Genomic DNA, 57,671 nt, shown 5'->3' on the forward strand with positions numbered 1-57,671 from the left:
GCAACGGGCCATCCATGGCCCGGTGCAGCTCAATCGGCATCCATGCCGATTGCCCCCCGGATCAGCGCCAGAACTCAGCCTGCACCTTGCGTCGCGTTCGGTGGTGTGGCGGCTATCGTGGCAGAAAGGCGCTGTTTGTTTTTGAACGTGCCGGGGCTGGATCGTCTGATATCGGGCTGAATATTCAACGAACCTGCCAGCCCTTTCGTCAGTACGCTGACTCCCACAAGCGTGTTCCAGCAGACCTGGAATTCAAATTGAAACCGGGCTTTTGGTGGAAGCGATTTCAGCTTGAAATAAAGCACTCAAGTGGGCGCGAGCCGCGCGGCGGTCCGTTTGCTCGCGAAGGCCTGCTTTGCGTGCAGTGTATGACCGGTGCACTTGAAGCCTCGACGCTTATGAAAAACCCCGGCGTACCGGGGTTCTCGTTGCGCGAAGGTCGGGTCTACCAGTTGTAAGTCACTTTGCCGTAGTAGAACGCGCCGCTGTAGCCATACGGCGAGTAGGTGCTGTAGGTGCTGTAGGTGCTGTAGGCAAGGTTGCCGCCGCTGGAGGCGAAGTCGTTGAGCTTTTCTGGGTATTTGTCGGTGACGTTATCGCCGCCCAGGGTGAATACCCAGTTCTTGAGCTTGTAGTCCACAGCAAGGTCCAGCAGCCACGCGGCGCTGAATGTCTGGTCGTTGACCTTGTCGGCCTGGTAGCTGGTGAACTCGCCATAACGAACCAGATTGGAGTGCAGCGCCCAATTACCGAAGGTGAAGTCGTTGCCCAAAGTGAGTTTGTGTTGCGGCGTGGTGTCGCCCAGCAAGCCGATACGTTCGCGGCGGTCGACGCGGACCAGGTTCACACCCAACTGATCGAGAATGGCCGGGTTGGCTTTCACGTCGGTGACTTTGGTGTGGTTATAGTTGTAGCCGACGGTGCTGTTCCAGCGCACGCCGTTATCGAACTGGTATTTATAGTTGGCGACCAGGTCGACGCCATCAGTGCTGGTGTCCGTGGCGTTGGTGAAGTAACGCGCACTGGTGTAGTTGATGTCACCCACGCCGTTGGCGCGCAGATAGTTGATGGCGGTGTTGTTGAGCACCAGGTTGGAGGACAGCGAGATACGGTCCTGAATGTCGATGCGATACACATCGGCCGTGACCGTGAGGTTGTCCAGCGGCTGGAGCACTACCCCCAGGCTGTAGTTGCGTGACTTCTCGGCTTTCAGGTCTTCTGCGCCCAACAGTTGCGACACGTTGCTGCTGGCCGGGAAGGTACCCGCTTCCTGAATGGTGTTGCCGATCAGTTGTGACGAGGTGAAGGCAAAGTGTTGCTGAGCCAGCGACGGCGCGCGGAAACCGGTCGAGACGCTGCCACGCAAGGCCACTTGCGGGGTGAAGTCGTAACGTGCCGAAAGCGAGCCGCTGACGTTCGAGCCGAAGTCGCTGTAGTCCTCGTGACGGACAGCGGCCGAGACGCCGAGTTTTTCAGTGAGGTTGGTTTCAACGTCCAGATACTGCGCAAAATTGTGCCGTGAATAGCTGCCCGCATCGGCTGCACGAAATCCGCCCAGCCCGGAGCTTCCGGTCTGAAAGTAGGACTCCGCCTGCCCCGCCTCGACCTCATAGCCCTGACGCAAATACTCCGCACCAAACGCCACCGACACTGGGTAAGGCAGCCACCCTGCACTGAATTCCCGTGACAGGTCGAGGCTGAGTTGCTTCTGGTCATTCGTCAGGGTGCCGTTATCGAAAGAGCGCGGCGTGTTCAGCCCCAGCGAGGTGTTGATTGTACGGGTACGAATTTCGTAGGAGTTCTTGCCGTAATTGGCTGACAGGTCATAGCGCCAGTCATCGGCCAGCTCGCCACGCAAACCGGCCACCAGCGAAGTGTCTTCGAGGGTGCCGCGAATCAATGGCAGGTAGCCATTGGGAAAGATCGTGGCGTTGTTGTTCGAGGCATTGCTGGGGCGGTAAAACGCTGCCGTTTCGCCACGCCGCTTGCTGTAACCACCAAAAGAATAAAACTCGGCGGCATCGCTGAAGCTGTACTCACTGTTGAACTGCAGTTTGCCTTCATCAGTGGCCGGCTCGCCCTGACGAAACACCCGTTGCCCGTAGGTCGTGGAGCCGATACTGGAGGCCCTGAAGTCGTCACCGGCGCGGTTGGTGTAGTCGTTGTTGGCACCTTCAGCAGATAGATTGAGCGTGCCGTTGTCACCCAATGCAAAACCGGTGTTGCCCGCCACTTGACGCTGAATCCCGTCACCCTTTTTGTACTGTCCGTACTTTGTGGAAATCGAGCCGCCATGGTCGGCGCTTTTCAGGATGATGTTGATCACGCCTGCGATGGCATCCGAGCCGTAACGGGCTGAAGCGCCGTCGCGCAACACTTCGATATGATCGATTGCCGACAGCGGGATCGCGTTCAGGTCAGCAGGAGCCGAGCCACGCCCTACTGCGCCGCCCAGGTTGACAAACGCCGAGGTATGGCGGCGTTTGCCGTTGACCAGCACCAGAACCTGATCCGGTGAAAGACCGCGAAGCTGCGCAGGACGCGTCAACTCCGCGCCATCCACCAGGCTTGGCCGTGGGAAGTTGATAGAGGGAATCAGGCGGGCCAGCACCGTGCCCAGTTCACTGGAGCCGGAACTGCGCAGGCTGTCGCCGGAAATAACGTCGATGGGCGACAACGATGCACTGGCCGTGCGTTCCTGCGCCCGCGTACCCGTCACAATCACCGTGCCCAAGGTGGATGTCGACGCGCCGTTGCGTTCGTCGGCGGCTTCTTCAGCCAATACCGTTGTGCTGATACTTGCGGCGGTCAGCAAATTCGCTGAAAAAATCGCCGTAGCCAGCACATTTCGTTTAAAGCTCCCCATACCGCTACCCCTTGAAATCCATGGCCCGGAACATCGTGTTCCGGTTGAAACGAGCGATCCGTGCGGCAGACGGTGGCGATCATTAACGTTCTTTTTGAGTGTTCCGGTGGTCCGATTCTTTATATCTTAAAGCCAGCTTATGATTATTTTTAAATACCATTAAGACATAAGCAGCTGTCTTTCTGTACGTTGAAAAAAAGTTGGAAATCAGACAAAAAAAGGGCCGTACCTGCCTAAGGATACGGCCCGAAAACTTGAATTCGAGGGTAACGGCGTGGCTGCTATTTGGCGGTAATCACCGACAATTTGGTGATGCCAGCCCGTTCAATGGATGCCATCGCCCGGGCTACCTCGCCATAGTTGACGCCATTGTCCGCTTGCAACTGCACGCGCACATCAGGGGCCTTGTCCTTGGCAGCCTTGAGGTTGGTCTCCAGCAGGTCCGGCTGAATTTCATCCTTGTTGATGAACAGCTTGCCCTGCCCGTCGATGCTCACCACCAGCGGGTCTTTCTGCTCCACAGGCGCAACCGACTCGGTCTTGGGCAGGTTGATCGGGATCGAATTGGTCAGCAACGGCGCGGTGACAATGAACACCACCAGCAGCACCAGCATCACGTCCACCAGCGACGTGACGTTGATTTCACTCAGCACTTCATCGCTGTCTTGAGTAGAGAACGCCATATCAGGACGCCTCCTTCACTTTCTGGCCGGCCGTTGCAGCGCCGCCCTTCAGCACCGGGTGCAGCAGAACGCGGAACGCGCTCTTCTGCGCCAGGCTGTAGAAGTCATGCGCGAAGTCGTCGAGATCGGCAGCGGTCAGCTTCAGGCGACGCAGAAAATAGTTGTAAACCAGCACCGCAGGCACTGCGACAGCGATACCGACACCGGTGGCGACCAGCGCTGCGCCAATCGGACCTGCAACCGTTTCGAGGCTGGCGGAGCCGGCGGCACTGATACCCTTGAGTGCCGACATGATGCCCCAGACCGTGCCGAACAAGCCGATAAAGGGCGAGGTGCTTCCAATGCTGGCGAGAATTGCCAAACCGGTTTCCAGCGAACGACGCTCACGGACGATCTGCTGACGCAAGGCGCGCTCCAGACGATCCTGGTGGTTGATCGACTGGCTCAGATCGTTGGCCTGAGCGCCATCCGGCACTTGAATTGCGGCATAACCGGCCAGCGCGACACGGGCAGCAGCACCCGGCTGTTCCTGGGCGAGCTGCGCAGCCGAATCGAGACTCGACGCCGCCCAGAATTGTTTGTGAAACTTGCGATCCTGAGCCTTCAGACGGCCAAACTGTAAGCCCTTCAACAGAGCAAGCCCCCAGGTGGCGACGGAAAAAATGACCAGCAGCCAGATGACCGCGTGTTCGATGGATTCAAAAGGCGAAGCAAGTAGGTTCATGGCACGGCTCTCTCTGAACAAGGCATGGGGTGTCGCGATGCGCCTTTGATTCAGGTAGCTCGCAAGGTCAATCGAATGCGTGGGTTATTTGATCTTGAAGTCGATGGGTACGCTGACCCAGCCGTCCTGGGCGACATCACCCTGTTTGGCCGGGACGAAGCTCCAGCGCTTCACCGCTGCCAGTGCCGCGTCGTCGAGCTGATCGCGGCCACTGCTTTTCTGAATCTGGATCTCGCCGGGCTTGCCGCTGGCCAGAACATGCACCCGCAACAGCACAGTCCCTTCCCAGCCACGGCGCATCGCCAGTGACGGGTACTCCGGAGCCGGATTACGCAAATAACCGGCGCTGGCCGAAGCCGGTGTGACTGGCTTTGGTGCGGGAGGCGCGGGAGGCGCGGGAGGCGCCGGGGCAGCAACCGGTGGCGCAGGCACAGGCTGTACTGGTGGTTGCTCAACCGGTTTGGCCACGGGCTTGACGACCGGTTTCGGTGGCTGCGGCCTGGGCTTGGGCACCGGCTTGGGCGGCGGTGGTTTGACCGCCAGCTCATCCTCGACAGGCGGTGGAGGTTCGACGACAGGCTGCACGACGGGCTCGGGCGGCGGCGGCGGTGGTGTTTCCACCACCGGCGGCGCGGGTTGAGAAAATTCGATGGTCATCGGCGGAATTTCCGGTGGTACTACCGGCAACACGGGTGTCGGATTCTGGCTGAGCCAGTAGATCACCGCGCCATGCAGTACCAGCGCCAGCGCGCCAAGCAGAATGGCTTCGCGACGACCCAGTATCGGCTTGGGGGTGCTTTGCAGTCGTGATAACGCCAAGGGCCCACGGAAAGGACGCCCCAGATCGACCAGGTCGCCGCTCGGCGTCTGGTGCCAGAGCACGTCATGTGCGCTGGCAGCGGTCTGGACATTGCCCATTGATACACTCCTGTATTTTCATGATAAAAATCCAGGTTATGTTGGTATCAGTCACCTTCTCGCTTTGGAAGCGCGAAGCAATCATCGCCGAACGGCCTTGTTCCGGAAAAGAATATTTGGTTCGCTATTTATGCACTTAAAGAATATGCGAAATTGACGAGGTATCGTCGGGAGGTGATCAAGAAGCCCGACGTAGACGGCGCGAACCCACCAGGTTTGGCTGCCGACCGCTATCGCTCACGACGTGATCGGGACCAGTCACGGACCGGCAACGCAGCGGCGTAGGCCATGGCTTCCTGGCGGGTGGTGAACGAGGCGAGTCGATCCTTGGGTGTACAGACAAGCCAGGGCCCGCTGTTCACGCATATCAGCTGGTAACCGTTGATCTGGGTTTTGGAAAGCATGGGAGCACTCATGATTACCTCCAGGACAGAGACAATGAACAGGGTTGTGCCTCACCAAGCTTACACCCGCGAGAACAGGCTGTGAGGGCCGCTCGGCGACCAGCACAGCCTTGCCGATCAGTGACCGCTGTGTTCGCCGTGCCCGTGGTGCGCATCGCCACCGTTTTCATCGGCGGTGAGCGATCTGGCGACCGCCATGACGTTGATGGATTCCTTCACGCCCTTCCCGTTTTCAACGGTCAGGGTCAGCGGCACCTGATCACCCTCTTTGACCTGAGCCACCAGGCCGATGAACATCACATGGTAACCATTGGAATCAAAGACCACTGGCTTGCCGGCCGGCAGCTCGACAGACGTCACCTGCTGCATGCTCATGACATCATTTTTCATGCTCGACTGATGAATCTGCACCGTCTTGGCGACCGGCGAAGCGACGTCCACCAGCGTGCTGTCGGTGGTCGAAGTGACGCGCATGAACGCGCCGGTCGCGGGCTGACCCGGTACGGTGGCGCGCACCCAGGCATCGTCAACCTGGATCTGGGCTTGAACCTGAGCGCTCAACGCCAGCAACGAAACTGCCAGCATTACGGATTTCGCAGCGTTACGAGTAAAAGCATTCATCAACAGACTTCCATTAAGGTGAGCAGATCTTCGGTGCATTGTTGAGCGGTCAGCTTGTGCGACAGCCCGAGGCGCAACACGCCACGCGTGTCGTACACATAGCTGGTGGCCGTGTGCGAGATGGTGTAGGTGTCGCCCAGCGGCACTTTCTCGAAAAACACACCGAACTCTTTGGCGGTAGCGGCCGTTTCTTCAAGCGTGCCGGACAGAGCGACGAACGTGGGGTCGAACGCTTTCACGTAGGCATCGATCACTTCCGGCGTGTCGCGCTCAGGGTCGAGGGTGATGAACACCACCTGAAACGACTTGCCCTCCTCACCCATCAACTTGCGAATCTGTGCAGCGCGTGCCAGCGCCGTGGGGCAGACCGCCGGGCACTGGGTGAAGCCGAAGAAGATCATCGGCATCAAGCCGCGAAAGCTGGAAAGCGTCTTGATGTTGCCTTGAGGATCCTTGAGCTTGAAATTACGGCCCACGATCTCGTTACTCATGTCCTTGCCGTGCTTGAACGGCAAGGCATTGGAGTTCCCGCAGCCGGTGAGCAGGCCAAGACTCAGCAACGAAAGACCGGCGACCACTTCGCGCCGGGTCATAGTGTGTGTCATGTATTACGTCCTTTGAAGGATAAGGCGCTACCGCTTGCGTTGAACGCAGCAGCGGCCTTCGTAAACAGGCAAGGCAGGCAACGTATCGCTGAAACCCGGCCGTGATTGATGAGCACTCGCGCGGAGTTCAAGGTGCCTGGGCAATGCATCCGGGAGAAGCATGTCGTGTGGGGTTGCGCCACAGCACCAAGGGCGCACGCGCCGTGACGTCGCGACTGCTCGACAGCCAGCCAAGCGCTATGAAAAACACCAGCGCGACGGTCATTTTGCCGGCGAAGGCACAGTCGAACATGGCCAACTGCATGATACGGCCGTGATCGCCCTTACCCGCGTCACTCATCTGATGAGAGTTACCGGCAACGTCACCACAGACATCATCTATCGCCACGACAGGGCCTGAAACACCGGAAAATGCGTTGAGCACCTGGCCGTGGCCGAGACCGCATACCACGCCGTTGAACAGGACGAAGGCAAACAGCATCCAGGCGATAGATGAGCGGTGAGTGCGGGCGAAATTCATGGCCGTCAATCTACCACTCCGGACGAACCGGGAACACCGCGAATCCTGTTACAAAAACCCCGCCGACGCCGTAATGCGGGCTTTCAGGGGACACGCAGGGGTGCGACATAACGGCACAGGTATGAGGCCTGGCGGCGATTCAAGCATTCCAGACAGATCCAACCTATGCATTACATGCGTATTATTTATTATTATAATAAAATACATTCTTAATATTAATAATTAGCTTATAGCCAAACAGCCTTTCACAACGCTTTTTCATAACCCTATAGTCGCCTGCAGACCGACCCAGCCCACGGAGGTACCCGCTTCTTTTCGATATTCAGACAGGATCACAAAGCAATGGCTTGCCTCCCTCGCGTACCCTCCCAACCGCTGCGTAACGCTCTCGTGAAAAGCATGGCCCTGGCGAGTCTGGGGCTGATCAGCCCTGTGCAGGCGGCTGAAGAAGCGCCCGACAAAGACACCCGACTGGAAAAGGTCACGGTCATTTCCACCGGTGTCAGGGGCACGCAGCGTACGGTCACCGACAGCCCGGCACCCGTCGATATCGTTACCAGTGAGCAACTGCTCAAGACCGGCCGCGCCGACCTCACCGAAGCTATCGCCAAACTGCTGCCTTCGTTCAATTACGGCACTAACGTCGCGGGCTACAACTCGACTGTGAGGCCGCTGTCCAACCGCAGCCTGGCACCGGCTTACACGCTGGTATTGGTCAACGGCAAACGCCGCCACAACAGCGCCCTGCCCGCCAACGGTTCGACCGACAGCAGCGGCGCCAACTCGGTGGACATCGACATGATCCCCGTCAGTGCAGTGGAGCGTATCGAGGTGCTCAAGGACAGCGCCGCAGCCCAATACGGCTCGGATGCAATTGCCGGGGTGATTAACGTGATTCTGAAATCCAGCGCCGAGGGCGGTCATCTGGGCGTGACCTACGGCAAGCTATACAGCGGCGAAGGTGAGGTGACCAAATTCGAGGGCGACAGCGGTTTCGCGCTGGGTGACGGCGGCTTTCTGCACCTTTCAGGTGATGCGCGCAAGCGCGGCGACGCCAGCTGGAACGAGAAGGCAACCAATACCGCCTACTTTCCAGGTGACCCACGGGAGTCCACCTGGGATCGGGTCGGCGTCAAGAACGGCGACCCGCAAATCAAGGCTTTCAACCTGGCCTACAACGCCGAACTGCCGCTGGACGAGCAGACGAAATTGTATTCCTACGGGACCTATGGCCAGCGCGACGCAGTCATCAACAATTACTTTCGCTACCCGAACGGTATCGCCAACATTCCCGAGCTGTTTGCCGACGGTTATTACCCGCTCAACAATCTGGACGACACCGACTACCAGTATCTGGTTGGCGGCAAGGGCGAAGCGCTGGGCTGGAACTGGGACCTGAGCACTACCTACGGGCGCAACAACAATCATCAGTACAGCGACCTGACTATCAACCCTTCACTGGGGCCGACGTCACCGACCTCGTTCGATGACTTGGCAACCTATCGTTTCGAACAATGGGTCAACAACCTGGACATTACCCGGGCGTTCGACGGGCTGTTTGGCGTGCCGCTGCAGGTATCCGCCGGTCTTGAGCATCGCTGGGAGCGTTTTCGGACTTTTTCCGGTGATGCGCAGGCTTATCAGGTCGGTGGCTATCGCTTCCCGTCCACACTGCCCAACGGCCAGGCCAACCCGCTGGCGGGGAGACTGGCCTCGATTGCAGCACAGGCGGCGGCAGTGATATCGCCGCAGGATGCAACGAGCCTGAAACGCAACAACTATGCGGCCTACGTCGATTTTGGGATCACCCCGATAGAGCCGCTGTTCGTTGGTCTGGCATTACGCGCCGAGCACTTTGATGACGATTCAGGCAATACCGTCAGCGCCAAGCTCAACTCCCGTTACGAGTTCACCGACAACTTTGCGGTCCGTGGCACCGTAGGCAGCGGTTTCCGTGCGCCGTCGCTGACCCAGATCGGTTATAGCATCTCCGACAATCGGGTCGGCACAGCACCGGACGGCACGGTCGTGCCTGCCGTCACGCGAATTGCACCGGTCAATTCGGCGTTGGCCCAGGCATTGGGTGCCACAACGCTTGACCCCGAAAAGTCGCGCAACGTGGGGTTTGGTGTGACCTGGCAACCGGCCCCGCGCACCAGCCTGACGGCAGACGCCTACTGGATCGAAATCGCAGACCGCATCGCGCGCACCGAGAGCTTGTACGGCCCTGCACTGGCACCCATTCTCACCGCACAAGGCGTGGACACCAGCACCTGGACGTCTTACTACGCCAACGCTTTTGATACTAGAACGCGCGGCCTGGACATCGTGCTGGATCATGCCAGCCGATACAGCCAGCTCGGCGATGTGCGCTGGAGCGCTGGTTTCAACTACAACAAAACCATTATCACTGACGTCAAGGATGCCCCGGCGGCGCTGCAAGGTCTGGGCAACAACAGTGGTGGCAGCCTGACCTGGGTCGGGCGCGCACGTCAGGGCGACCTGACCGACGCGCAGCCGAAAACCAAATGGGTGCTGGGCGCCAAATGGACATTGGGCGATCTGGGCGTAAACCTGCAGACAACCCGCTACGGCAAGGTCAAGACGCTGCAGCAACTGGAAAGCGGCGACCGCAGTTTCGGTGCCAAGTGGATCACCGATCTGGACGTGTCCTACACGTTGCTCGACAACATCACATTGAGCCTGGGCGGGACCAATATTTTCGACGTCCGCCCGGACAAGAACGCCATCGCGTCCGCCAATGGTCTGAACCTTTATGGCGACGGGCCGTTTTATCCAGGCGGGGGTTTCTGGTACAGCAAGATTGCCTATGACTTTTGATTGCCCGCCTGATTGCCATGCAAGCCGAGACCTGCGGCACATGAAGATGCAACCGATCAGCGGGTCTGCGCACCCTGCAGAAAAAACTGGATCAACACCGCGCCCATTCCGGCGCGGGCCACCCTGCCGCGGCGTTCGGCATCGATCAGCCCGGACAGCAATGAGGCGAACATCTCCATCAGCATGGCAGCGGTAACGTCGATCCGGAACAATCCCTCACGTTGACCGCGCAGGAAAAACGCATCAAGGGCGTCGATATAGGGCCGCCAACGCAGCCCACCGCACGTTTCATCCAGCGTGTCCGGACGCCACTGAAAAACCAGAAACGCCATCATTTCACGGTGTTTCAAATGGTTGTCGACCAGGCGTTGCAAGGCTTCGGCTGGCGGCGCACGTTGCAGATCGGCGTCGACTATCATTTGGTTCATCAGGTCTGACGCATGGTTGAGGAGCATTTCGGTCAGATTGGCGCGGGTGCCGCAGAATCGATTGAGTGTGGCCTTGCTGACGCCAGCGGCCTGAGCAATGTCCTTGAGTGTACCGTCGGAGTGATCGACCACGGCTATGGCAAGGGCTTTGAGAAGCTTTTCATCAGCAGCGGGTAATTCCATTGGGCGTTTTTTACCTGATTGGGTGGGCAGGCGGGCATTGTGCAGAAAACGCCCACGTTCTCAAAGGGCGTTCACAATTGCTCACAATTGATTCACGTGAGTCAATATTGACTCATTTGGGTCTAGCGTAGATCATTCGCGACTTTAATGTCTAATGGGCCTTGCCCGGGTGAATGATGAGTACGTTGCGCAAATGGCGTGTCATGTGGGTCGTTACGCTACTGGCCACCGTCAGTCTGGCCGCGTGCGAGCAGAAGCCCCAGCAGGATCCGAGCGCTTCGGCCGCGCCCAAGGAAGTCGAAACAGTCACAGTCAAACCGGAATCCCTGACAGTCATCAACGAACTGCCCGGCCGTATCGAGCCGGTCCGTGTGGCGCAAGTTCGTGCGCGGGTCGCAGGCATCGTCCTGACGCGCAACTTCGAGGAAGGCGCGGACATAAAAGCGGGCACAGTGCTGTTCCAGATCGACCCGGCGCCTTTCAAGGCGGCCTTGTCCAAAGCCCAGGGTGACCTGGCAAGGATAGACGCCACGCTGTTCGAGAATCAGGCCACCGTCAAACGCTACGAGTCGCTGGTGGAAATCGAAGCCGTGAGCCGGCAAACCTTCGATACAGCACGTTCGGCGTTGAAAAACGCAATTGCCGCGAAACGCTCGGCCCAGGCCGACGTTGAAACCGCGCAGTTGAACCTGGGTTATGCGACGGTCAAAGCGCCGATCTCGGGGCGCATCGGCCGTGCCAATGTCACCGAAGGCGCACTGGTGGGCCAGGGCGAAACCACATTGATGGCAACCATTCAGCAGCTGGACCCGGTATACGCAGACTTCACCCAGCCAGTGGCCGACGCCCTGCACATGCGTGCCGCGATCCAGCAAGGTCGCTTGCCCAAGGGCGGTGAAGGTGCGTTGTCGTTAAGCATTGACGGCACAGACTATCAGAGCACCGGCACCCTGCTGTTTACCGACATCGCCGTGGACCGGACCACCGGCCAGGTGTCGTTACGCGGGCGCTTCGCCAACCCCGAAGGCGTCCTGCTGCCGGGCATGTATGTCCGTGTGCGAACCCCGCAAAGCATCAACGCGAACGCGATTCTTGTGCCACAGCGCGCCATCCAGCGAGCCAGCGATGGCGCAGCACGAGTGCTGGTCGTCGGCCAGGACGGCACAGTCGAGGCTCGCGCGGTGAAAACCGGCACGATGCAGGATTCACGCTGGCAGATCACCGAAGGCCTGAAGGCCGACGAACAGGTCATTGTCGGCAACATGACCGGTATCAATCCAGGCGACAAAGTCGTCCCCAAATCGCAAACCACCCAGCAGCAGGCCAAGGCCAACTGAGACTCACGTCCAGGCCGATTCCACACGCGATCGAGGATTACTGTCCATGTCCCTGTTTTTTATCAAGCGACCCAATTTCGCCTGGGTGCTTGCCCTGTTCATTTTGCTGGCGGGTCTGATGGCCCTGCCCTCGCTGCCGGTCGCTCAATACCCGGAAGTCGCACCGCCGCAGGTCACGATCACCGCCGCCTACCCCGGTGCATCCGCCCGAGTGCTGGTGGACTCGGTGACCAGTGTCATCGAAGACGAGCTCAACGGTGCCAAGGGGATGCTGTATTACGAATCGACCAGCAACTCTACCGGCAGCGCTGAAATCAATGTCACCTTTCAGCCAGGCACCAACCTGGATCTGGCACAGGTCGAGGTGCAGAACCGGATCAAAAAGGCCGAAGCGCGCTTGCCACAAACGGTGCTGAACCAGGGATTGCAGGTCGAACAGGCCAGCGCCGGATTTCTGCTGATCTTCGCCCTGAGCTATACCGACGATTCGGCCAACAAGGACACCGTTGCACTGGCCGACTACGCCGCGCGTAACGTCAACAACGAGATCAGCCGGGTCAACGGCGTCGGCAGGCTGCAGTTTTTCGCCGCCGAAGCAGCCATGCGGGTCTGGATCGATCCGCAGAAGCTGGTCGGTTTCGGTCTGTCCATCGACGACGTGAACGCTGCCATTCGTGCGCAAAACGTGCAGGTTCCGGCGGGCAGCTTCGGCAGCACTCCGGGTTCGTCGCTGCAAGAGCTGACCGCGACACTGGCGGTAAAGGGCACGCTGGACAACCCCGAGGAATTCGGACGCATCGTCCTGCGCGCCAATGAAGATGGCTCCAGCGTGCACCTGGACGATGTCGCCAGGGTTGCGGTCGGCAGTCAGGATTACAATTTCGAATCGCGCCTGAACGGCAAGCGTGCCGTGGCCGGCGCCATCCAGTTGTCGCCGGGCGCCAATGCGATTCAGACCGCCAAGGCTGTCAAGCAGCGGCTGACCGAGCTGTCGGTCAACTTTCCGGAAGGCGTGGAATTTTCGATCCCTTACGACACCTCACGTTTCGTGGACGTGGCCATCGACAAGGTGATCTACACCTTGATCGAAGCCATGGTGCTGGTGTTTCTGGTGATGTTTCTGTTCCTGCAGAACATCCGATACACCCTGATCCCGACCATCGTGGTGCCCGTGTGCCTGGCCGGTACCTTGGCCATCATGTATTTGCTGGGCTTCTCGGTGAACATGATGACCATGTTCGGTATGGTACTGGCCATCGGTATTCTGGTCGACGACGCGATCGTGGTGGTGGAGAACGTCGAGCGAATCATGGCCGAAGAAGGCCTGTCCCCCGCTGCAGCGACCGTCAAGGCCATGCAGCAGGTGTCGGGGGCGATTCTGGGCATCACATTGGTGCTGGCCGCTGTGTTCCTGCCACTGGCATTCATGGGCGGGTCGGTCGGGGTGATCTACAAACAGTTCTCGCTGTCGCTGGCTGTGTCGATCCTGTTTTCCGGCTTCCTGGCCCTGACCTTTACGCCTGCGCTGTGCGCCACTCTGCTTAAACCGATCCCCAAGGGCCATCAGGAAAAACGTGGCTTCTTCGGCGCGTTCAATCGGCGTTTCACCCAGCTCACCAACCGCTATGAGCGACTCAATTCGAGCCTGATCAAACGTGCCGGCCGCTACATGCTGGTTTACGTGGGCATCGTCGGGCTGCTTGGCTTTTTCTATCTGCGCCTGCCCGAATCGTTCGTACCGGTGGAAGACCAGGGCTACCTGATCATTGATGTGCAATTGCCGCCCGGCGCGACTCGGGCACGCACCGACGTGACTGCAGCCCTGGTCGAAAACTACATGCTGTCGCGCCAAGGGACCGACTCGGTGACCATGCTGCTGGGTTTCAGCTTTTCCGGCATGGGTGAAAACGCAGGTCTGGCGTTTCCGACCCTCAAAGACTGGTCGGAGCGCGGCAAGGGCCAGTCGGCGGCTGACGAAGCCGCCGCGTTCAATCAGCATTTCGCGGGTCTCAGCGACGGCACCGTTATGGCCGTGACACCACCGCCCATCGAAGGGCTGGGCACCTCGGGCGGCTTCTCGCTGCGCCTGCAGGACCGGGCCGGTCTGGGCCGCGAAGCCTTGCTGGCGGCACGTAACGAACTGCTCGGCAAAGCCAACGGCAACCCGAAAATCCTCTACGCGATGATGGAGGGCCTTGCCGAAGCACCACAGTTGCGTCTGAACATTGATCGCGAGAAAGCCCGCGCACTGGGAGTCAGTTTCGAGTCGATCAACAGCGCACTGTCCACTGCTTTCGGCTCATCGGTGATCAGCGACTTTGCCAACGCGGGCCGCCAGCAGCGGGTTGTCGTTCAGGCCGAGCAAAGCGCGAGGATGACCCCGGAAAGCGTGCTCAAACTGTACGTACCCAATGCCAGCGGCACAATGGTCCCGCTCGGCGCATTCGTCACCACGCACTGGGAAGAAGGCCCGGTGCAGATCGCACGGTACAACGGCTACGCCGCGTTCAGGATCGCAGGCGATGCGCCTCCGGGCGTCAGCACCGGCGAGGCCATGGCAGAGATCGAGCGAATTGTCTCCGAACTGCCGCCTGGAATCGGCTACGAATGGACTGGGCTGTCGTATCAGGAAAAACTCGCCAGCGGTCAGGCCGCTGGCCTGTTCGGCCTCGCACTGCTGGTCGTGTTCCTGTTACTGGTGGCCCTTTATGAGAGCTGGGCGATCCCGTTGGTGGTGATGTTGATCGTTCCGGTCGGGGCACTGGGCTCGGTGTTGGCGGTGACTGCCGTCGGCATGCCGAACGACGTTTACTTCAAGGTGGGCCTGATCACTATCATCGGCCTGGCGGCGAAAAATGCCATCCTGATCGTCGAGTTCGCCAAAGAGCTCTGGGATCAGGGCCATTCGCTGAAGGACTCGGCACTTCAGGCTGCGCGCCTGCGCTTTCGCCCGATCGTCATGACCTCGCTGGCCTTCATTCTGGGTGTGGTGCCGCTGACGCTGGCGACCGGCGCAGGCGCCGCGAGCCAACGAGCCATCGGCACTGGCGTGATCGGCGGCATGCTCAGCGCCACGTTGTTGGGGGTGGTGCTGATACCGATCTTCTTCGTCTGGGTATTGACGGTACTACGCCGCAAACCTCATGAGGCTCACTCGCTGACTAATGACCAGGCAAACGCCCCGAGCAAAGATCTGACCTGATCTGCGATGTCAGGTGACCTCAAGGCGCAATATGAGCCTGCCCCGGGACGGGGGCAGGCTCTCGTATTTCAGAAGCGCCACTTACTCGATTTCGGCCTTGTGACTTTGCGGCATACAGCGCGCGATCCGCCTGCTCTATCAGCGCCCGCTGGTCTACCTGACGGTCTGTCCCGGTGAAGGTCGCAACCCCCAGGCTGACCGTCACGATGGCGAAAGGGCTCGCCTGGTGTTCGATCTGATGATCCTGAATGGCTCGCAGGATCGTTTCAGCCACTCTGCGGGCACTGGACTCATCGGTGCTGGGCAGCACCACGGCAATCTCTTCGCCGCCGTAACGTGCAGCAATATCGCCCGGGCGACGGATGCACTGTTCGACCAGCCTGCTGAGCATGACAAGGCACTCATCGCCTGCCAGATGACCATAGCGGTCGTTGTATCGCTTGAAATAATCGACGTCGATAAATACCAGCGACAGCGGGCTTCGTTCACGCCGGGCGCGCTTGAATTCAACCTCGATGAACTGATCGAAACGCCTGCGATTGGCCAGCCCTGTGAGTTTGTCCTCGGACGCGATAAGCTCGAGATGCTGATTGAGCTCAATCAGCGCCGCCTGCGACAGCAGCAACTCATCCTCGGCACGGATGCGGCTGTGAATGTGCCCGATCAAACGAATCCCCAACGCGACCACAAGGCCGAGCAGCACCAGCACTACCAGCATCGATTGCTTGGCCTGGCTGGTCCAGGCGCTCATTGCCTCACGTTGCCCCAATGCGACAACGGTCACCAGCGGGTACACATCACTGCGAGCGAATGCATAAAACCGCGGCGTTCCATCGAGCTTTGACACAAACTCCGCAGTACCGGACGGCAAGTGCGCATAGGTGCTGAAAATCGGCGTAGAGGACAGGTCACGGCCAATATCCCCTTCTCGATAAGGGAACCTGAGCCGCATCTGTCCAGTGCTCGACGTGAGGCTGATGACACCGGTGTCCCCGACCTGAATGCCGGAGTAAAACCTCAACAAATGTTCGATGCCGATGGTGATTACCATCACGCCGGCGAAGCTCGCGTCAGGACTATTGATACGCCGACTGACCGAAATCACCCACATCCCGGTAGCACGGCTGATGATGGTCGGCCCCACATACGAGGCACGGCTGGCGTTCTCCACGTGGTGCTTGAAGTATTCGCGCTGGTTGCTGTCGATGCCTGTTGCGTTCTGATTGGTCGAAAAGATGCAGATGCCTTCGGCGTTATACAGCGATACGCTGCTGACCTGCGGCAAAGCACCCATTTCACGCGCTATCACTGAGCGCAAACGCTCAATCTCCGACGATCCGGTACCATCTTTTTCGATGCGCTCGGTCAGACCGATCAGCATCAATTCACTCTGCTTGACGATGCCGTCTGTGTAGGTGCTCAGTGCGCTGGCCAGATTGGCGCTGTTGGTCTGGATGTTGTCCAGCGTGTTCTGGCGGGCCGTCCAGGCCTGCCATGCCATCAGCAGGACAACGCAGCTGCACACAATGCAGATCAACCATGCGGCAAGTCGAAGATCACGTTTCAAAACCCGCCTCCATAGTTGAACTCAAACCACACGGTTAAACCAGGGTGAGCATGGGCCTGACAATTCAGGTGCATCGATATTCCTTTATCGGCATCAGTGGCCATGATCGTATGCTCGGCATGTGACGTCCATGGGTAAACCCACGCGATTGATGGTCAATCGAAGACCATCTCACCTGATGTGGCAACGCATCGCAGCGACTGAGCGAAGATCGTGAGCGCGTGTAGCTGAACCATCGGGGCACGGCATACGTTGCCGAATCCGTTCTGGATCACAGCGGACACAATTTTTTTTGAAGGGGCCGTGAGCACGAAGGCTCACGGCAAACAGGCAGGATTCAAACGTTGGTCAGGCAGTTGCGGCGGCTTGCGCGGGAGCCTTCACGGCAGCGGCTTCCAGCTCGCGAACAAGTGGCAATACGTGCTCACCAAAATAGGCAACCTCCTCCTGGAAGTGCAGAAAGGCGGATAACACCAGATCGACACCAACAGACTTGAGCTCGATGATGCGTTCCGCGATCTGAAGCGGCGTGCCGATCAGGTTGGTCTTGAACCCATCGTTATATTGCACCAGATCCTGAAACGTCGATTTGGCCCAGTTACCCTCACCTTCAGGGCTCGCCTTGCCGGCCTGTTTGGCTGCATCGCCAAATGCATTGACCGCCTCCGGGTCGGCCTTGTCGACAATCTCGGCCAACACAGCACGCGCTTCTTCTTCGGTATCACGGGCAATAATAAATGCGTTGACACCGATCTTCACCGAATGCCCGTTGGCTGCAGCCTTGGCGCGAATGTCTTCGACTTGCGCCCTGATACCCTCGATTGTGTTGCCATTGGTGAAGTACCAATCCGATACATGTGCCGCCATATCGCGTGCTGCGCGCGAGCTGCCGCCCTGAAAAACCTCCGGGTGCGGGCGCTGGATAGGCTTGGGCTTGAGGGTGTAATCATGAAAACGATAGAAATCGCCTTTAAAGGTGAAGTTGTCGGTGGTCCAGATGCCTTTGAGGGCTCGAATGAACTCTTCCGACCGTCGATAGCGCTCATCGTGCTCCAGCCAGTGCTCGCCAATGGCAGTGAATTCACCCTTGAACCAGCCACTGACGATGTTGACCGCCACCCGCCCGGCGGTCAGTTGGTCAATGGTCGCCAACTGCTTGGCAGCCACGGATGGCGTCCAGGGACCCGGCAGAATGGCGGCGATGACCTTGAGTTTTTCTGTTGCAGCCAACAGTGCGTGGCTGAAGGCAACCGACTCGTGCTGGTATTCGGCACCGTAACCAGCGGTGAAACGGATCTGTGTCAGCGCGTATTCGAAACCTGACTTCTCGGCGATCTGTGCCAGCTTGCGGTTGTAGTCAATCGTCCAGCTGGTACGTTGTTCGATCTTGCTGACGACCAGGCCGCCGCTGACATTCGGCACCCAATACGCAAATTTTACGGGTTGTTGGCTCATATCGGTACTCCTATGGCTTCAGGTTTCCCGAGCGCAAGAATCGAACGGGCATGATAGAAAGCGATAGAGCAGCAACCGTGCCATTGCGATAAGTTGATATTTATCAGTAGGTTAAACCGTCTGATCGTTGACGACGACTGTCGTACGGCGCGCAAGGTGTCGGACTGCTGTTGCCAGAGCAACAGTTTGCGCTCGGGTTGTCGTCGTGGCGCCTTGAACCGCCTGATCGGGTCGAAGACAATGCGGCCCACCCCTGCGCATCACCCTCAGGCAGATCCTTTTGACCTCACCCCAAGCGCACACAAGGCCACCGGATGTTTGAATTTTCCAGTTATTTCGGTCTGTTCATGACAGCGCTTGGCGCGGCGACGTTGCTGCCGCTGCAATCGGAAACCGTGCTGGCCGCCATGTTGGTCAGCGGTCATTACTCCACGATCACCCTGCTGCTGATCGCAACGTTTGGCAACGTGACGGGTGCGGTCCTCAACTGGCTGTTGGGGCGCTCCATCGAACGACTGCGCCACAAGCGCTGGTTCCCTGTCAGCGCCGAACAATTGGCCAAGGCCCAGCGGTTTTATCTGCGTTATGGCTATTGGTCGCTGCTGCTTAGCTGGGTACCGATAATCGGTGATCCGCTGACTGTCATGGCGGGTGTACTGCGCGAGCCCTTGTGGCGCTTTGTACTGATTGTCACCCTCGCCAAGGGCACTCGCTACCTGGTCGTTATGGCCTTGATAGCCGGTTGGTACTAAGCCGTCCGTCGGCTGCCTATGCCCGGCCACGCTGCGCCTTCCCCGTAAATGGCCAGTCTGCCACTACAGCCCCTCGAAACCCGACGAAAGGCCAGGGTGCATGGCTGTTCAAACGTAACGGCTCGGCGTAAATTTTGGATCCAATGAAGTCGTATTCATCCGCAGGAGCACCGATGAAATTCCAGGCCCTTCTTTTGGCGTCACTGATCCCCGTCCTTTCCGCTCACGCCGAAGGCAAGTCCATCAACGTCCCTCATGATTCCGCCGCTCAGCATGCGCTGGTGGAAAAAAGCGGAAGTTCGGATCAGCGCGTGGTCGTCACTCGTCGAGAAAGCCTGCTGGGCGTCATCTACTCCAAGCGTGTCTACAACTGCGAGAACCATACGGTCAATTTGGTGGGCACAGGCTCTACACTTGAAATCATGGAAAAGGCTCATGCCGTCAGCGGCATGGGGCCGGTAATTCGCGACTCGACGTCCGAATATATCCAGACCGAAGCCTGCAGCTAAGCAAGATCCGCTATCGGTCGCGACTTGGCTTACACCGTCGCGACTGGATGTAGAACTCCATCGTCGCCAATTCCTTCCCGTTGCAAGCCCCCGCTTTCGCCCACTATTTGGCCCAGGCAACGCCCTCCTTCTTCGGCCCCATCCAATTCAGACCTGCCTGCGTATCCTGAATGAAGCCCTGTTCATAGCACGCCGCAAATGGCGTGTTTTTATACGCGTCGAGACATAGCACGCGCGGGGCGAATGGCGCAAAAAAGACTTGCACCTTGAATATTACGGTATACCATCAGACAGAACAGTACATCTGTCGACGGTGCACTGCACGCGCAAGATGGGCACCCTGACAGCGCTGGCCTTATGAACGGCCCCTCGGCCACCTCCAATAATACGAAGGCTCCTCTCGTGCAGGCGCCCTGATTCCACCGAGGTAAAACGTCATGAAATTTTCGTTGTTCGTGCACATGGAACGCTGGGATGAAAACGTCAGCCACCGCCAGCTGTTCGAGGACCTGACCGAACTGACCCTGATGGCCGAGAAAGGCGGCTTCAGCACGGTATGGATCGGCGAGCATCACGCCATGGAATACACCATTTCACCCAGCCCCATGCCACTACTGGCTTACCTTGCAGCCAGGACCGACACCATTCACCTTGGCGCGGGCACCATCATTGCGCCGTTCTGGCACCCGCTGCGGGTTGCCGGCGAATGTGCGCTGCTGGACGTGATCAGCAATGGACGCATGGAAGTCGGTCTGGCCCGTGGCGCCTATCAGGTCGAGTTCGACCGCATGGCAGGCGGTATGCCGGCCTCGGAAGGTGGCAAGGCATTGCGCGAGATGGTGCCGGTGGTTCGTGCGCTGTGGCAGGGTGATTACGCCCACGACGGAGATATCTGGAAATTCCCGACCTCGACCTGCGTGCCAAAACCGATCAGCACGCCACCGATGTGGATCGCTGCGCGCGACCCGGACTCGCATAACTTCGCCGTGCAGAACGGCTGCAACGTGATGGTCACGCCGTTGATGAAAGGCGACGAAGAAGTCGTCGACCTGAAGAACAAGTTTGAAACCGCCCTGGCCAACAACCCTGATGTGCCGCGCCCGCAACTAATGGTTTTACGCCACACCCACGTCCATGCGGCACAAGACCCTGACGGCTGGAAAGTCGGCGCCACCGCTATCTCGAAATTTTACCGCACCTTCGATGCCTGGTTCGGCAACAAGCAGACACCGGTCAACGGCTTTCTGGCGCCGAGCCCGGAAGAGAAGTTCAAGGAACGCCCCGAGTTCGAGCTGGAAAACATCCGCAAGAACACCATGATCGGCACCCCTGAGGAGATCATTCCGCGCATTCGTCATTACCAGGAACTGGGTGTCGACGAGTTCAGCTTCTGGTGCGACAACAGCCTGCCGCACGCTGAAAAGAAGAAGTCGCTGGAACTGTTCATCAAGCACGTGGTGCCCGCGTTCCGCTAGGCAACCGAGGATCGTGCCCGCTCGGGCACGATCAGCCAAACGTTTCAATGGTTGTAGGCACGCTCGTTGTGCTCGGCCAGGTCCAGCCCCATCTCCTCGACGGTCTCATGGGCGCGCAAACCGATCAGCGCCTTGATTGCCTTGAGGATGACCCAGCTGACCACAAAGCAATACGCCGTGGTAAACAGCACACCTTTGATTTGCGCGATCACCTGCGCGCCCATGCTCACGTCCGGAACCAGGCCGCCCAGCGAAGGGACGCAGAACACGCCGGTCAGCACCGCGCCGATCATCCCGCCAATACCGTGCAGACCGAACACGTCCAGGCTGTCGTCATAACCAAGACGTTTTTTCAGCACCGTCACGCTCAGGTAGCAGAACACACCACACAGCACGCCAATGGCCAGCGCACCTCCCACACCGACGTAAGCACAGGCTGGCGTGATGCCCACAAGACCCGCCAGTGCACCACTGGCCAGACCCAGCGCGCTCGGCTTGCCGACTTTGAACCACTCGGTGAACATCCAGCCCAGGATCCCCGCGCACGCGCCGACCTGTGTGTTGAGCATGACAATGCCGGACAGCCCGTTCAGGCCGCCGCCAGAGCCGATATTGAAGCCGAACCAGCCCACCCAGAGCATCGCCGCTCCGGCCATGGTCAGGCTCAGGTTATGCGCAGGCATGGGCGTGTTCTGATACCCCTTGCGTTTGCCCAGCACCAGGCACGCGGCCAATGCTGCGACACCGGCATTGATGTGAACTGCGGTGCCACCGGCAAAATCAAGCACACCCCAGTTGTGCATCAATGCGCCCGCTCCGCCCCAGACCATATGCGCAACGGGTGCATACACCAGGGTGAACCACAACGCCATGAACAACAGCGCTGCCGAAAACTTCATGCGCTCGGCAAAGGCCCCAGCAATCAGCGCAGGTGTAATGATTGCGAAGGTCATCTGGAACGTGACAAACACGCCTTCCGGTATATCGCCGACCAGACTGTCCGGCGTCATGCCCGCCAGAAACGCACGACTCATGCCGCCAACAAAGCTGTTGAAGGTCACTTCACCCGCGACCATATTGCTGCTGTCGACCACCATGCTGTAGCCGTACACCACCCATAACACGCCCACCACCCCGGCAATGCCGAAGCACTGGGTGAACAACGACAACATGTTTTTGGCCCGGACCAGACCCCCGTAAAACAGCGCGAGCCCCGGCAGGCACATGAACAGCACCAGCACGGCGGCGGTGATCATCCAGGCGGTACTGCCTGTGTTCAACACCGGGGTTTCTGCGGCCTGGGCCAGCGGAACGATGGCGCCAAGCGCCAGTAAAGCGAGCACGGATCTGCTGTGTAGACGAGTGATCATGTTCAAAGCTCCCGCAAATGAATGATAAATGTCGGGCAGCCAGCAAGACGTATGCAGCAACGGGCTTTTTCAGCCTCTTTTCGATTTCGTGGTTGATGCAAGGGCGCAGGCCCCTTCGCGTGATGCAAAGGAGCCTGTGCGTGAAGCCGATGTTTCATCCGATTGATGTGGGCGATCAGTACCCGCTTCCTGACCCAGGGACCCAGGAAGTCCCCGCCAGCGGCACACGTGCCATTGCGGCAGACTCGACGGTCAGCGCGACCAGGTCTTCAGGATCCAGGTTATGCAGGTGCGACTTGCCGCAGGCACGGGCCATGGTCTGGGCTTCCAGAACCAACACGCGCAGGTAGTTGGCCAGACGACGCCCGCCTTCCACCGGATCGAGGCGTTTGGACAGTTCCGGGTCTTGAGTGGTGATACCCGCCGGATCCCGGCCGTTCTGCCAGTCGTCATAAAAACCAGCCGCCGAACCGATCTTCTTCAGCTCTTCGTCTAGGCGTGGATGGTTATCGCCCAGCGCGATCAGCGCAGCCGTGCCGATGGCCACCGCATCAGCGCCCAGTGCCATGGCCTTGGCCACGTCCGCGCCGTTGCGAATGCCGCCGGACACGATCAGTTGAACCTTGCGGTGCATGCCCATTTCCTGCAATGCCTGAACTGCCTGCGGAATGGCAGACAAAATCGGAATACCCACGTGCTCGATGAAGACCTCCTGAGTCGCTGCAGTGCCGCCCTGCATGCCATCGAGCACTATCACGTCAGCGCCCGCCTTCACCGCCAGCTTGACGTCGTAATACGGACGACTCGCACCAATCTTCACGTAAATCGGCTTTTCCCAATCGGTGATCTCGCGGATTTCAGCGATCTTGATTGCCAGGTCATCCGGACCGGTCCAGTCCGGGTGACGGCACGCCGAGCGCTGATCGACCCCCACCGGCAAGGTGCGCATGCCCGCCACACGCTCGGTCACTTTCATGCCCAGCAGCATACCGCCACCGCCGGGCTTGGCGCCCTGCCCCAGAACGATTTCGATGGCATCGGCCTTGCGCAGATCATCCGGATTCATGCCATAGCGCGAAGGCAGGTACTGATAGACCAGGTGCTGCGACTGACCGCGCTCTTCAGGGGTCATGCCGCCGTCACCAGTGGTGGTGCTGGTCCCGGCGATGGTCGCACCCCGGCCGAGCGCTTCCTTGGCATTGGCCGAGAGCGCGCCGAAACTCATGCCCGCGATGGTGACGGGAATCTTCAGGTACAACGGCTTCTTGGCGAAGCGATTGCCGAGCACGACGTCTGTGCCACATTTCTCGCGGTAGCCTTCCAGCGGGTAGCGGGACACGCTGGCACCCAGCAGTAACAGGTCGTCGAAATGTGGCAGCTTGCGCTTGGTCCCGCCGCCGCGAATGTCATAGATTCCGGTTTCAGCGGCCCGCTGGATTTCCTGAATGGTCAAACGATCGAACGTGGCCGACTCGCGCAGTACTGGAGGGGCTTTTGGGTGGATGGCGTCACTCATGGTTATTGCTCCTGGATCAGTACGCGGAGGCGTTGTCGACTTTGAAGTTGTAAAGCTGACGGGCCGACCCGTAGCGCTTGAATTCAGCTGCATTTTCATCGAAACCGGCACGGTTGAGCAGCGTCTGCAGCTCTTCAAGGTGTTCGGCGCGCATCTCCTTGGCGATGCAGTCCGAGCCCAGTGACTCGACCGTGCCTTTGACGTAGATACGGGTTTCGTACAGCGAATCACCCAATGCGTCGCCCGCATCGCCGCAAACCACCAGCCTTCCGGCCTGGCCCATGAAACAGCTCATGTGACCAATGCTGCCGCCGACCACAATATCGATGCCTTTCATGGAAATGCCGCAACGTGCACCGGCGTCGCCTTCGATCACCAGCAGGCCGCCATGGGCCGTGGCGCCCGCCGCCTGCGATGCGCTGCCCTTGACCCGCACCGAGCCGGACATCATGTTTTCGGCACAACCGACGCCCACATTGCCGTGCACGGTGACCGAGGCTTTCTGGTTCATGCCGGCGCAGTAGTAGCCCGCATGGCCGTGGATATCGATGGACACCGCTTCGTTGACGCCGACAGCCAGGTTATGTGCCCCGTCGGGATGGGTCACCACCCACTCGCGGTCCTGCAGTGCCTTGACCTGATCATGCAAGGCCTGATTCAGGTCACGCACGGTAGAAGTGGAAAGATCGATGGTTTTCATGTGCGCGCTCCTTGAGCCGACTCGCGTTCCCAGATGTACATGGTGGCCGGAACAGGTTCCCAGACCTTGGCGTGTTCAATACCTGGCAGGCTGGACAACGCCTGATATTCCGAGGCCATGGCGACGTAGTCGTCCGTCTCGGCAAGAATGGCGGGCTTGCAGGCAATCGGGTCGCGGATCACCGCAAAGCCATTACGCGTGCCGATGGCGAAGGTGAAGAAACCGTCCAGGTCTTCCAGGGACTTGTCGAGCGCCTGCTTGAGTGTGTCGCCCTGCTGCAGACGCCAGGCCAGATAACCGGCTGCCACTTCAGTGTCATTGTCCGTCTCGAAATGGATGCCTTCGCGGCGCAGGTTCTGGCGCAGGCGAAAGTGGTTGGACAGCGAGCCGTTGTGCACCAGACAGAGGTCCGCGCCGGTCGAAAACGGATGGCTGCCTTCCATGGTCACAGCGCTCTCGGTGGCCATGCGCGTGTGGCCGATGATGTGGCTGCCCTTCATGGACGCCAGCCCGAAGCGTTCGGAGATTTCCCTCGGCAACCCAATGCCCTTGAGGATTTCGATGCTCTGCCCGGCGCTCATGATGCGCACCGTGGGCGCCAGGTCGGCCAGTGCTGCACGCACCGGGGCCTCCTCGGCGTGAATCTTGAGCACCAGCGCACTGGCATTCTGAAACCCGTCCATGGGCGCGTGCAGCCGCTCTTCAAGGGCGGCGATCAGTGCCTTGAAATCGTACTGATCGGTGGTGGCTTGCAAGGTCAGCTTGACCCAGCCGTCTGCCACTTCATCACCGTAGATGGCGAAGCCGGCGCTGTCGGGACCACGGTCAGTCATGGCGTCGAGCATCGGTTCGAAAAGCTTGCCCAACTGGGATTCAAGCGCCGGGTTTTTCAGATACAAGCCAACGATTCCACACATAGCTTCACCTTGTTCGGAAGCAGTCGACGATGAGTGGCCAGCTTCACGCTGCACGTCGACCGCATAGACAGACACTCAAGACACGTCGCAAGCCAGCCTTGTGGGGCCTCTTGAAACGCGGATTTCAGAAAAATTCGGTGTAGCGCTTTACTTCCCAGTCGCTCACGTGGCGGCTGTATTCCACCCACTCCATGCGTTTGAGCCTGATGAATTCGCTGACGATGCCGTTGCCCAGCACTTCGGCGAACAGGGGGTCCGCTTCGAGGGCATCGCAGGCTTCCTTGAGCGACTGCGGCAAGGTCTTGATGCCCCGCGCGGCGATCTCTTCCAGGCTCAGCTTGTAAAGGTTCTCGTTGCAGACATGATCGATTTGCAACTGCCGGTCGATACCGTCCAGGCCTGCAGCAATGATCGCGGCACTGACCAGATACGGGTTGCACCCGGCGTCCGGCAGTCGAAACTCCAGCCGGCCATAGGGCACGCGCACCATGGCAGAGCGGTTGTTGGAACCGAACGCGATGAACGCGGGCGCCCAGGTAGCACCGGACAACGAATTGCCAACCACCAGTCGTTTGTAGGAATTGACCGTAGGCGCTGCGAACGCACACAGCGCCGGGCCATGCGCCAAAAGACCGGCCGCGAAGTGGTAGGCCATCTTCGACAGGCCCATGCCGCTGGGGTCGCTGGCGTCATGGAAGAGGTTTTTGTTGCTGGCACTGCTGATCGACAGGTGAAAGTGCATGCCATTGCCGGCACGTTTCGGGTCGGGCTTGGGCATGAACGAGCAGATCATGCCCATGTCATTGGCAATTTCGCCGGCGGCCATGCGAAAGAACGTGAAACGGTCTGCCGACTCCATCGCATCGCTGTAGGTGTAATTGATTTCGAACTGGCCGTTGGCGTCTTCGTGGTCGATCTGATAGATGTCGAAACCCACTGGCTGCAAGGCTTCGGTCAAACGCTCGAGAAAGGCACGGGAGCGCGACAGGCCCTTGTAGTCGTAGCACGGCTTGTCGAGGTTATCGCTGACGTCCACCAGTTGCAGACTGCCCGCTGCATCACGCTTGAACAGGCTGAACTCGGGCTCAAGGCCCGTGTTGAGGGTCCAGCCACGCTGACTGAGGCGCTCGACCTGCTGCTGCAATACGTAGCGGCTGTCATAAGGCCAGGGCTTGCCTTCCACATGGCCGATGCACACCACCCGACCATACCCGGGCTGCCAGGGCACCGGGGTCAGCGAGGCCAGATCACCCTTGGCCATGAAGTCCGGGCCATGAGGTTCCATGCCCATCCCGCAGATGGCAAAACCCGCAAACCCCGCGCCGGCCTCTGCCACCATTTCCAGGCCCGACACAGGCACTGACTTGGTCTTGGATGAGCCATGAATGTCGACAAACTGCGCCAGCACATACTTGATGCCATGCTCTTCGATCAGACGCTGTGTTTCGGGTGGCAACATGAGGCTTGTCTCCTGGCATGAGCAAACGTTTCAGATGAGAATCGCTTTTCACTGCCTGAAAGAAATATATTCCAATCAGGAAAGTTACTTTCCCATTAGGAATGCAAAGCGCTTGCCAATGTGTGAAGTCCAGTGCTCAAAGCGCCTGAAGAGCGCTTTCTGGCTGTTTATATGGGAAACTTGTTTTCCCAGCGAGAATATTCAGTGCAAGCGCGCACAGGTACTACGCTTTTGCACATTCCCAGTGCGAAATAAAAATTATTGAACGGAAACTGTGCACAGCCGATGAATATGCCGAACGAACCGCATCCCAAATTGAAGCTTGAGCAGTACCTGGGCATTCAGATCAAACGCCAGCGTCAGGCGCAGGAGCTGAAGCTGGCCGATGTGGCCCGGATTGCCGGCATCAGCCAAGGCATGTTGAGCAAGATCGAAAACGCCCAGGTCTCGACCAGTCTCGATAACCTCAGCCGTCTGTGCGACGTGCTCGGCATGCCGATGTCCAAACTGTTCAGCCAGTACGACCAGCAAGGTGGCAGCGCGCTGCTGGTCAAGGCCGACGAAGGACTGGAAGTGGTCAGACGCGGAACCGAAAAGGGTCACACCTACCATCTGCTCAACCATACCCGCGGGCCGAAGAAAAGCTTCGAGGCGTATATGGTGACCATGGACGACGCCAGCGAAGAGTTTCCGACCTTCTCCCACCCAGGCACAGAGTTTCTACACTTGCTGGAAGGCGAGCTGATTTACCGTCATGGCAACCAGCTGTACCCCATGCAGGCAGGTGACAGCCTGACCTTCGACGGCGAAATCCCTCACGGCCCTGAGCAACTGGTGCAAGTGCCGATTCGTCTGCTCTCGATCATGAACTACGGCGCGCAAAACGAGTGATCGCTCAAGCGCGTCACGATCCTGGCAGATGACCTGACTGAAACAGGTCTCGCCAGCCACTTACCGCTGCGCAAAATAGAGGGGCAGGCGCTACGCCTCACACTGCCCAGCGCGCAGAGGCCTGATGCCGTTTGACCGACTACGAATATTCCCCTGAATAAAAAAAGTTTCCATAAAACTCTGGACGCTGCATTTCCTTTCGCCTATAAACAGCCTTCGTGAATATTTAATTCCTGATAGGAATTTTTATTCACCCATAAAAAGACACCCTCGCCCTGTTTCTTCGCCTTTCGCTGAGCTGCCGCCATCTTCCAGAGGACAAGCCATGCAACACGAAAAGAACCATTTCATCCTGAAGATCAGCTGTCCGGCGACCTCAGGCATTGTCGCGGCAGTCACCTCATATCTGGCGGGTAACGGCTGCTACATCGGCGAAATGGCCCAGTTCGATGACGAGTTCAGCGGCACCTTTTTCATGCGGGCGGTGTTCCGTTTCAATGACGGCCACACAGGCGATATCCAGCAGCTCAAGACTGGCTTCGAGCCAGTCGCCAATGACTTTTCCATGCAGTGGGAATTGCACGATACCCGCCAGCCCATGCGCGTGCTGTTGATGGTCAGCAAGTTCGACCACTGCCTGACCGATCTGCTCTACCGCTACCACAAGGGCGAAATGGACATGACCATCACCGCCATCGTCTCCAACCACCTGGACCTGCGGCCTATGGCTGAGCGCGAGGGCATCCGCTTCATTTACCTGCCCGTGACCAAAGACACCAAGGCCGCCCAGGAAGCGGCGCTGATGAAAGTGGTGGATGAAACCGCCACCGAACTCGTGGTGCTGGCGCGCTACATGCAAATTCTGTCTGATGATCTGTGCCGGCAACTCTCTGGTCGAGCGATCAATATCCATCACTCCTTCCTGCCGGGCTTCAAGGGCGCCAAGCCTTATCACCAGGCGTATGAGCGCGGTGTGAAATTGATCGGCGCCACCGCCCACTATGTCACCAGCGACCTGGACGAGGGACCGATCATCGAACAGGAGGTCCAGCGCGTCGACCACGTTTACCTGCCCGATGATCTGGTCGCTGCGGGGCGTAATACCGAGACCATCGCGCTGTCGCGCGCGGTGAAATATCACTTGGAGCACCGTGTGTTTCTGAACACCGACCGAACGGTGATTTTTCGATGAACAGTGTCCGACTCATCGATGGCAAGGCCACCGCCGCCCATGTACTGCAACAGGTACAGGCCGATGTCCGGGATCTCAAGGCACGCGGTATCACACCGACGCTGGCAGTGATTCTGGTCGGTGAAGACCCTGCCAGCCAGGTGTACGTGCGCAACAAGGTACTGCGAGCCGAAGAAGCGGGCATCCGCTCGCTGGAGTACCGACTGCCGGCCGACAGTTCGCAAGCGCGGGTACTGGCGGTCATCGCCGAATTGAATGCCGACACCTCGGTCAACGGCATCCTGTTGCAGTTGCCGCTGCCGCCTCATATGGAAGAAGCCAGTGCCCTGCAGGCGATCGCTCCTGACAAGGACGTCGACGGTTTCCACAGTGAAAACGTGGGCGGTCTCAGCCAGGGTCGCAGCGTGCTGACGCCCTGCACACCCAGCGGTTGCATGCGTTTGCTCGAAGACACGTGCGGGGATCTGACCGGCAAACATGCGGTGGTGATCGGCCGCTCCAACATTGTCGGCAAACCCATGGCAGCCCTGCTGCTGCGCGCGCATTGCTCGGTCACGGTCGTACACTCGCGCAGCGTTGATGCCAGGGCGCTGTGCCAACTGGCAGACATCGTGGTGGCGGCGGTCGGGCGAGCCCGGATGATTGACGCAAGCTGGCTGAAGCCCGGTGCCGTGGTGATTGATGTCGGCATAAATCACATTCATGAGCAGGGTCGCAGCCGGCTGGTGGGCGACGTGGACTTCGACAGCGCCAGCACCGTGGCCTCAGCCATCACCCCGGTGCCCGGCGGGGTCGGCCCCATGACCATTGCCTTTCTGATGAAAAATACCGTGACCGCTGCCACGCAGCAGGCACAGGCGCAACGCAGCCAATCGGAGGCCGTATGCCTTTCAATCTATTGAAGTACGGGCTCAGCCCGGAGTACCCGGTCGAGGTTGATCTGCCTGCGCCGAAAGAACTCAAAGCCTCCTACGACGTGGTGATCATCGGGGGCGGCGGTCATGGCCTGGCCACGGCGTACTACCTGTCGAAGTATCACGGCATTACCAATATTGCGGTGCTGGAAAAAGGCTATCTGGGCGGCGGCAACACGGCGCGCAATACCGCTGTGATTCGCTCCAACTACCTGACCAGCGAAGGCGTGAAGTTCTACACCGAGTCGGTGAAGATGTTTCAAGGCCTGTCCAACGAGTTCGATTTCAACATCATGTATTCCGAGCGCGGCCAACTGACCCTGGCGCACACCGACGCCACGGTGCGCTCGTTCCGACAGAGGGCGGAGGTCAACAAGCACTTCGGCGGCAGGACCGAAATGATCGACCGCCAGCAGATACGTGAGCTGGTGCCAAGCCTCAACCTGGACCCGGGCCATTTGCCGGTGCTCGCCGGTCTGTGGCACATCGACGGCGGTACCGCGCGGCACGATGCGGTCGCATGGGGCTATGCCAAACAGGCCGCCAAGCGTGGGGTGGAGATACATCAGCTTACGGAAGTGCAGGAACTGGTGATTGAGCACGGCGCGATCACCGCCGTGAAAACCAATCGCGGCACCATTCGCTGCGGCTGCGCGGTTCAGGCCGTGGCCGGCATGAGTTCGCAGATGATGAAGAAAGCCGGGATTCGCTCGCCGATCCAGACCTTCCCGTTGCAAGCGATGGTCACCCAACCCTTCAAGCCGTTTCTCGATCCCCTGGTGAGTTCGTCCGCCCTGCACTGCTACGTGCAACAGACCAGCCGTGGCGAAGTGGTGTTTGGCGGTGGTTCAGACCCCTACCCGCTGTTCAACACGCGCTCGACACTCGACCTCAAGGAAAGCCTGCTGGCACATGCCATCGAGATGTTTCCGTTTCTCGCCAACGCCAAACTGATGCGCCAATGGGCCGGGATCACCGACATGACACCGGACTACAGCCCGATCATGGGCCTGTCACCGGTGAAGAATTACTACCTGGATGCGGGCTGGGGTACGTGGGGATTCAAGGCGACCCCGATTTGCGGCAAGACCATGGCCGAACTGGTAGCCAGCGGCGGCAAGGTCCCCGAGTTGATCAAACCCTTTGGCCTGGAACGTTTTTCGACCTTTCAGCAAGTCAACGAAATGGGCGCGACAGCCGCCAGCCACTGAACCGGACCGAGTACAGGACACACCCATGAAAATCATGACCTGCCCGCTCAACGGGCCACGCAATATCAGCGAATTCAGCTACGGCGGCGAGTTCAAACACATGCCGGATCCTCAGACCTGCAGCGACGCCGAGTGGGCCGATTACGTGTTCAACAGCGATGACACGCTGGGTATCGTGCGCGAGTGGTGGATGCATAACCCGTCCAGCTACTGGTTTCTGGCTGAGCGCCATACGGGCAGTGACGTCATCATCCGCACCTTCGACCCAAGGGAAATATTCACCACGCGCGTCGATTTCGCTCCCGCACCTTCCCGGGAGATCGCAGGATGAACAACCCCGCTCGCCTGCCCGCACCCATGGGTCTGTTGATCGACCGCAACCAGCCGTTGGCATTCAGTTTCGACGGCAAGACCTACCACGGCCTGCAGGGTGACAGCATCGCCAGCGCCCTGTTGGCCAATGGGCGCTTTCTGCTCTCGCGCTCGTTCAAGTACCACCGGCCGCGCGGTCCGCTGACCATGGCCGGGCAGGATGCCAACAGCCTGATCCAGTTGCCACAGGAGCCTAACGTGCTCGCCGACACCTTCGCCCTGCGCGAGGGGTTGCAGGCTACCGGGCAGAATTTCAGCGGCTCGCTGGACAATGACCGCGACGCTTACCTGGGCAAGTTCTCGAAATTCATGCCCGTCGGTTTCTACTACCGCTCCTTCTACAAGCCAAAAGGCATGTGGAAAGTCTGGGAGCCGATCATCCGCAAGAAAGCCGGCCTGGGCGTGCTGGACCTGAACTTCAAGCCGGAGTACTACGACAAGGCTTACCTGTTCACCGACCTGGCCGTGATCGGCGCCGGCCCGGCCGGCCTGCAGGCCGCACTGACCGCGGCCAATGCCGGCGTAAAAGTGCTGCTGATCGAGCAACAGCCGATTCTCGGCGGTTCGCTGACCTACGCGCGCTTCGACATTGAAGGCCAGCGCGCCGATCAGGTAAGACACGAACTGGTCGATGCCGTCGAAGCCCACGCCAATATCCGGGTGCTCAAACAGGCCACCTGCAATGCGTGGTTCACCGATAATTACCTGCCGGTCATTCAGGGCAAGCGCATGTACAAGGTGCGGGCAACCGAGTGCCTGGTGTGCAGCGGCGCGTTCGACCAACCGGTAATTTTCCGTAACAACGACCTGCCCGGTGTGATGCTGACCAGCGCCGTGCAGCGCCTGATGAAACTCTACGCGGTCAAACCCGGCAAGCGCGCCGTGGTCCTGACGGGCAACGATGACGGGTATCTGGCAGCACTGGACCTGCACGATCAGGGTGTGGAGGTGGTCGCGATTGCCGACATGCGCACCAACCCTGCCGACCGTGCGTTGCAGAACGCCCTCCAACAACGCGGCATATCGTGCCACATGGGCACAACAGTCTATGAGGCCCTGCACGAAAAAGGCATGCGCCATGTAAGCGGTGCCGACCTGCGCAAGATTACCGGCCAGGGCCAGGTCGCCCACAGTGGACTGACAGTCGAATGCGACCTGCTGTGTATGTCGGGTGGTTATATGCCCGCCTACCAATTGCTGTGTCAGGCGGGTGGCAGGCTCACGTACGACGATCAACTCGCCGAGTTCAGCCTGGGCGGTCTGCCGGAACACCTGACCATCGCCGGTTCGGTAAACGGCTACCACGCGCTGGACAATGTGCTGGCCGACGCCGTGCACGCTGCAGCCGAAGCGGTTTCGGCACTGGGTCTGGAACCAGACAGCAAGCCGCTACCGCCACGCAGCGAGCCGCGGGTCAACTTTTTATGGCCGATTTTCCCGCACCCCAAGGGCAAGGATTTCGTCGACTTTGATGAAGACCTGCAAGTGCGCGACATCGTCAATGCCACACGCATCGGCTATCGCGACATTCAATTGGTCAAGCGCTACTCCACCGTCGGCATGGGCCCTTCGCAAGGTAGACACTCTGCATTGCCCACCGCGCGTCTGGTGGCCTCCTCGACCCAACGCAGCGTCAGCGAAACCGGTGTGACCACAGCGCGCCCGCCGTTCGAGGCCGAAAAACTGGCCCACGTGGCGGGCCGGGCGTTCGACCCGTATCGCCAGACGCCCATGCACAAGCGGCACGTGGAAGCAGGCGCGAAGATGATGCCCGCAGGGATCTGGCAGCGTCCGGCCTTCTACGGTAAACCGTCGCAACGCGACGCTTGCATGCAGCAGGAGGCACTGCACGTGCGCAACAAGGTCGGGATCATCGACGTGTCCACGCTGGGCGGTCTGGATGTGCGCGGTCCGGATGCGGCTGAACTGCTCAATCGTCTGTACACCTTTGCCTTCCTCAAACAACCGGTCGGCCGCTCGCGTTATGCGCTGATGACCAACGAACAAGGTGTGGTGATCGACGACGGCGTGTGCGCCCGTTTTGCCGAACAGCATTTCTACGTGACCGCGACCACCAGCGGCGTGGACCGTATCTATCAGCAGATGCTCAAGTGGAACGCGCAGTGGCGCTTGAACGTTGACATCACCAACGTCACGGCGGCGATCAGTGCGGTCAACGTGGCAGGGCCAGATGCACGCAAGGTGCTTGAACAGGTCTGCACTGACCTTGACCTGTCAGCCGAAGGTTTCCCCTATCTGGGCGTGCGGCAAGGCACCGTTGCCGGGATCAAGGCACGCCTGCTGCGGGTCGGTTTCGTTGGCGAACTGGGTTACGAAATTCACGTACCGGCACGCCATGCACTCGCGCTCTGGGACGCGCTGACCGAAGCCGGCAAGGCGTTCGACATGCGCCCGTTCGGGGTCGAGACCCAGCGCCTGCTGCGCCTCGAAAAGGGCCATGTGATCATCAGCCAGGACACCGACGGCATGACCCACCCTGCCGAAATCGACATGGGTTGGGCCGTCAGCCGGACCAAACCGTTCTTTGTCGGCCGTCGCTCGGTGGACATCCTCGAAGCCCAGCCACAAAAACGCAAACTGGTCGGGTTCACCCTGCCTCAGGCCAGCCCCCATCCCCTTGAAGGCCATCTGGTGCTCAAGGGGCCGGACATCAGCGGCAATGTCACCTCGTGCGAGTACTCACAAACGCTGGGCAAGATCATCGGCCTGGCTTACGCCGCGTTCGACCAGAGTAAGCCCGGTCAACAGATCCCGATTCGTGTCGAGGACGGCGTCGTGGTTCAGGCCACCGTCGTCAAACTGCCTTTCTTCGACCCTGAAAATCAGCGCCAGGAGCTCTGAACCATGACCCTTCCAACCGCTGAACGCCCGGTAGGACTGAACACTTTGCCGCGCTGTACGCTCACCGACCTGACCGATCTGGCACGCGTGGGGTTTCGGGGTACGCAAAGCGCCGATTACCTGCGTGCCCGTGGGTTCAACCTGCCCGATGCGCCCAATCAGGCGGTAACACAGGCCGACGGCAGCCATATCGCACGGCTGTCGCAAACCGAGTACTTGCTGTTGGGCAGCGCCAGGGATCAAGGTAAGCGCATCGCTGACGAAGAAGCACGCTGGGAGCTGGATCACAACGCCAACTACCTGTTGCCGCGCCAGGACAGCCACGCCTGGCTGCAACTGAGCGGCGTGTGCATTACCCAGGTCATGGCCAAGCTCTGCGGTGTTGATTTACGCGCACAGGCCTTCGCCGAAGGCACCGTGGCGCAGACATCAGCCGCAAGGATCAACGTGATCGTGATCAACCTGGCAGACGCGGCCACGCCGTGTTTCCAGATTCTTTTCGACCGCGCCTCACTGGCGTACTTCAAGGAAGCGATGCTGGACGCCATGGCGGAGTTTGACGGGCAAGATACCTGGCATCCGGGTATTCGCATGTTGCACCATAACCCGATTTGACAGACGAAAAATGACTCACGCCAGGACGCCTTGAGCGGGTCCGCAACACACGCAAAAGCCCCGAAAAACCGGGGCTTTTGTTGAATCCGAGGCTCGATCAGCCTGGGACGATGGGCAGCTCTCGCTTGTGCGCGGTCTTGATGTAGGCCGCTTCGATGATTGCTACGGCCGAATCAGGGACCGGCTTGCCCAGCAGGTAGTTGTCGATGTCGTCGTAGGTGCAGCCATAGGCAACTTCGTCCAGTTTGCAGGGGTCAAGATCTTCCAGGTCTGCCGTCGGCGCCTTGCCGACCAGGTGCGCGGGTGCACCCAGTTGTTTTGCCAGCAGACGCACCTGGCCTTTGGTCAGGCCGGACAGCGGGGCCAGATCGCAGGCGCCGTCGCCGAATTTGGTGAAGAACCCCATCACCGCTTCCGCCGCATGATCAGTGCCAACCACAAGGCCGCCGACGTAATTGGCGATTGCATACTGCGCCAGCATCCGGCTACGGGCCTTGACGTTGCCTTTGGCAAAGTCGGTCAGCTCGGCACTGGGCTCGACACCTTCGATGGCGATGCTGCTCATCATGCCGTCAACGGCTGCGGCGATGTTCACGGTGGTCACGACATCGGCGTTGATGAAACTCAGCGCAGCCTGGGCATCGGCTTCGTCGGCCTGAGTCTTGTAAGGCAAGCGAACGGCGACGAACCTGACGTCTTTGCCTTCGGCCTTGAGCTCATCGACGGCCAATTGGCATAACCGTCCGGCGGTAGACGAGTCGACTCCACCACTGATGCCCAGCACCAGAGCCCTGGCAGCGGATTTGATCAGAACCCCTTTGATGAACGCGACACGGCGGGCGATTTCTGCGTGTGCACTGGCCTCGTCCACAAGGCTGGTGTCGATGCACAGGGCAGCCTGGATTTCCGATTGCAGATTCAATTGGGTATTCATGGTGTTCTCCTTACTCCTTCACCTGGAAGACTTCTTTGAGGTAAGACAGAAACTGGGGAGACTCGCACTGGCTCTTGCCGGGCTCATCCGAGATCTTCGCAACCGGCTGACCTTCACAGTTCACCATCTTCATCACGATGCTCAGCGCCTTGACGCCCTCGACACCGTTGGTGAGGTCGGTACCGATACCGAACGAGATGTTGATGCGGCCGCGGAAGTGACGCAGGATTCGCAATGCACGGTCGCCCAGGTTCAGACCATCACTGAAGATCAGCGTTTTGGTCATTGGATCGATACGCAGAGACTCATAGTGCGCGATCATCCGGTCGCCCCAGCGCAATGGGTCACCCGAATCGTGGCGGCAGCCGTCGAACAGCTTGGCGTACAGCAGGCCGTAGTCGCGCAGGAAGGCATCCTGATTGATGGTATCGGCCAGGCTCAGACCCGCGTCACCCCCGTATTCCCTGATCCATGCATCCAGAGCCGCCTTCTGGCTGTCGATCAGCCGCGGACCCAGTTGCTGGTGCGCCTGGAACCACTCGTGAGCCTGGGTGCCGACCGCACGGGTGTTGAACTCGCGGGCCAGATGCACGTTGCTGGTGCCGACGAACTCGCCCGGGAAGTCACGCATCATGGTGCGAACGACCTCTTCCTGCGCCTTGAACGAAATGCGACGGCGAGTTCCGAAATCGGCGACCTTGAACGCGGCCAGTTCTTCTGCCGAGGCGTTGTCCTTGAGCCAGTCGAACTTCTTGTAGAGGCTTTCACGAACCTGCTCCAGTGAGAGGTCAGGATAGACGTGGCGGTTACGGACTTCGCTGACAATGGCAAGGACCGGGATCTCGAAGGGCGAAACGCCGACCCAGGGCCCACGCGCGCGGATTTCAAGTTGACCGTTGTTGGCGCCGACCTTGACGAACCGAGGCTTGAGCGTGAAGTCCTCGAGGTAATCGACGTAGTCAGCCTTCATATACGGGATCGACCGCAAGTGGCGAAGGGTATCCTGGCTGGCTCGCAGTTCGTGCAGCGCTTCAACGTTCTCGCGGATTTCACTGATGTAGGGGGTCAGGTCTTCACTGGACCGGACACGCAACGCCCACTCGGTGTCTGCCGACGGATAGGCGTGAAGGATGGCCTGCCCCATCGCCATCTTGTACATGTCGGTATCGGTGGGTGAACGGACAATCGGCTTGTCGAAATCGTAAACGCTTTCCATGGTTTTCTCCGTCGGCCCTCAAGCCAGGTCTGTCAATTCTTGTTGGGTGTTCACGATCAGGATGCCCGTCCCTCTCATCTCGGCGAGCGCCTTGACGCACCCATCTTCACTGATGCCCCGGCATGCGGGCAGATACAGCACCACATCAAATCCTGCAGCAACCAGTTGCATGGCTGTCGTTTTTACGCAGAAGTCGAGCGCAAGGCCACCGACGATGACCCGTTTGATGGCTCTGGACTTCAGGTATTCGATCACGCCGGTAGACAACTTCCCGGCAAAATCATGCCAGCAGGCACCGTAAGGATGAAGGTCCGGCTCGACCCCTTTGAACACGAAGAAATCGTAGTCCAGAGGGGCCGGCAGTTCGTCCAGCAGTTTGAAGCCTTCGGTTCCGGGTACGCAGTGGCTGACCCAGGTCAGATCAGCGTGTGGCAGACCTGTCGGCTGGAGCATGTTCTCGTGGCCTTGAACGACCCAAGGGGCGTTGGCCGCATGAGCATCCTTGCTGCCCACCCGCACGCTGGCGAAGGTGGCCATGAAGTTCAGCTCCCCACCGATCTCGTCCCCGCCTGCCACCGGCAGTTCATCCGGACAGATGGGCGTAAAGGACTTCTGGGCGTCTACATCAAATGAAGCAGTCTGTTGCTTGGCAATGCTCATCTCGGCTTCCTCCGTGTCATGGTGTAGATAGTACGTCTGATATACTATCAAGTCAACACCCTTTGAACAACACTTTTCCATAAACCAAAAAAGATCGATTTATATAGAAATTACTGGCGTAAATACTTCCGTGCAGAGTGAGCAAGCCTCTGGATAATATAGTCCACCACATGTACTATATGAGCACACAGGAGAAACGCCATGTACAAGCTCGCTCTCTACGGTGGTGCATTCAACCCACCCCATGCCGGCCATGCCAATGTGATGATCGAAGCCTCCAGACAAGCAGAGCATGTGCTTGTAGCCCCTTCATACAGGCATCCATATGGCAAGGTGATGATGGATTACGAGACGCGTCTGGCGTGGCTCGGCACAATCACCGAGCGCATTCAGCTGCAGTGTGATTCGCCCGTCACCGCGAGCCCCCTCGAATACGCGTTGGCCCAGACGATGGAAGGCCCCATATACAGCTTCAACCTGCTCAGCCACGCCGCAGAGATCAACGGGATCGACCCCAAGTCAGTGGCGCTGGTGGTGGGCCCGGATGTCGCCGCTCTGCTCCCGACCTTCTACCTCGGGGCTGAGTTGATCGAGACGTTTTCGATCATTACCGTGGCAGAGCAGATCGGCGTGCGCAGCACCTTGATGCGCCAGTGCCTGGAGGCAGGTGACCCGATACCTGCGCACTGGATGGCACCGGGCATGGATCCGGTAGACTACAGAATTTACGCTTCAGAGACCGCTTGATCATGAGCCCGACCGACCGCGAGCCGACCATGAGAATGGATTATCTGCACACCATTGATGTTGTCGTCATGCGCTTCAATCGCAAACATAGAGAGATCGAGGTGCTCCTGCACAAACGGCCCAGTGAGCCCTATGCAGACCAATGGGCGCTGCCTGGCCTTGTCCTGAACGGTGCTGAGCGCGATGTCAGCATGGCTGAAGGCGTCAAGCGCCTGATCGGCTCGCCCAAGGTGGGGTTCGCTCAGGCCTATATTGAACAGGTAGGCACAGTGGGAGACGCGTTCCGCGACCCGCGTTGCTGGTCATCGTCAACCTTCTATCTGGCCATTGTCTCGGACGATACCGCCCTCTCCGACCGGCAAAGGTATGTACCCCTGACCTCGGTGCTGAGCCGTGAAACGCTGATGCCGTTCGATCACAACCACCTTGTGGATCAGGTCGCGGATCGTCTGGTTTCAAAATCGCTCTACTCAAGCCTCCCCTTATTGTTTCTGGGCAACGAATTCAGTGCTCCTGAGGCCACTGCCATTTACTCGGTGGTGTTGGGCCGCGAGGTATTGAAGACCAGTATCCGGCAACGATTGATCAAGCTGACGGAGGAAGGTTATATCCAGGAAACGGGGCGCAAGAAGTCCGGGGAAGGCGTGGTAAAGGCTTCGGCAACAATGGAAACACTGCGCGCCGGAGAGATCTTTTATTTCGACAGGTCATTTGCATAGCTGAAGTTGCGAAAACCATTCATGCGCGTAATGCGCGAGTTTTATCAATCCATGAGATCCGCATGAACACGCCTTTGAACGAACCTGTCGTCACCGTCCTGCTGGAAACCCCCTTCTTCGACGTGATCGATGTCAACGACGGCAGCCGCCCAGTGGGCAAGGGCTACAAGATTGTAAGAGAGCCCAAGGTCGTGAACGGGGTGGTCGTGTTACCCGTGCTTGCAGATGGCCGTATTGCACTGGCATCGCTGATGCGCCGGGCTATCGGGCAAGTCTCGATCGAGGCGCCGCGGGGCAAGATCGATGACGATGAGACACCCGAGCAGGCTGCAGAACGCGAACTGCTCGAAGAACTGGGGATGAAGGCGCTGAAGGTCACGCTGGTCGGCAAGCTGCACAGCAACACATCGCTGCTTTCCAGTTCAGTGGCGGTTTGCGTGGCCTCTGTCAGCGGCGAAGTCGAAAGCGAGACGGATGGTGAGGTTGAGCACACGATGATCAAGTCGATGCAAGAGATCAAGGCCATGATCGGTCGGGGCGAGATTACTGATGGGCATACCTTGTCGGCACTGATGATGCTGATTTGCCAGGCTTAAGACTGAGCTGATTCTGTAAGGGTTGGAGTCAGCCCGGGCTGTTTTTTGGAATGGGGATTGAGCTGTATGCGCGTTCGACTCAGGTCACTTTTTCGCCCTTACGACGCCCTGTTTTGAAAATATCAAAGCAGGCAAAGTCCTCAGCTCCGGTTGGGTCCGCCTGCGGCGGATTCCGTCGTCCTGACACTGATCTGGCGGTCGCTGCACCTTGCCTCGCATTCTGTGGCGTGAAGGCTATTGGGTAGAAGAGCGCTATTTTTTCTGAGCGTACCGGGCTGGTGTTTCTTTGATCCTTTTTGGGATTTGCGTTGAACATTCTGGTGCCTTCGTCAGCAAGCTGACTCAGGTGCGCTCCAACAGACCTGGAGCTCAACTTGAAATCAGGCGCTCAAGTGGGAGCGAGCCGGGCGGCGCTCCGTTTGCTCGCGAAGACTGATTTGAAGACACTGCATCAATCCCGGATGTGCCCGATTCTCGCCTTCCTCTGCCCTTGCCTTCGATCCAACGCCAATCACACGCATCGAAGGCCAAACGCAGGCGTCAAGACCCGCCATGCAGTAACAGCCCAAAAACGACAATCGTGTCTGCATGCGCCATTGCGCTCAAGAATGCCGGGGCGAAGCCGATCGCCTATTGGTACACCATAAGACACGCTCCAGGTCATCACTTGGGTCGACAGACTGCAGGAATGCAGCGTTCAACACGTGCGGCAGTAATGGACACTCCGGAGCTCACATGAATATCAAACAGAAATTGACCTGGGCTTTCGCGGTGATCGCGTGCTTGCCCATCCTTGTTGTGGCCGCGATCGTGATCGTGAATCTGCGCGACGAGGCGACCAATGACTTTGTCGACAGCAGCAGCCGTGAAATACGGCAGGTCGACAACGCCATGCAGCTGTTTTTTGATGGCATCACCCAGAACGTCAACTACATTGCAGCCCACCCGCTCATCGCGGGCGCTGGCGACGATTTCAGAAACTACTCGGGCGCCGCTCCCACGCCTCAGTCGGATAACGACAAGCAAGCAACCGAGCTGTTCGCCAGTATTGCCAAGGCCCACCCAGCCTACTCTTATGTGTCCTACGGACTGGTCAACGGCAGCTACATCATGACGCCCGAAGACCCGAAAATGAGCAACTACGATCCGCGCGTGCGTCCGTGGTACAAGACTGCCATGGCCAATGTCGGCAAAACCGTGCGCAGCGATGCGTACTACTGGGCCAACGATGATGCCGTGCTGGTCAGCACTATCCGCGCGATCCCCAACAAGCTGGGCAGCCCGGGCGGCGTGGTCAATATCGACGTATCGCTCAAGCAGCTGACCAACATCGTCAAACAGATAAAGCTGGGCGAAAGCGGTTACCTGATGCTGATGGAAAAGAACGGCACGGTGCTGGTCGATCCCAAGCAGCCGGAGCACAATTTCAAGAAGCTGGGTGACCTGGGCGACGGTTTCGCCGAGCTGGCCAAGACCAGCTCCGGGCTGGTTGAGCTGACGCTGAATGGCGAGCGCTACATGGCCAATGTCTACCCCTCCGATCAACTGGGCTGGAATTTCATTGGCCTGATCAAACAGGACGAAGTGATGGGCTCGGCCACACGCCTGACCTGGCTGATCGGGATCATCGCGGCGGTACTCGCTCTGGTCTTCGCGATTGTTGGCGCCAGCTTCGCCAGTGTCATCGTTCGCCCGATCCACAGCGTGTCCACTGGCCTTGAAGGCATTGCCGGTGGCGATGGCGATCTGACTCAGAACCTGGCGGTACGCGGCAGCGATGAAACGGCGCAACTGGCCGGCTGGTTCAACAAGTTCCTGACCGCGATTCGCAACCTGATTCAGCACATTGGCCAGGCGGCAGGCAAGATTCTCGAGGCATCGCACAGCTCGACTCGCGTCTCCAACGATATGGCAGAGGCCGCTGGACGTCAGCGTGAGGCAGTGGACATGGTGTCGACCGCGTTTCATGAGATGGTCGCGACTTCCAACGAAGTGGCCCGCTCCTGCAGCCAGGCCGCCGACTCGGCAGACAGCGGTCAGCAGCAGGCACGCGAAGGCCAGCGGCAGATTGACGAGGCAGTGCGCAGCGTAGACCAGTTGAGTGAAGAGCTGGCCCGTTCGGCGAAAGACATGACCCAGCTGGAAAAAGACAGCAACGGTATCCAGTCGATTCTGAACACCATCCGCTCGATCGCCGAGCAGACCAACCTGCTGGCCCTTAACGCAGCCATCGAAGCGGCACGGGCCGGCGAACAGGGTCGCGGGTTTGCCGTGGTGGCCGATGAAGTCCGGGCGCTGGCCAAACGCACTGCTGACTCGACCGCCGAAATCGATAGCCTGCTGGGCAACCTTGCCAAACGCACAGCCTCAGTGGCACAGCAGATGCACGCCAGCCTGGAGGTGTCACAGCAATCGGTGACCAAGATCGGCCAGGCGCGCAGCAGTTTCGGACAGATTCGAGAGTCGGTGGATGTGATTCGCGACATGAACACCCAGATTGCGACCGCCGCTGAAGAGCAGCATCAGGTCGCCGAAGACATCAATCGGCACATCAGCCAGATCCATGGCGATGCGCAACTGATTGCCGACCTGTCAGACTCGGCGCGTGCCGACTCCGGCAGTCTGGCCTCACTCTCCAACGAGCTGGATGCGCTGGTGCGCAAGTTCAAGACCTGATCAACGCCGCGGTCTTCAGCGTGCGTCCAAGGGTGTCGCGCTGAGGACCACTACCCGCGCAGTAACGGGTCCGTATCGAACCACTGTCGCAGAAAATCCAGCATGGTGCGCAAGGTTGCGGACTGGTGATGCCGCGATGTGTAGATGCCATGTACCCCAAGCGCTTGGGGCTGATACTCGGGCATTAACGCGATCAGCTTGCCGCTGGCAATCAGCGGTGCAGCAGAATGCAAAGGCTGCAGGGCAATACCCGCGCCCGCGACGGCTGCTTCCAGCAAAACCACTGAATCATTGGCGCTCAGGTTGCCGCCCACCGGCACGCTGAGCGGTTGCTGTTCATGGGTGAACGTCCACAGGCTTTTACCGAAGTATGAATACGTCAGGCAGGTGTGCCCGCTCAGTTCCTGCGGACGCTGCGGTGTGCCTCGTATGGCCAGGTAAGCGGGCGACGCGCAGACCACCGATCGGCAGCTCCCCAGCGGGCGAGCAATCAGGTTGGGGTCCAGTTGATTGGTGATGCGGATCGCCAGATCGATACGCTCACGCACCAGATCCACCGCCTCGTTGCCGATCAGCAAATCCACCGAAGTGCCGGGGTAGCGCTGCAGGTAAGCGGTCACAGCGGGCGCCAGCGCGGCCAGTGCGAGAGATTGGGAGCAGGCAATGCGTAACATGCCGCGCGGCTCGTCTGCGTGAGTATCCGCCGCCATGGGCACAGCGTCGGCCAGCGCCAGCAGTTGCTGACAGCGTTCAAGCGTGACCTCCCCGGCGGCGGTGAGCCCCAGCTTGCGTGTGGTGCGATGCAGCAGGCGGGCCCCGGCCCATGTTTCCATCTGCGCCAGATAACGCGTGACCATCGCACGCGACATGTCCAGGGCATCGGCAGCGGCAATCAGGCTGCCCCGCTCGTTGATCGCGATAAAGACCCGCGCAGCCATGATGCGATCCATGATTCGTCCGATTCAGGCAACCAATAGTTGCGGATAGTGAGGTTTTTGTTTCACTTTACGCAACCTAATATGGCGACCTCTTGCCTGCATTGAAAAGGTCGTTCCCCATGTTGCGCAGCTCCCTGCTTGCCCTCACCTTCGCTGCTGTCTTTCCGCTGGCGGCACACGCCGCTGACCCATTGGCGATAGAGGTCTACAACCCGGCCGAAAATGCCGTCTTCCCGGTGTCATCCGAACTCATCACTGGCAAGCACGATGCGGTGCTGATCGATGCCCAGTTCCAGCGCAACGACGCGCAGGCACTTGTGGACAAGATCAAGACCAGCGGCAAGAAACTCACTACGGTCTATATCAGCCACAGCGATCCGGATTACTACTTCGGTCTGGACGTGATTCAGGCGGCATTCCCCGACGCAAAGATTGTTGCCAGCGCCCCCACCGTCAAAGCGATCAAAGCCTCGATGCAAGGCAAGCTCACCCACTGGGGGCCGATCCTCAAAGACAACGCACCGGCCAAGCTGGTGCTGCCTGAAGTGCTCAAGGGCGACTATCTGACGCTGGAAGGCCAGCCCCTGCAGATCAAAGGCCTGAACGGTCCGACGCCAGAGCGCACGTATGTGTGGATTCCATCGCTCAAGGCAGTGGTCGGTGGCGTAGTGGTGTCCAGCGGCATTCACGTGTGGGTGGCTGACACCCAGACGCTGAAATCCCGTCAGGACTGGCTGACCACGCTCAAGGGCATCGAAGCGTTGAAACCGGTCACCGTCATTCCCGGTCATTATCTGGGCCCTGTGCCTGAAGGCACCAAGGCGGTGACCTTCACCGCCGACTACCTGAAGTCCTTCGACGAAAACGCCGCAAAAGCCAAGGACGCTGCCGCACTCATCGACGCGATGCAGAAAGCCTGGCCGCAACTGGCCGAGCCCGGCTCGCTGGAACTGGGCGCCAAAGTGGTCAAGGGCGAGGCCAAGTGGCCGCAGTGATCCGCATGCAGACGTTGTAAAAGATTGAGCATGGAGGGCTGGCACGGACTACCGCGCCAGCTCTTTTCAAAGTCACGGATGCCGCTCGGATCAGGCGTCTGGAAAAAGCCAGCGAAAGCCATAGAAACAGCACATGCCCAGCAGCACGCTGGTGAGTACCCGCCGGGTCCACAACATCAGGCAGACGGTACAGAGCGCACCCAACAGATAGGGATTGGTCAGGTTCAGATCAAGCCGATGTTCAGGTAAAAATATGATCGGGCCGCAAATGGCCGTGAGCATGCCGGGCACCGCAAAGCTCAGAAAGTCACGTGCGTTGCGACCAAGAACAAACGGCAGCCGTGGTTCCAGAAACACGTAGCGGTTGAAGAAAACCGCCAGCCCCATGCCGATGATGACCGCAAAAATCATGATGCCTCCTGCCCCAGCATGCGTTTGCACAGAAAACCACACGTCATGCCTGCCAACCCGGCCAATACCAGTGCCGCGCCCCATTACCAGTAGCTGAAGAGCACCGAACAGAACAATGAAACTGCCACGCAGACCACCACCGGGACGTTTCGCACCAGCGGCGTGACCAGCGCAATAAAGGTCGCGATGATCGAGAACTCAAGCCCCAGGTGTTCAAGACCGGGGAAGCTGTTACCCAGCACGATACCCATCAGCGTAAACAGGTTCCAGAGCAGATAGAACGTCAGGCCGACGCCCAGCGCGAACCAGCGATTGAATGTCGCACCGCCATGGTGGCTGTTGAGCGCGAAGAATTCATCGGTGAGCAGAAACCCCAGACTCATCCGCCAACGCAGCGGCAGCGTCGAGAGTGTCGGACGCATGTGCAGGCCATACAGCAGATGCTGTGAGGTCAACAGCAGTGTTGTCAGCAGAATCGAACCAATACCCGCGCCACTCTTCAACATGCCGATCGCTACCAGTTGCGCGGCCCCGGCAAATACAATGGCCGACAGGCCCTGGCTTTCCACCGGACTCAGATTGGCTTCTATAGCGAGGGAGCCTGCCAGAAGCCCCCACGGAGCGCAGGCCAGGGACAGCGGCAGCACTGCGATTGCCCCTTGGCTGAAAGCCTGAAAAGAAGATGAAGTTTGAAGCATGGACCTGCACACAAATAGGAAAGAGCACGATCTTCTCAGAAACCGGTATCAAGGTCTCCAGGCGTCTGGCCAGCAGTACACCTTTAACGCCTTGGCTTTTCGTATGCAGGTCAAGCATGCACGCGGCTCAAAGCCTGGATTTTGCCAGTGCGAGCAGCTTGAGCAGGCCGCCGTCAAAGATAAACGTTTCGGTCCAGGCAACACTCATCGGTATGAAATGCCCCTCAAGCCCAGTGAGCTGGCGACCACGCGACCAGTTGTTGACGATGTAACCCGGCTCGTCGTCCCCGCCAACCGCCATGCCTCTTTCCAACGTCAGCATTTCATCTCCCACTGCTTCAGGGACGGTGGACATGAAACGGGTGGGACGGTCACCGACTGGCTTGCGAAATTCACGAATGGCTGGCGCGAACCAGTCCAGAAACATCAGCGGAAAATCGTTCTGCTCATACACCGGGCCTTGACCGTCGGGTTGATCATAACGCCGAACAATCGATAACCTGCCGTGATTATCAAAGAATAGATAATGCTCGTTCGGTACTGACATATTCAATTTTTCGCTGAGCAGTCTGACGCCTGGTGGTGGAGCTATCGGATTCTGAATCGGCTCCAGCGGCGTTTTCAGAGGATAACGCTCAGCCCTTCTCCACATGATCGGCCGCCTTAAATGATATGAACCACACCGGCGCGCAGATACGCGTCGAGTTCGACTTTACGATTTTCAAAGGTGAACAGTTCCACCACACCCAATTTCTCATGAGAGCCCTCAATCAGATTTTCAGTCACCCCGTCGCCCCGGAAATAGTGGTTATTACCAATCTGGGTGTGCATGCGCAAACGCTCCAGCAGCAGGATAAGGCGTTGCGGCTCAAGACCCTGAGTACTCAGAAAACTGTAAAACTGAAACTCGGACAGACGCCATCGTTCCCCCCAGTAAGCAAGCGCCTTGAGATACAGTTCCCGGTACTGGGTCTGGAAGGCAGTGTTCATGATGAGGCTCATCAACTCCACCGGATACAGCGCAGGCAATTCGTGAGTGGAGAATTCGCCAAGTTTCTCGAATGTTGCGCTGACACTGACAGACTCACACAAGGTACAAGCCTGCTCGGTATCAATGACCAATAACACGTAATCGCAGCCTTCGGCATAGTCCTGCCCCAATTTGTGGGCGATCAGCCGGTAGTCCTTGTCGGCGTCTTCTATCTGTCCAAAACTGGTATTCCAGTATTTGACCCCCTGCCCGGACTGCCCTTCAAATCTTGCGCCGAGGTATTGACCCTTGCCATCGTCGCCCAGGTATTTACGCTCCATGAAGCGCACCTTGTAACGGGCTTGCGCAACCGCATCCGTTTGCGCCAGAGCGGCCACCTCTTCATCATTGAACAGAGGTCTGTAGCCGTGTTGCTCAATCCGTCGGCGCGCATCGTCGATCCGTGCCCGCACACCCTGCACGGTCAACGGCTCCTGATGACGTCGCGTTTCCCACGGACAGTGGGCCAGCAGAGAACAATCAATACTCTGCATCACCTTGTCGAGCTTCTGTCGGGCGAGGACGTTCGTTACCTCTTCGGCCTCGCGCATTATTCGATGCTGACGTTCAAACTCACGACATTTCTGCGCCAACATTCCCAGATAGCGGATGCGCAAGTACTCAGGCAGCTGGTCCCAACCGAGCAGCGCAATCAGGGCGAGAATACCCTCAAGGTGTTCTACGGTCAGGCATTGTTCTATATCCACCAGTAGCCGCTCGATCCTGGCGCGGTCGCGCGCCATGCGACCACTGCCATCGGTTCTGGGGTAACTGATGACCCCGCTCAAGAGTCATGTTCCACACTGCGGCGGATCAACCCTTGAGTGGGCGCGTGCGGCACCTGATCATCTGAATCATAAAGCGATTCGATATCGTCCCAAACACGCTCGGCCAGTGCAGCAGAGTCAACGTGCCCAAGTACGTCGGGAAGTAACTCGGCCAATGCTGCGCCGATGCTGATTGAGCTCTGCTCTAGCTGGCTTTGCAGTAACGCAAGACGCGTCGAAAAGTGCTTGCTGGCCATCCCTGGATAGCGCTGCTGCATGGCCTGCAGCAGCTGATAAGCCTCGGTACCCAAACGTACCTCATCACCCTCAAGCGAAAGCATGCCACTTTTTTCCATGTTTTCCAAAGTGATGCCAAGTGTTGAAGGTCGACCGATACGCAGGTGATCCAGCGAGTCCAGCAGCTCTGAAAAAAGCAGATGTGAGGGTTCGGGCATACGAAAATCGAGGTCGAAATCCGACTCATCGAACGCGCTGCGGAGCTCGCGGTACCGATTTTCATCAAGGTAGTGCTTATTGCCAGGTGGAAGTACATCAAGCCACCCTGCCCGCTTCAACACCTGAACGTCAAATTCAAGCCACAGCGATTTGCTGGCATGATCAAGCCTCATGGTCCTGACTTCCACACATGCATCACCGTGATCCGCCGCCTTGCCGAGGTCGGCGATCAGGCGCAGCAGTGCAGACGCATCGCCCCTCTGCCCCACCGGGCAGGCATCCAGCCGCTGGCGATAAAGTTCGATGTGCTGTTCTTCGATAGTCAGCCGGATATCATCATGTGCACTGTTACTCACTCGAAACTTCCTTCATAGAGTTTTTGCAGCAAGTGCATTGTCGTGCCAGGCCTAACACCCAAGCGGGAATGTGCCAGCTTTAGAATGTCGATCGTCGCCGCACCAGGCGCAGGAAAGGTGACATCACACGCCTCTACCTTGCCTGCGCGCCAGACACACGGATCGCCCGCAATGACATTGACCTCGGCGTCAGCCATTTTTTTTTGGACCCGCTCCTGAAAGTGTCTGGCTTCAGCCTCGGTGCTGGCTGCTATGGTGCCTACGATCTCGCAACCTCCGACCCTTAGATGAACGCTCAACGCATCTTCTTTCACTTGCTGCAGGCGCTGTTTAACCGAATCGGCCAAGATGTCCAGAATGCCCATGCGCACTCGTCCCAATGCAGAATAATGCACCGACTTCTCAACAGGTTCGATCAACTGCAACACTTCAAGTTGCGCGACCTCCTCACTTGCCAAGGCATTTACCTCAACGCCTTGTCGACACTGGATACGGACCAACACATCAATCAATTCACGAAACAGCTCGGCTTTGACTCGATGGGTGTCAAGTGTTCCACGCACAGAACGCAACGATTCCCGTGCACTGAGCAATTGCTGCTCGATATTTTCACTGCGCTCGCTTTTCAAGCGACTTACGGCGTGTTGATAGTCCTTTACTGCCGACAGCTGGAACGCCTGCGCTACTGCATCAGACGTTATTGCATTGAGCCGCACCCGGCTCAGTTTGCTGCGGATTTCTGGCTCATGACGAAACTGCATGCTCAAATGCCAGGCAATGGTCTCGCCAACATAATCGTCATCGGTCGCCAGGATAATTTCCTCGAACGAGGATGCCTGGCGGCGAATTTTCTCAACCAGCACACAAGCACCAGCGGTCAGTCGGTAACGCAGTCTGAACGCGCGATTGATCAACGTCGGCAGGTCATAGCAATCATCCTCCACCTCGGTGATGCTGCCACCGGTGACCCATACAACGTAATCAGAGCCAAGGTATTCGGACAAAAGTTTCTGTTTGCCCCCTGCCTCGATAATCACCAGACGATTGGGAAAAAGCCTTTCACAGCGACGTGTTTTACGGTCATCCGTGAATGCCGCGTGTCCCAGGTAGTAGCCAAGATAATGCACAGAATTACCGCGTAACGCCGTCAGATCGACTGCACGGTGATCAGTATTGATGCCATAAGTCTGCTCGCATACAAACGCGACGAAGCAGTCCTGGGCTCTTGAGATCGCCACGTTCAGCAGGTAAGGCGTGTTTCGAAAGTACGGCTGCCCTTGACTGGAAGCTCCATGCACGGCACTGAAGAGAACAAGCGGCTTTTCCGCGCCCTGCAAGGAGTCGACGGTGCCGATCGTAATCCGTTCGACATCCTCAAGGTCAAACCCCAAGGGTTCACCGGATTTGCGCGAAGCATCGCGAAGGGCTTTGCGCAAGGGTTCGATCTGCGCCTTGAATGGCGTGACGACCGCGATCAACTCGCCAGCTCCTCGAAATACCTTGCCCTTGAGCTGGTCCTTGGCGAGGTAGAAATCACGTATCTGTGGCCATCGGTCCATTACGAAGCCCGCGATCAGATCCGCTTCACCGGTGCTGAAACGTGAACCGTCTTCCTTGCCGTTGATAAAGTCCGAATGCACCCAACTGAACGACGGCAACGGACCGCGTTCGACACTGTCGCGAGGCATGAACATCAGCTTGTTGTCGTACACCATATCGTTGCAACACTGAATGATGTTGGTCTGACAACGGTAATGTCCGCGCAACATCAAACCCCGCCCCTGATGGGATTGGCACGACGCATGACGAACCAGTGCGAGCATGCTGCCATTACAGGTCGTCATGCGTCGCTGCATGGCGACGACGTAGTCTCCAGGCGTGTAACCGAACAAGTGATAGGCCTGGACTTCATCGGCGATCTGAATATCGTTGATAACAGGCTGCAACTGATCGACATCGCCCACTACCAGCGCCCGTCGGGCAAGCCCCAGCAACGGCAGGCCCAGACGCTGCTGCGCCTGACCGCTTTCATCCATGATCAACAGATCGGCCTTCGCAAACAGGAAGCGCTTGCCCTCCAGCCTGAACAGTTGAGGCAATGTGTGAAGCGTCGAAACCAGACAGGGCGTAAGCATGCACAGACGCCGCAAACCCAGTTCGACATTGCGCGAAGTGCGGGCCACCAAAAGCTCTTGCGAACACGCCAGCAGATAACGCCCCTCCCAGTAGCGAGCGGCCATATGGAAGGCCTGCGGACGCAACGTCAGATCCAGCAAGCGATCAATCAACAGAACTCGAGCATCACTTTCAAGCTGTCTGAAATCCTTGTCACTCAGCGAATCAAGCGACAGCGCTTGATCCTGAATGCGCTCGCGCAATACGTTCAGCAGCAGTTGAGTGCGCTCAGCGCGAGTCCCGTTCAACAAGGTAACCAGTTGCCGGGCGGTATCGAATGACTGATCGCGCTCCTCATCCCGGAAGCTGGGGTAGCCCGGCACCAACTCAGCCAGAAGAACGAGCAGGTTGCTGAGGTTACGGGCTCTGACGAGCAGGTTGCTGACCCTCTCGGCAACGTCGCGGACGCTTTCACGGCAACGTTCCACTGCCGCTTCAAGGGACAGGTCCGATTGATTGAAAAAGCGTCGCGCGTGCTGAAGGTAGTCGAGAACATTGGCCTGGAGCCGGGTGATGTCCGATGCGGGCTGATCGGCGTTACACCAGTTGAAGACGGTCAGATCGCCGGCTGCGCTTATAGCACCCAGAACCATGTCGTGCTGCTGGTTTTTCTTTTCCAGCTTTTCGTTTGCACTGGCCGAAGGAAAATAGGTTCCGTAGCTCTGAGGTGCCGAAAACCAGCGCTTGAAATACAAAAACTGCTGTGGCGGCTCTTCGTCTCCTCGATAAAGCACGGACGGAAAAGCGCCGATAACGTTAGTGACTGACTGGTTGGTCGAACCCACTGCGACAGTCACGGGGCAATCACCGCCGACAATTGCCGCTTCCACCCATTGATGAGCGACAACGGCTTTGAGCATCGCCGTTTTGCCAGAACCGGGAGGACCATTGACGGCCAGTACCTCGCCTGGCTGACAGCTGGCGAGCCGCTCGATCACCAAGCGCTGGCTGTTGTCGAGTGCAAACATTTCCCGGTCTGAAAGCCGCTGCAGACCGACGGCTTTCTGTTCGTCCATATGGCCAAGCAGATAGCGGGGGTTACGTTCGACGTCGCTCGCCAGGGTGTCATGCTCAGTCGGCTTGACGCTCTCGGCGCCCTCATGAGCAGCAATTGTCTGCCCAAGCGGCGTGTCCCACAGTACGTCGTCGTCAGTCTCTGACACCCCCTGATAGAGGTCCAGAATGTTACGGATGGGTGTCGTGTCAGCTTGTTTGTAGACAGCCAATTGAGCACTGAGGGTGAACGGCTGACGGGACTGCTGCCGGAGCATGGCCGGCAGGTGCGCAGGCGCAACGCCCGTAGTGGCTTCGCACAGGCTGACGGCATGTGCATGCCAAATGGACCAGGCGTCTGTGATCGGCGGCACACTACCAAGCTTGAAGTCGACGTAGCTCTGCTCTGAACCCAGCACTACATCAGGCGTCTCTCGAGTATCGCTTTGCAAAAGCTGGACATTGAACAGTACCGGCAAGTCCAGTGCAGGCCTGAGCTTGAAAAACTCTGCGTCCCGCAAGTTGCCCGTGTCGACGACAATACCGGGCAACGCCAGAAATGGCAGCGCAGGCTGACCAGGCGTTTCAAGCTGATAAAGCAGGTATATGGGCTGATGACCGTGCTTGCCCGTGGCGGTGACGGATGCGACAAATGCATCGAAGATTTCAGGCTCGTTCGGAACACTGAATATGGCCTCAGCCAACTGCCCGGAGTAATCGATGTCGCGCGTTTTCGTCCCTTTGATGGGCGTCATGTCGGAAAATTTGGGGACAGCACACAGGTACTGCAAAAGGTCCAGGTAACGGCGTGATTCAGACATCGACACTTAGCTCCACATTCAGGATCCGGCTGACTTGGTGAGTGCCATTGAATCGATTGGTACGCACAACGAAAATTGCTTTTTCAAGATTGGGAATGTCTTTAAGCCTCTGGCTACCAGCACGCTGCCGGTAATTGAGAATGGTACCCGGCGCAAGCGATCCGCTGTCCGGGTCGATACATTCCAGCTGATGCTCGTCCGGCTTCTTCTCACCCAGATAACGGGCACGTGTGCCTGCACGGGGACTGCCCGACGGCAAGGCAAACAATTGAGTACACACCAGCCGCACAACGTTCGCGCAACTTTGCGGAGAGACGCGGTAGTCCAGGCTTACGCGGCCGGATTCATCGATGACCGAATAGCCTGCCTTGCGCAGCAAACCGGATGACAGAAACAATGCCAGGGATATCTCGGCTTCGGGCTGAGCCACGACAACCGCACCGCGTCGAAAAAAAGCCGGCAGACTACTCTCGTAGGAGGAAGCGTCGAACGCAGACCACGCCCAGAGTGCCTTGAGTGAGACGCCGCTATATTGCTGCCTGCTGACGTGGGCAGTCAGGTCGGTGAGTACTTCACGCATGTGCCAATACGGAAACTTCTTGTCGTCCTTGCGTGACTGCGCTTGTACTTCGATGACGCATTCAAACCGGACGTCCTTGCGTATCCCCGCGATACCGAAACGCAATAGCTCCGTGCGCTTGACCCTGTAGCAAAGATCATTGCTCACGCCGTCATCACCCGCTTGTTGCAGATAAATGGACTCCGGGTCACTGTCGCGTACCCGGAAGGCGCCTTGAACCACATCGCCGAAGAGGTCCACGGCAAAGTCGAGCCGACAATACCGCAAGCTGAATACCAACGGCACTCGCTGTGCCTGCTCGCTATCAAGCGACAGGTAATAGGACTGAGGCACCTTGAGTGGTTGCTCGAACACCAGTCGTCCTCCCGGATATCCGCTTAGCTCAATACGCATGACGGGCTTTGACTCATCACCTGGCACTTCTTCGCGCAGCGCATTGGCTAACGTGACATCGGCCCAGAGCGGCGCTGGGGCAACACTTACAAACCTCATCATTTGCAGGGAGAGCCGACCGTCGACGTATGACGCGCTCACCTCAATCAGCAACGGTATGTCTGGCGAAGGCTCAAACATCATGATTTCCGCGCTTGTCCGGGGGTACCTTTTGCCCGTGAACACCAGACCGAGGCAGGCAGGCAGCGGGCATTCCAGCAGCCAGAAACGTATCTCGCCTTGAGTTTTAAGTCCTACCAGCTCGCATTGTGAAATGCCTTCAGGCATGCAAGGCTCTATCGCCGTCACCTCGTAACACAAGTGCTTGGGAACCCAGGCTGCGCTTACGTGCAGGCGGACGTCCTGGGGCCGGGAAAGACGGTCGATAGACTGGTTCCAGAGTTGCGCGCGAGGCAAACGACATCGCAGTTCATAACATTTTTGTGTAGCGTGCTCGATATGTTCCAACACGCCCAAGTAGCCCCCGCCATGCTCGCTCAACTGACTCAACACAACCCGCGTTGGCGAAAAGACGAAGAAATCTATCGGGTTCAGTTCGAACGTTCGCGTGCCTTTGCTGATGATCACAGTCCTGATCAGACCTTGATCGAGCGCCCAACCCGACGCACACATGAATGTTGACTCATTGAGCAGTTGCAAGGTCGTGGAGACACCGTCGATGGCAAGCGCCAACAGCCCGTGGGTTTCAGTTCGCGAGAAGCTGATAACCGATAACACTTCGCCGAGCGGAACACGCGCGCACAACAAGTCCGTGACTCGCCACCCGTTTTCCTGTTTGACCCTCAACGCCACCACAGCCTGGCCATGATCGGTTTCAGCCAGCATGGCGTGAACGAGAGTCTGTGCATCCAGCTTCTCGCTGGATTGGCGGTTGTTGTATCGCCACTTGAAAAATGTCTCGCCTGCTTCTTTGTGCAGGCGGGCGTCATCCGTGATTAACATGATTGTCCTGTGATCTGTATACCCGAGCGCCATACGCTGCTGTGAAACCGGTTGAAGGGACGTCGGCTTATCAAAGCTGAAAGGATAAAGCTTTTGCCGTATGAACACTAACAGGTGTATCGCTCGTATGCCTCGGGAAAGGCTTCAAGCAATCTGTCATTTGCCAATAGCCAGATACCCGTCGCTATGGCTATGCTGCATCCATGAATGCGCCTGTCCAGATCCGCCACCACTGCCCGCCCGGCGCTTGCAACTGCGAGCGGGAACGGCTGGACGCCGCAGACGCCGATCAACGGATCCTGCTGTTGACCCGCGAGGAAGAAAAGCGTCTGGTCGATCGCCTGGAGCGCATCGAAAGTCTGGCTGAGCTGCACCGCATGCTGGACAAGGTCTACCAGCAACTGGGCGTGCGCATCGAGGTTGCGCCCGGCTTCAACGAAGTGCGCACCATGCGCGGGATCAACATTGTGGTTCAGGAAAAGATCGGACTGTGTCGCAAGACCCGCCAGAGCATTCCCGCTGCGATTCGCCGCGCGCTTGAGGCACGCCCGCAGATTGCCTATGAATTGCTGAACGCCAACGACCTGCTGCGCGACGCCTGACTATCCGCAGAATGGAGGTGACGGCTATGATGCCGCGTCCATCATTCAAGGAGTGTCTCTGTGTCTCTCGAAATCCGCCCCGCCACCGCAGCCGATGCCAGCCAGATCCTTGCATTCATCACTGAACTTGCGATCTACGAGCGCGCCGGTCACGAAGTGAAAGCCAGCGCAGAAGATATTCAACGCTCCCTGTTTGCAGACAATGCGCCAGCCAAAGGCCTGATGTGCATGTATGACGGCAAGCCCATCGGCTATGCCGTGTATTTCTACAGTTATTCCACTTGGCTGGGGCGCAACGGCGTGTACCTCGAAGACCTTTACATCACACCAGAGCAACGCAGCGTGGGGGCCGGTCGCAAGCTGCTGCGCCATATAGCCCGCGAGGCGGTGGCCAATGACTGTGGGCGTCTGGAGTGGAGCGTGCTGGACTGGAACGAGCCCGCCATCAAGTTCTACGAGGCAATCGGCGCCGAGCCGCAGAATGAATGGGTGCGTTACCGGATGGAAGGCGCTGGCCTGAGAGACTTCGCCAACGGCGAGTAATGCCTCGGCCATCGTCATCCAACCGAGAGACGCTCGATACAAAGACGCCCGTACTGAAGCAGTACGGGCGTTTTCATGAGGCGTCTCGGCGTACGTTGATCAGCAAACGCCGGGCGGAATCCCGCCTTTGTTGAAGTCCTTGAGGCGTTCCTTCTCTTCGGGCGTCGAGTGTGCAGGCACGTCGCTTTGCGGCTCCGGCTTCTTCTCTTCTTTCTTCTCGCTCATGTCAGTGCTCCCTTCATGGATGTCCACGTAAGGCCACAGACAAAGCGTTCCGTTCAGCTCGATTACGCCATGGCAGGTCGACCATCGTTCGCCCTGGCTGACTGACGTTGATCTACATCCCGTTCCAGTTGCCTGGCCAAGCCCTGCAAGTCCAGCAGGGTCGCGCGCCAACTGCGCTCCGGACTGCCAACGCTGACCAGCGAGCGAACCCGATCGTTGACCGAAATATCCTTGCCAATGTTGGTCTGCCAGCCTTTATCGAGCATCGCCGGATCAAACTGATTGAAGGCGTCGATCGAATCCACGCACCCGACCGCAAAGCCAAAGCACAGCCGGTCACCACGCACGATCAGCACCCGGGAAGCCTCGCTCTGCGCATGCGGTGCTTCCTCCAGCAAACTGCTCAGGCAGATCAGCGGCACCTGTTCGCCGCGCAGATTGAACTGGCCGAGCAAGTGTGTCGAAGGTTGCGACAGGCCAATAAGTTGCTCAGGCACCGACAGGATTTCGACAATCTGGCTCAAAGGCGCCACAAAACGCGTCGGCGCATCAAACAGCAGGCAAGCATGGCGCAGCATCGTCCTGGTGACTTCGTGCGAAGCCTGAGCAGGTTTGACGTCGTGCTGGTAAACCTGGGTATAGCTTTTCACCTCCGGCCGCTGCAACAGCGAAGGGTGATCGAGCAACAGCGCTTGCTCGCCATCCTGCAGGTTCATCACCCCAGCCAACAGCTCCGGATGGGGCAGACCATAAGCAGGGACCGCCAGCATCTGCTCCGGGTCCTGACGATGAATCGCCACCATGCGGTCATAACCAAAACCGCAGACACGCCCGTCAGGTGCGGTCAACAGCAACAACTGCGGCTTGGACGGCTGAGGCTGATGATCCAGCCCCAGCACCTGCGACAGGTTCAGCGCCGGAACCTTGGTGCCGCGTACCAAGGTCACCCCAAAGCAGCAGTCGCTGGCAAAGTCCGAGGGGCTGATGTCCGGCTGATCCACCAGTTCGGTGACGACGCTGGCATCAATGCAGAAATGACGGCCGTCGCACTCGAACACCAGGTAATGAAGCAACCGGTGCTGAGCGGCAAGGGCCTCTTCGCTTCGCAACCGCGCACTCGGGTCGGCAGCGAACAGGACGCCTGGCAACGCCGCCAGGCACGCCAGGTCCAGTTTGTAGATCAGACGCGAAGTTTCAGTACCAAGCATCAGTGCTGGCAGCAATCCAGCGTTCTGGCCACCAGGCCCCATCGGGTAAAACCGGGAATCCGGAGCCTTCAGAATGTCGCAGACAGCATCGATCGCCAACCCCAGAAAGCCACCGTCGTACTTGAGGATGGCTACCAGCGGCGTGGGCTCGGCAGTTGCAACGCTGTCGGCCAGTTGGCCGCGCAGATCCACCAGCGGTACCGGTTTGCCGCGCAACGTAAACACACCCAGCAGCGCCCCGCGCGTCAGCGGGTGCGGCTGAAGATCCGTCGGCCAGTGCACGGCTTCCATCAGCGCATCAGCAACAATCGCCAGGTGGATGTCGTTGATCTGCACGACCCCATAAGCGTTCAGGCTGCTCATGCAGGTTGTCCGACGGACACCTTGTCCTGCGCGTCCGAGTAACCAGCGGCATTGGTTTTATGCAGTTCGGTAATCAGTGTTTCCACTTCCTGCGCCGACACACGCTGCTTCTCGGTGGCCGTGTTGATGCCGTCGATTGCCTGAGTGGTCTGCATCACGCCTTCCACGATGTGCTCGAATGCTTCGCCGGCGCTGCGCGAAATCTCGTTGCCTGAATCGATGCGGCTGACGGTTTCCAGAATAAGCTTGTTGATTTCCTTGGTGGCGCGCGATGACTTCTCCGCCAGCTTGCGCACTTCATCGGCAACCACCGAGAAGCCCAGGCCATGCTCACCGGCCCTGGCCGCTTCAATAGCGGCGTTGAAGGCCAGCATGTTGGTCTGGCTGGCGATTTCACTGATGACTTGAACGATGTCCTGAATGCCTTCCGCCGACTTGGCGATCATGCCCATGGCATC

General features: G+C 58.6%; 49 protein-coding genes and 3 pseudogenes (1 of these 52 running past the window's edge). 22 read left to right on the forward strand and 30 right to left on the reverse strand.

Annotated features, from left to right (window positions below; all coding sequences use genetic code 11):
- Positions 1-180: pseudogene (locus KDX37_RS07320) on the forward strand (hypothetical protein); the annotation flags it as partial.
- Positions 181-445: 265 nt separating this feature from the next.
- Here KDX37_RS07320 and KDX37_RS07325 read toward each other — a convergent pair.
- The 8 genes from KDX37_RS07325 to KDX37_RS07360 form a co-directional block, all read right to left on the reverse strand.
- On the reverse strand, positions 446-2,866 hold the full coding sequence (locus KDX37_RS07325; protein ID WP_231652011.1) for a TonB-dependent receptor plug domain-containing protein: 2,421 nt from the start codon (positions 2,864-2,866) through the stop codon (positions 446-448).
- Between the two features lie 281 nt (positions 2,867-3,147).
- On the reverse strand, positions 3,148-3,549 hold the full coding sequence (locus tag KDX37_RS07330) for an ExbD/TolR family protein (protein WP_231652012.1): 402 nt from the start codon (positions 3,547-3,549) through the stop codon (positions 3,148-3,150).
- A 1-nt stretch (position 3,550) separates the two neighbouring features.
- The gene (locus KDX37_RS07335; protein ID WP_231652013.1) at positions 3,551-4,273 is read right to left on the reverse strand and encodes a MotA/TolQ/ExbB proton channel family protein; all 723 of its coding nucleotides are present in this window, start codon (positions 4,271-4,273) and stop codon (positions 3,551-3,553) included.
- An 84-nt stretch (positions 4,274-4,357) separates the two neighbouring features.
- A complete protein-coding gene (locus KDX37_RS07340) occupies positions 4,358-5,191 on the reverse strand; it encodes an energy transducer TonB (RefSeq protein ID WP_231652014.1) in 834 nt (277 codons plus the stop codon).
- Positions 5,192-5,421: 230 nt separating this feature from the next.
- Positions 5,422-5,607, reverse strand: a complete 186-nt coding sequence (locus KDX37_RS07345; RefSeq protein ID WP_231652015.1) for a DUF2188 domain-containing protein — start codon at positions 5,605-5,607, stop codon at positions 5,422-5,424.
- Between the two features lie 105 nt (positions 5,608-5,712).
- Positions 5,713-6,216, reverse strand: a complete 504-nt coding sequence (locus KDX37_RS07350; protein WP_231652016.1) for a copper chaperone PCu(A)C — start codon at positions 6,214-6,216, stop codon at positions 5,713-5,715.
- Positions 6,216-6,821, reverse strand: coding sequence for an SCO family protein (locus KDX37_RS07355; RefSeq protein WP_231652017.1), 606 nt, complete (start codon positions 6,819-6,821; stop codon positions 6,216-6,218). Before KDX37_RS07355 ends, KDX37_RS07350 begins: the two co-directional genes overlap by 1 nt.
- Positions 6,822-6,948: 127 nt before the next feature.
- The gene (locus KDX37_RS07360) at positions 6,949-7,341 is read right to left on the reverse strand and encodes a DUF2946 domain-containing protein (RefSeq protein ID WP_231652018.1); all 393 of its coding nucleotides are present in this window, start codon (positions 7,339-7,341) and stop codon (positions 6,949-6,951) included.
- 342 nt (positions 7,342-7,683) lie between these two features.
- Between KDX37_RS07360 and KDX37_RS07365 the strand changes: the two genes are divergently transcribed.
- Positions 7,684-10,182, forward strand: a complete 2,499-nt coding sequence (locus tag KDX37_RS07365) for a TonB-dependent receptor plug domain-containing protein (protein WP_231652019.1) — start codon at positions 7,684-7,686, stop codon at positions 10,180-10,182.
- A gap of 56 nt (positions 10,183-10,238) precedes the next feature.
- On the opposite strand, the gene KDX37_RS07370 is transcribed toward KDX37_RS07365, so the two are convergent.
- Positions 10,239-10,793: a TetR/AcrR family transcriptional regulator gene (locus tag KDX37_RS07370; protein WP_231652020.1), complete on the reverse strand. Its 555-nt coding sequence runs from the start codon at positions 10,791-10,793 to the stop codon at positions 10,239-10,241.
- Between the two features lie 176 nt (positions 10,794-10,969).
- On the opposite strand from KDX37_RS07370, the gene KDX37_RS07375 reads away from it, so the two are divergent.
- A complete protein-coding gene (locus KDX37_RS07375) occupies positions 10,970-12,130 on the forward strand; it encodes an efflux RND transporter periplasmic adaptor subunit (protein ID WP_231652021.1) in 1,161 nt (386 codons plus the stop codon).
- Positions 12,131-12,176: 46 nt separating this feature from the next.
- Positions 12,177-15,332, forward strand: a complete 3,156-nt coding sequence (locus KDX37_RS07380; protein WP_231652022.1) for an efflux RND transporter permease subunit — start codon at positions 12,177-12,179, stop codon at positions 15,330-15,332.
- 19 nt (positions 15,333-15,351) lie between these two features.
- Here KDX37_RS07380 and KDX37_RS07385 read toward each other — a convergent pair whose 3' ends face one another.
- Together KDX37_RS07385 and sfnG are read right to left on the reverse strand one after the other, a co-directional pair.
- Positions 15,352-16,899: a sensor domain-containing diguanylate cyclase gene (locus KDX37_RS07385; protein WP_231652023.1), complete on the reverse strand. Its 1,548-nt coding sequence runs from the start codon at positions 16,897-16,899 to the stop codon at positions 15,352-15,354.
- A gap of 348 nt (positions 16,900-17,247) precedes the next feature.
- Positions 17,248-18,354 (reverse strand): dimethylsulfone monooxygenase SfnG, encoded by a 1,107-nt coding sequence (sfnG, locus tag KDX37_RS07390; RefSeq protein ID WP_231652024.1) that lies wholly within the window; start codon positions 18,352-18,354, stop codon positions 17,248-17,250.
- A 314-nt stretch (positions 18,355-18,668) separates the two neighbouring features.
- Between sfnG and KDX37_RS07395 the strand changes: the two genes are divergently transcribed.
- From KDX37_RS07395 to KDX37_RS07405, 3 genes are all read left to right on the forward strand, one after another.
- The gene (locus KDX37_RS07395) at positions 18,669-19,106 is read left to right on the forward strand and encodes a YqaA family protein (RefSeq protein WP_231652025.1); all 438 of its coding nucleotides are present in this window, start codon (positions 18,669-18,671) and stop codon (positions 19,104-19,106) included.
- A gap of 173 nt (positions 19,107-19,279) precedes the next feature.
- Positions 19,280-19,615: a hypothetical protein gene (locus tag KDX37_RS07400; RefSeq protein ID WP_231652026.1), complete on the forward strand. Its 336-nt coding sequence runs from the start codon at positions 19,280-19,282 to the stop codon at positions 19,613-19,615.
- Positions 19,616-20,052: 437 nt separating this feature from the next.
- The gene (locus KDX37_RS07405; protein WP_231652027.1) at positions 20,053-21,090 is read left to right on the forward strand and encodes an LLM class flavin-dependent oxidoreductase; all 1,038 of its coding nucleotides are present in this window, start codon (positions 20,053-20,055) and stop codon (positions 21,088-21,090) included.
- Positions 21,091-21,134: 44 nt separating this feature from the next.
- Here the strand turns inward: KDX37_RS07405 and KDX37_RS07410 are convergent, their stop codons facing one another.
- The 5 genes from KDX37_RS07410 to glnT form a co-directional block, all read right to left on the reverse strand.
- Positions 21,135-22,460, reverse strand: coding sequence for an ammonium transporter (locus KDX37_RS07410; RefSeq protein ID WP_231652028.1), 1,326 nt, complete (start codon positions 22,458-22,460; stop codon positions 21,135-21,137).
- Positions 22,461-22,635: 175 nt separating this feature from the next.
- Positions 22,636-23,976, reverse strand: coding sequence for an FMN-binding glutamate synthase family protein (locus tag KDX37_RS07415; protein ID WP_231652029.1), 1,341 nt, complete (start codon positions 23,974-23,976; stop codon positions 22,636-22,638).
- A 16-nt stretch (positions 23,977-23,992) separates the two neighbouring features.
- Positions 23,993-24,676 carry a GltB/FmdC/FwdC-like GXGXG domain-containing protein gene (locus KDX37_RS07420; protein WP_231652030.1) on the reverse strand — a complete coding sequence of 228 codons (684 nt, stop codon included), beginning with the start codon at positions 24,674-24,676 and terminating at the stop codon, positions 23,993-23,995.
- Positions 24,673-25,593 carry a class II glutamine amidotransferase gene (locus tag KDX37_RS07425; RefSeq protein ID WP_231652031.1) on the reverse strand — a complete coding sequence of 307 codons (921 nt, stop codon included), beginning with the start codon at positions 25,591-25,593 and terminating at the stop codon, positions 24,673-24,675. Before KDX37_RS07425 ends, KDX37_RS07420 begins: the two co-directional genes overlap by 4 nt.
- Before the next feature lie 124 nt (positions 25,594-25,717).
- Entirely contained in the window at positions 25,718-27,052 is a 1,335-nt protein-coding gene (gene glnT, locus KDX37_RS07430) for a type III glutamate--ammonia ligase (protein ID WP_231652032.1), read from the reverse strand.
- Between the two features lie 285 nt (positions 27,053-27,337).
- Here glnT and KDX37_RS07435 point away from each other — a divergent pair, with 285 nt between their 5' ends.
- The 7 genes from KDX37_RS07435 to KDX37_RS07465 all read left to right on the forward strand — a co-directional run bounded on the left by KDX37_RS07435 (position 27,338) and on the right by KDX37_RS07465 (position 35,109).
- A complete protein-coding gene (locus KDX37_RS07435; protein ID WP_231652033.1) occupies positions 27,338-27,943 on the forward strand; it encodes a helix-turn-helix domain-containing protein in 606 nt (201 codons plus the stop codon).
- Positions 27,944-28,268: 325 nt separating this feature from the next.
- Positions 28,269-29,135: a formyltetrahydrofolate deformylase gene (gene purU, locus KDX37_RS07440; protein WP_231652034.1), complete on the forward strand. Its 867-nt coding sequence runs from the start codon at positions 28,269-28,271 to the stop codon at positions 29,133-29,135.
- Positions 29,132-30,037, forward strand: a complete 906-nt coding sequence (gene folD / locus KDX37_RS07445) for a bifunctional methylenetetrahydrofolate dehydrogenase/methenyltetrahydrofolate cyclohydrolase FolD (RefSeq protein WP_231652035.1) — start codon at positions 29,132-29,134, stop codon at positions 30,035-30,037. The genes purU and folD overlap by 4 nt, the downstream gene beginning before the upstream one ends.
- The gene (locus KDX37_RS07450; RefSeq protein ID WP_231652036.1) at positions 30,019-31,260 is read left to right on the forward strand and encodes an FAD-dependent oxidoreductase; all 1,242 of its coding nucleotides are present in this window, start codon (positions 30,019-30,021) and stop codon (positions 31,258-31,260) included. Before folD ends, KDX37_RS07450 begins: the two co-directional genes overlap by 19 nt.
- A gap of 25 nt (positions 31,261-31,285) precedes the next feature.
- The gene (locus tag KDX37_RS07455; RefSeq protein ID WP_231652037.1) at positions 31,286-31,591 is read left to right on the forward strand and encodes a sarcosine oxidase subunit delta; all 306 of its coding nucleotides are present in this window, start codon (positions 31,286-31,288) and stop codon (positions 31,589-31,591) included.
- Positions 31,588-34,494, forward strand: coding sequence for a 2Fe-2S iron-sulfur cluster-binding protein (locus tag KDX37_RS07460; RefSeq protein WP_231652038.1), 2,907 nt, complete (start codon positions 31,588-31,590; stop codon positions 34,492-34,494). Before KDX37_RS07455 ends, KDX37_RS07460 begins: the two co-directional genes overlap by 4 nt.
- Before the next feature lie 3 nt (positions 34,495-34,497).
- Positions 34,498-35,109 (forward strand): sarcosine oxidase subunit gamma, encoded by a 612-nt coding sequence (locus tag KDX37_RS07465; protein ID WP_231652039.1) that lies wholly within the window; start codon positions 34,498-34,500, stop codon positions 35,107-35,109.
- Positions 35,110-35,206: 97 nt separating this feature from the next.
- Here KDX37_RS07465 and nadE read toward each other — a convergent pair whose 3' ends face one another.
- Genes nadE through KDX37_RS07480 form a run of 3 tightly spaced genes read right to left on the reverse strand, consistent with a single transcriptional unit; the run spans position 35,207 to position 37,919 of the window.
- On the reverse strand, positions 35,207-36,043 hold the full coding sequence (gene nadE / locus KDX37_RS07470) for an ammonia-dependent NAD(+) synthetase (protein WP_231652040.1): 837 nt from the start codon (positions 36,041-36,043) through the stop codon (positions 35,207-35,209).
- Positions 36,044-36,053: 10 nt separating this feature from the next.
- Entirely contained in the window at positions 36,054-37,259 is a 1,206-nt protein-coding gene (pncB, locus tag KDX37_RS07475) for a nicotinate phosphoribosyltransferase (RefSeq protein ID WP_231652041.1), read from the reverse strand.
- 18 nt (positions 37,260-37,277) lie between these two features.
- A complete protein-coding gene (locus KDX37_RS07480; RefSeq protein ID WP_231652042.1) occupies positions 37,278-37,919 on the reverse strand; it encodes a nicotinamidase in 642 nt (213 codons plus the stop codon).
- A 201-nt stretch (positions 37,920-38,120) separates the two neighbouring features.
- Between KDX37_RS07480 and KDX37_RS07485 the strand changes: the two genes are divergently transcribed.
- The 5 genes and pseudogenes from KDX37_RS07485 (at position 38,121) to KDX37_RS29705 (ending at position 42,657) form a co-directional block, all read left to right on the forward strand.
- Complete coding sequence (locus tag KDX37_RS07485; RefSeq protein ID WP_231652043.1) at positions 38,121-38,666, forward strand: adenylyltransferase/cytidyltransferase family protein; 546 nt, start codon at positions 38,121-38,123, stop codon at positions 38,664-38,666.
- A 2-nt stretch (positions 38,667-38,668) separates the two neighbouring features.
- On the forward strand, positions 38,669-39,385 hold the full coding sequence (locus tag KDX37_RS07490) for an NUDIX hydrolase (RefSeq protein ID WP_406641669.1): 717 nt from the start codon (positions 38,669-38,671) through the stop codon (positions 39,383-39,385).
- Positions 39,386-39,447: 62 nt separating this feature from the next.
- Entirely contained in the window at positions 39,448-39,981 is a 534-nt protein-coding gene (locus KDX37_RS07495) for an NUDIX hydrolase (protein WP_231652044.1), read from the forward strand.
- Between the two features lie 891 nt (positions 39,982-40,872).
- A pseudogene (locus KDX37_RS29700) lies at positions 40,873-41,799 on the forward strand (HAMP domain-containing protein); the annotation flags it as partial.
- Positions 41,800-41,928: 129 nt separating this feature from the next.
- Positions 41,929-42,657 carry a methyl-accepting chemotaxis protein gene (locus KDX37_RS29705; protein ID WP_406641748.1) on the forward strand — a complete coding sequence of 243 codons (729 nt, stop codon included), beginning with the start codon at positions 41,929-41,931 and terminating at the stop codon, positions 42,655-42,657.
- Between the two features lie 50 nt (positions 42,658-42,707).
- Here KDX37_RS29705 and KDX37_RS07505 read toward each other — a convergent pair whose 3' ends face one another.
- On the reverse strand, positions 42,708-43,607 hold the full coding sequence (locus KDX37_RS07505) for a LysR family transcriptional regulator (protein ID WP_231652046.1): 900 nt from the start codon (positions 43,605-43,607) through the stop codon (positions 42,708-42,710).
- A 107-nt stretch (positions 43,608-43,714) separates the two neighbouring features.
- Between KDX37_RS07505 and KDX37_RS07510 the strand changes: the two genes are divergently transcribed.
- Complete coding sequence (locus KDX37_RS07510) at positions 43,715-44,590, forward strand: MBL fold metallo-hydrolase (RefSeq protein WP_231652047.1); 876 nt, start codon at positions 43,715-43,717, stop codon at positions 44,588-44,590.
- 90 nt (positions 44,591-44,680) lie between these two features.
- Here KDX37_RS07510 and KDX37_RS07515 read toward each other — a convergent pair whose 3' ends face one another.
- The 7 genes and pseudogenes from KDX37_RS07515 to KDX37_RS07545 all read right to left on the reverse strand — a co-directional run bounded on the left by KDX37_RS07515 (position 44,681) and on the right by KDX37_RS07545 (position 54,272).
- Entirely contained in the window at positions 44,681-45,001 is a 321-nt protein-coding gene (locus KDX37_RS07515) for an AzlD domain-containing protein (RefSeq protein ID WP_231652048.1), read from the reverse strand.
- Positions 44,998-45,699 (reverse strand): annotated as a pseudogene (locus KDX37_RS07520) (AzlC family ABC transporter permease). The gene KDX37_RS07515 and the pseudogene KDX37_RS07520 overlap by 4 nt, the downstream one beginning before the upstream one ends.
- A gap of 127 nt (positions 45,700-45,826) precedes the next feature.
- Complete coding sequence (locus tag KDX37_RS07525; RefSeq protein ID WP_231652049.1) at positions 45,827-46,246, reverse strand: hypothetical protein; 420 nt, start codon at positions 46,244-46,246, stop codon at positions 45,827-45,829.
- A 116-nt stretch (positions 46,247-46,362) separates the two neighbouring features.
- Positions 46,363-47,517, reverse strand: coding sequence for a hypothetical protein (locus KDX37_RS07530; RefSeq protein WP_231652050.1), 1,155 nt, complete (start codon positions 47,515-47,517; stop codon positions 46,363-46,365).
- The gene (locus KDX37_RS07535; RefSeq protein ID WP_231652051.1) at positions 47,514-48,308 is read right to left on the reverse strand and encodes a hypothetical protein; all 795 of its coding nucleotides are present in this window, start codon (positions 48,306-48,308) and stop codon (positions 47,514-47,516) included. Before KDX37_RS07535 ends, KDX37_RS07530 begins: the two co-directional genes overlap by 4 nt.
- Positions 48,305-52,297 carry an AAA domain-containing protein gene (locus KDX37_RS07540; protein ID WP_231652052.1) on the reverse strand — a complete coding sequence of 1,331 codons (3,993 nt, stop codon included), beginning with the start codon at positions 52,295-52,297 and terminating at the stop codon, positions 48,305-48,307. Before KDX37_RS07540 ends, KDX37_RS07535 begins: the two co-directional genes overlap by 4 nt.
- Positions 52,290-54,272, reverse strand: coding sequence for a hypothetical protein (locus KDX37_RS07545; protein ID WP_231652053.1), 1,983 nt, complete (start codon positions 54,270-54,272; stop codon positions 52,290-52,292). The genes KDX37_RS07540 and KDX37_RS07545 overlap by 8 nt, the downstream gene beginning before the upstream one ends.
- A 203-nt stretch (positions 54,273-54,475) precedes the next feature.
- Here KDX37_RS07545 and KDX37_RS07550 point away from each other — a divergent pair, with 203 nt between their 5' ends.
- Together KDX37_RS07550 and KDX37_RS07555 are read left to right on the forward strand one after the other, a co-directional pair.
- On the forward strand, positions 54,476-54,874 hold the full coding sequence (locus tag KDX37_RS07550) for a hypothetical protein (RefSeq protein ID WP_231652054.1): 399 nt from the start codon (positions 54,476-54,478) through the stop codon (positions 54,872-54,874).
- A gap of 60 nt (positions 54,875-54,934) precedes the next feature.
- Positions 54,935-55,417, forward strand: a complete 483-nt coding sequence (locus KDX37_RS07555) for a GNAT family N-acetyltransferase (protein ID WP_231652055.1) — start codon at positions 54,935-54,937, stop codon at positions 55,415-55,417.
- Positions 55,418-55,516: 99 nt separating this feature from the next.
- Here the strand turns inward: KDX37_RS07555 and KDX37_RS29405 are convergent, their stop codons facing one another.
- The 3 genes from KDX37_RS29405 to KDX37_RS29710 all read right to left on the reverse strand — a co-directional run.
- The gene (locus KDX37_RS29405) at positions 55,517-55,642 is read right to left on the reverse strand and encodes a hypothetical protein (RefSeq protein WP_264759182.1); all 126 of its coding nucleotides are present in this window, start codon (positions 55,640-55,642) and stop codon (positions 55,517-55,519) included.
- Between the two features lie 62 nt (positions 55,643-55,704).
- Positions 55,705-57,213 carry a chemotaxis protein CheW gene (locus tag KDX37_RS07560; RefSeq protein WP_231652056.1) on the reverse strand — a complete coding sequence of 503 codons (1,509 nt, stop codon included), beginning with the start codon at positions 57,211-57,213 and terminating at the stop codon, positions 55,705-55,707.
- Positions 57,210-57,671, reverse strand: partial view of a methyl-accepting chemotaxis protein gene (locus KDX37_RS29710; protein ID WP_406641750.1) — the 3' portion only. 132 nt of this gene lie beyond the right edge of the window; only the last 462 of its 594 coding nucleotides appear in the window; its start codon lies off the right edge, out of view — the gene reads right to left on this strand; the stop codon is at positions 57,210-57,212. The genes KDX37_RS07560 and KDX37_RS29710 overlap by 4 nt, the downstream gene beginning before the upstream one ends.

The sequence above is a fragment of the Pseudomonas californiensis genome, from assembly GCF_021147775.1.
In the GTDB taxonomy this organism is placed as follows: Bacteria; Pseudomonadota; Gammaproteobacteria; order Pseudomonadales; family Pseudomonadaceae; genus Aquipseudomonas; species Aquipseudomonas californiensis.

What these genes read in the sequence shown, in the direction of transcription:
- KDX37_RS07365 (WP_231652019.1), top strand. Translation starts at nt 7,684, where the DNA reads ATGGCTTGCCTCCCTCGCGTACCCTCCCAACCGCTGCGTAACGCTCTC.
- KDX37_RS07360 (WP_231652018.1), bottom strand. Translation starts at nt 7,341, where the DNA reads ATGAATTTCGCCCGCACTCACCGCTCATCTATCGCCTGGATGCTGTTT.
- KDX37_RS07460 (WP_231652038.1), top strand. Translation starts at nt 31,588, where the DNA reads ATGAACAACCCCGCTCGCCTGCCCGCACCCATGGGTCTGTTGATCGAC.
- KDX37_RS07395 (WP_231652025.1), top strand. Translation starts at nt 18,669, where the DNA reads ATGTTTGAATTTTCCAGTTATTTCGGTCTGTTCATGACAGCGCTTGGC.
- sfnG (WP_231652024.1), bottom strand. Translation starts at nt 18,354, where the DNA reads ATGAGCCAACAACCCGTAAAATTTGCGTATTGGGTGCCGAATGTCAGC.
- KDX37_RS07480 (WP_231652042.1), bottom strand. Translation starts at nt 37,919, where the DNA reads ATGAGCATTGCCAAGCAACAGACTGCTTCATTTGATGTAGACGCCCAG.
- KDX37_RS07560 (WP_231652056.1), bottom strand. Translation starts at nt 57,213, where the DNA reads ATGAGCAGCCTGAACGCTTATGGGGTCGTGCAGATCAACGACATCCAC.
- purU (WP_231652034.1), top strand. Translation starts at nt 28,269, where the DNA reads ATGCAACACGAAAAGAACCATTTCATCCTGAAGATCAGCTGTCCGGCG.
- KDX37_RS07435 (WP_231652033.1), top strand. Translation starts at nt 27,338, where the DNA reads ATGAATATGCCGAACGAACCGCATCCCAAATTGAAGCTTGAGCAGTAC.
- KDX37_RS07375 (WP_231652021.1), top strand. Translation starts at nt 10,970, where the DNA reads ATGAGTACGTTGCGCAAATGGCGTGTCATGTGGGTCGTTACGCTACTG.
- KDX37_RS07485 (WP_231652043.1), top strand. Translation starts at nt 38,121, where the DNA reads ATGTACAAGCTCGCTCTCTACGGTGGTGCATTCAACCCACCCCATGCC.
- nadE (WP_231652040.1), bottom strand. Translation starts at nt 36,043, where the DNA reads ATGAATACCCAATTGAATCTGCAATCGGAAATCCAGGCTGCCCTGTGC.
- KDX37_RS07515 (WP_231652048.1), bottom strand. Translation starts at nt 45,001, where the DNA reads ATGATTTTTGCGGTCATCATCGGCATGGGGCTGGCGGTTTTCTTCAAC.
- KDX37_RS07355 (WP_231652017.1), bottom strand. Translation starts at nt 6,821, where the DNA reads ATGACACACACTATGACCCGGCGCGAAGTGGTCGCCGGTCTTTCGTTG.
- KDX37_RS07525 (WP_231652049.1), bottom strand. Translation starts at nt 46,246, where the DNA reads ATGTCAGTACCGAACGAGCATTATCTATTCTTTGATAATCACGGCAGG.
- KDX37_RS07425 (WP_231652031.1), bottom strand. Translation starts at nt 25,593, where the DNA reads ATGTGTGGAATCGTTGGCTTGTATCTGAAAAACCCGGCGCTTGAATCC.
- KDX37_RS07400 (WP_231652026.1), top strand. Translation starts at nt 19,280, where the DNA reads ATGAAATTCCAGGCCCTTCTTTTGGCGTCACTGATCCCCGTCCTTTCC.
- KDX37_RS07380 (WP_231652022.1), top strand. Translation starts at nt 12,177, where the DNA reads ATGTCCCTGTTTTTTATCAAGCGACCCAATTTCGCCTGGGTGCTTGCC.
- pncB (WP_231652041.1), bottom strand. Translation starts at nt 37,259, where the DNA reads ATGGAAAGCGTTTACGATTTCGACAAGCCGATTGTCCGTTCACCCACC.
- KDX37_RS29705 (WP_406641748.1), top strand. Translation starts at nt 41,929, where the DNA reads ATGGTGTCGACCGCGTTTCATGAGATGGTCGCGACTTCCAACGAAGTG.
- KDX37_RS07330 (WP_231652012.1), bottom strand. Translation starts at nt 3,549, where the DNA reads ATGGCGTTCTCTACTCAAGACAGCGATGAAGTGCTGAGTGAAATCAAC.
- KDX37_RS07545 (WP_231652053.1), bottom strand. Translation starts at nt 54,272, where the DNA reads ATGTTAATCACGGATGACGCCCGCCTGCACAAAGAAGCAGGCGAGACA.
- KDX37_RS07325 (WP_231652011.1), bottom strand. Translation starts at nt 2,866, where the DNA reads ATGGGGAGCTTTAAACGAAATGTGCTGGCTACGGCGATTTTTTCAGCG.
- KDX37_RS07495 (WP_231652044.1), top strand. Translation starts at nt 39,448, where the DNA reads ATGAACACGCCTTTGAACGAACCTGTCGTCACCGTCCTGCTGGAAACC.
- KDX37_RS07450 (WP_231652036.1), top strand. Translation starts at nt 30,019, where the DNA reads ATGCCTTTCAATCTATTGAAGTACGGGCTCAGCCCGGAGTACCCGGTC.
- KDX37_RS07540 (WP_231652052.1), bottom strand. Translation starts at nt 52,297, where the DNA reads ATGTCTGAATCACGCCGTTACCTGGACCTTTTGCAGTACCTGTGTGCT.
- KDX37_RS07420 (WP_231652030.1), bottom strand. Translation starts at nt 24,676, where the DNA reads ATGAAAACCATCGATCTTTCCACTTCTACCGTGCGTGACCTGAATCAG.
- glnT (WP_231652032.1), bottom strand. Translation starts at nt 27,052, where the DNA reads ATGTTGCCACCCGAAACACAGCGTCTGATCGAAGAGCATGGCATCAAG.
- KDX37_RS07550 (WP_231652054.1), top strand. Translation starts at nt 54,476, where the DNA reads ATGAATGCGCCTGTCCAGATCCGCCACCACTGCCCGCCCGGCGCTTGC.
- KDX37_RS07345 (WP_231652015.1), bottom strand. Translation starts at nt 5,607, where the DNA reads ATGAGTGCTCCCATGCTTTCCAAAACCCAGATCAACGGTTACCAGCTG.
- folD (WP_231652035.1), top strand. Translation starts at nt 29,132, where the DNA reads ATGAACAGTGTCCGACTCATCGATGGCAAGGCCACCGCCGCCCATGTA.
- KDX37_RS07340 (WP_231652014.1), bottom strand. Translation starts at nt 5,191, where the DNA reads ATGGGCAATGTCCAGACCGCTGCCAGCGCACATGACGTGCTCTGGCAC.
- KDX37_RS07455 (WP_231652037.1), top strand. Translation starts at nt 31,286, where the DNA reads ATGAAAATCATGACCTGCCCGCTCAACGGGCCACGCAATATCAGCGAA.
- KDX37_RS07505 (WP_231652046.1), bottom strand. Translation starts at nt 43,607, where the DNA reads ATGGATCGCATCATGGCTGCGCGGGTCTTTATCGCGATCAACGAGCGG.
- KDX37_RS07350 (WP_231652016.1), bottom strand. Translation starts at nt 6,216, where the DNA reads ATGAATGCTTTTACTCGTAACGCTGCGAAATCCGTAATGCTGGCAGTT.
- KDX37_RS07415 (WP_231652029.1), bottom strand. Translation starts at nt 23,976, where the DNA reads ATGAGTGACGCCATCCACCCAAAAGCCCCTCCAGTACTGCGCGAGTCG.
- KDX37_RS07490 (WP_406641669.1), top strand. Translation starts at nt 38,669, where the DNA reads ATGAGCCCGACCGACCGCGAGCCGACCATGAGAATGGATTATCTGCAC.
- KDX37_RS07465 (WP_231652039.1), top strand. Translation starts at nt 34,498, where the DNA reads ATGACCCTTCCAACCGCTGAACGCCCGGTAGGACTGAACACTTTGCCG.
- KDX37_RS07370 (WP_231652020.1), bottom strand. Translation starts at nt 10,793, where the DNA reads ATGGAATTACCCGCTGCTGATGAAAAGCTTCTCAAAGCCCTTGCCATA.
- KDX37_RS07335 (WP_231652013.1), bottom strand. Translation starts at nt 4,273, where the DNA reads ATGAACCTACTTGCTTCGCCTTTTGAATCCATCGAACACGCGGTCATC.
- KDX37_RS07405 (WP_231652027.1), top strand. Translation starts at nt 20,053, where the DNA reads ATGAAATTTTCGTTGTTCGTGCACATGGAACGCTGGGATGAAAACGTC.
- KDX37_RS29405 (WP_264759182.1), bottom strand. Translation starts at nt 55,642, where the DNA reads ATGAGCGAGAAGAAAGAAGAGAAGAAGCCGGAGCCGCAAAGCGACGTG.
- KDX37_RS07510 (WP_231652047.1), top strand. Translation starts at nt 43,715, where the DNA reads ATGTTGCGCAGCTCCCTGCTTGCCCTCACCTTCGCTGCTGTCTTTCCG.
- KDX37_RS07410 (WP_231652028.1), bottom strand. Translation starts at nt 22,460, where the DNA reads ATGATCACTCGTCTACACAGCAGATCCGTGCTCGCTTTACTGGCGCTT.